This is a genomic window from Yersinia sp. IP36721 (assembly GCF_003634395.1).
GTDB lineage: Bacteria > Pseudomonadota > Gammaproteobacteria > Enterobacterales > Enterobacteriaceae > Yersinia > Yersinia entomophaga.
The window spans coordinates 230,686-288,356 of sequence record NZ_QCZL01000002.1; the positions used below are offsets into that span (position 1 = coordinate 230,686).

Here is a 57,671-nt window from a genome sequence, read left to right on the forward strand (position 1 = left end):
AGTCATGCGCCGCAACTCCCGCTCCAGCGAATCCAAAAGCCCGGTTTCCAGTGGCGTGGCGCGAGCCAGAAAGGCCTCTGCGTAATTAGGAGCAGGAACAAAATTCCGTCGCACCGGTTTCGGCAGGGATTTAATCAGCGCGATAACCAATTCCCGACGTATCCCCGGAATTTGCCAGTCGAAGCCTTGCTCTTGAATCTGATTCAGAATGGGCAAAGGAATATGTACCGTCACCCCATCGGCATCAGCGCCCGGCTCAAACTGGTAGGAAATACGAAGCTTCAGGCTACCCTGATACCAAAAATTAGGATAATCCAATGGATTAACTTTGTTGGCACCATCCTTAATCAGCATGGTTTTTTCGAAGTTCAGCAGCTCAGGCTGTGCCTGACTCGCTTTCTTCCACCAGCTATCAAAATGGCGCGCTGAGACCACATCACGACCGATACGCTGATCGTAAAAGTTAAACAGTGTGTCATCGTCCACCAGAATATCCCGGCGACGGGACTTGTGTTCTAACTCTTCCACTTCGGCCAACAGTTTCAGATTTTCACGGAAAAAAGCGTGGCGCGTCTGCCAATCACCTTCCACCAGACCGTGGCGGATAAACAGTTCACGGCACAGCGGTGGATCGATTAAGCCATAGTTAATCTTACGCGCCGCGACAATCGGCAGACCAAACAGCGTCACTTTCTCACTGGCCATCACCGCACCCTGAGCTTTCTCCCAGTGTGGTTCGCTATAGTGATGTTTGACCAGATGCTGTGCCAGCGGCTCAATCCATTCCGGTTCGATGCGTGCGGCAATTCGCCCCCACAGGCGACTGGTTTCCACCAGCTCCGCGACCATGACCCATTTCGGCGGTTTCTTGAATAAACCCGAGCCTGGGAAGATAGCAAAACGGGCGTTGCGAGCGCCGGTATACTCTTGTTTATCAGCATCTTTCTGCCCGACATGGGAAAGCAATCCCGTCAACAATGCAGTATGTACGCTGCGATAATCCGAAGGCTCACTATTCACCGGCAGCCCCAACTCTCTCACGACCTGACGCAGCTGGGTATAAATATCCTGCCATTCCCGAACCCGCAGATAATTCAAATAATCGCTGCGGCAAAGTTTACGGAACTGCGCCGATGACAACTCTTTCTGCTGTTCCTTGAGGTAATCCCAAAGATTAACAAAGGCCAGAAAATCTGATTCTTTATCTGCAAAACGGCGATGTTTCTCATCTGACGCTTGCTGCTTATCCATCGGCCGCTCACGCGGATCTTGAATTGACAGCGCGGCGGTAATAATCATGACTTCGCGCACACAGCCGTTTTTCTGGGCTTGTAATACCATGCGAGCTAAGCGCGGATCTACTGGTAACTGAGCCAATTGGCGGCCCAAAGGCGTAAGTTGCTGATGCCCGTTATTTGCAGTTTGGATCGCCCCTAACTCTTCCAGCAAGCGTACGCCGTCCTGAATGTTGCGTTTATCCGGAGCTTCGACGAATGGGAATGCGGCGATATCCCCCAGCCCTAGGGAGGTCATTTGCAGAATAACTGACGCCAGATTGGTGCGCAGAATCTCCGGATCGGTAAATTCGGGACGAGACAGGAAATCCTGCTCCGAATACAAGCGAATACAAATACCGTCGGACACCCGTCCACAGCGCCCTTTACGTTGATTAGCCGAGGCTTGAGAAATCGGCTCAATTGGCAAGCGCTGCACTTTGGTACGGAAACTGTAGCGGCTGATCCGGGCAGTTCCGGGATCGATAACGTATTTAATCCCCGGCACCGTCAATGAAGTTTCCGCGACGTTGGTAGCCAGCACAATGCGCCGCCCGTGGTGGGATTGGAATACCCTATTCTGTTCACTGTTGGACAAACGCGCATACAGCGGCAGCACTTCGGTATGAGGCAGATTCAGCTTAGTGAGCGCGTCGGCGGTATCACGAATTTCCCGTTCCCCGCTCATAAAGATCAGAATATCGCCTGGGCTCTCTCGACCCAGTTCGTCCACCGCATCAAAAATAGCCTGTAGCTGATCCCGCTCCACGTCATCGGCATCATCCACCACGGGGCGATATCGCACTTCCACCGGATAAGTACGGCCGGAAACCTCGATAATAGGTGCGTTGTTGAAATGACGAGAGAAACGCTGCGGATCGATAGTCGCAGAGGTAATGATAACCTTAAGTTCAGGACGTTTCGGTAAGAGTTCACGCAGATAACCCAGAATAAAATCAATGTTCAGACTGCGTTCATGCGCTTCATCAATAATCAGCGTGTCATACTGCATTAACAGTCGATCTTGCTGAATTTCAGCCAGCAAGATGCCGTCGGTCATCAGTTTAACCAGGGTATTCTCACCCACTTGATCGTTAAACCTAACCTTATAACCGACGCAACCGCCGAGAGTAGAATCCAGTTCATCGGCAATACGGTTCGCCACGGTGCGAGCAGCCAAACGCCTCGGCTGAGTATGACCAATCACGCCTTTCACACCGCGTCCCAGTTCCAGACAGATTTTAGGAATCTGCGTGGTTTTACCCGAACCGGTTTCCCCTGCCACGATCACCACTTGATGATCGCGAATAGCATTATAAATATCTGCCTTTTTCTGGCTTACCGGCAGGTTTTCCGGGTAATTAATCGTCGGACACGCGGCTCTACGGCTGGCAACCCGCTGCGCGGCAACGGCAATGTCATTCTCGAGTTTATCGAGAATCGGTTGCAGGTCCTGCGGGTTAGTGATTTTGCGTGCGCCTTGCAGACGACGACGCAGCCGTTGCTGGTCGCGGAGCATCAACTCGCCAAGCTGGGCGGATAATGCGGCGAGAGAAGATTTCACGTTCGGTATTCCTTGTTACATCGGCCTTGGCTCTGGGCGGAGGCATGATTTTCTTAGACTATATTGCGAGACATGGTAACACAATCCGCTTTTCCGCCCTATATTCCGCGGGTTGTAGCCTTCCGCAAATTTTATTCAATAAAATCGAACAAAGAACGCAAAATATTGCGCTATCCCTACTAGAAAAATATGAATACAGTGTATTCCATTGAAAGGGTATCCCCCTTATATCACTGTTACCTATTAAGGAATTCCCATGAGTAAAGTTCTGGTTCTTAAATCAAGCATTCTGGCAACGCACTCACAGTCCAACCAGCTGGCCGATTTTTTTGTTGAAGAATGGAAATCTGCTCACGCCGGCGACCAAATTACCGTGCGCGATCTGGCAGCTCAGCCGATTCCTGTTTTAGACGGTGAACTGGTTGGCGCACTTCGTCCTTCTGATGCAGGTCTGACTCCGCGTCAGCAAGAAGCTCTGGCTCTTTCCGACGAGCTGATCGCCGAGTTACAAGGTCATGACGTGATCGTTATTGCCGCTCCAATGTACAACTTCAACATTCCTACTCAGTTGAAGAACTATTTCGATCTGATTGCCCGCGCTGGCGTGACATTCCGTTATACCGAAAAAGGCCCTGAAGGCCTGGTCACGGGCAAACGTGCCATTATCCTGACCAGCCGCGGCGGTATTCATAAAGATACCCCAACCGATCTTATTGTTCCTTACCTGCGTCTGTTCCTGGGTTTCATCGGTATTACCGATGTGGAATTCGTATTCGCCGAAGGTATCGCTTACGGACCTGAAATCGCAACCAAAGCACAGACAGCAGCCAAAGAAATGTTAGTTCAGGTAGTTACGGCTTAATTCCGCCCTATAGAGGCAGAATTTTGCTAGGCCCTCGTCATACCCATTAGTGTTATATGTCATTGCGCACCGTCGGGTGCGCTTTTTTAGCTCTGGCAGTCTACGGGCGTAATGTTTCCCTCATTGAGTCCGTGTCTAACAACATCATCGTACTTTTACTTTATTCATCAGTCGCCAGCCCATTAACCCATTGCCCTTTTAGCGCTGCTTTTATTGCCTGATGTTTTTCGTGTCCCCCGGCAATAGCAATAACCGTTTTTTGCGGCTTGACGTGCAAAGTGACGCTGGTCAGGTAATTACCTTCTCAACGCTGCATCCACTGGCCGTTAATTCCCCGCACAAATTCCCCCGGCTGAGCACGACTCACCAACTTTTGCCCTGCAAGTTTGGCCACTTCATCGGTTGTTACGTGGTTATTTTTGGCCACTTCCTGATACTTTTCTTCTCTCGCCGCATTAATCTGCGCCACCAGCGCCAGCGTTTCGGCATCTTTCTTTACCGGTGCCAGGTAGCCACTAAGCGTTTCCCCCACTCGTCCCTGCTGCTTGGCCTGATCTAATGTCAGCGCCCAAGCGCCAGGGCTAAACAATAAACTGCTTAATACCAGACTAAGGCCAACCCACCATTTCGTTTGCTTTTTCATGTTGGCTCCTAGAACAGTTCAGATTGATTTTTCAATAAATTCTCTACGTCTTTATCGACTTTGATGCGAATTTCATGCTCTATCTTTACGTTCATATTGATGGTAATCGGTTTCTCTGGCGTCGCAACCTCCAGCCGCACACAACCACTGAGTAGCAGCGTGCCTAAGACGATGATTACCCCATACTGCTTTGCCAACATCTTCATTTGGTTTTCCTCGTCGATATGCCCGACCGCCGCATAACGCTGTAATTAATCACCCTATCTGAAAAGAGCCCTCCGTGAATGGAAAACCTCCCTACACACTGATAGCACCTGCCATAAGCTACTGAATTGATTATAACCGTAACCAAGACGGTTTCTACCGCTAACCGCGGCTAAGCACCGACAACCGAACAAATTTGCGCAGCGCTACGCATAATTTACGGCAAAATCTTCCCCAACGCATAAATAGCTTTATGCTGTCGCCATCAAGGTAGAATTTACGCAATACCAACCACATAATTTGAATATGGAGCAATCAACATGGAACCTCGCATCGCCACGCTTTCCGCCCCCATCACCGTATCTGGCCTACGCATTCGTACCCAGAATAACGATGAATTTAATCAAAAAACCGCCAAAATCACCGGTCTGTGGTCTGAGTTTTTTTCCAAAAATCTGGCGGAATGCACGCCAAACAAGCTCGATAACTCACCGATTTATGGCATTTATACTGCCTATGATGGCGGAGTAACCGGTTACTTTGACGTAATGGCTGGCGTCGCAGTGAAAGAAAAAACAGAGGACGCAGACTCAATTGAGATTCAAGCCGGGTCTTATCTGGTTTTTGAGGCTAATGGGCCAATGCCAGCGGCCATTATTCAGGCGTGGGGCGATGTCTGGGCTTATTTTGAACAGCACCCTGAGGTAAAACGACGTTTTGCTACCGACTATGAAACATATATCGACGCAGAAAGCGCGCAAATTTATATCGGTATACTGCCCTAGTCTGTGGGGGAAAGGAAAGCCCATTGCAAGTGGCTGAAACTTGTAAATTATGTTAAATATCAAACGTCTAATAGAGTTAATACATTTTTTAGCGACGAGTGACTAATGAGCTTCCCTGTGATTTCAAGCCTAAGCAGGCAAACACGATGCGGTTAGCGCTTTCACCCTAGTTTTAACGGAGGCACACTATTTTGTGGCAACCTTATCATCTGAATCTGACGCCGCAGCAACAGGTGCCGTCGGCATAGAAAGCGTCTGCTCCAACCATTCCTGCAGGTTGTCGCCAAAACGCAGACTGCGCCACAGTTGAAATACGTTTTCCTGATGGGTGTAATTCAACACAATCGCACGCTTCGCGTTTTTCTGAGTATTGACGCCGTGAATTTTAGATTGCAACGTCAACTCACCCAGATTATTCAGACTCACCTTGGCATAGGAGTGAGAAATCTCCAGATAGCGCAGCCAGTCAATCACGGCACCGGTGGCAACGTTGCTTTCGCCAATAGAATCCGCCAGATCCTTATCCAAACGCAGAGTCAGTAATCCTGCGTTGGCAATCCAGCCGTCGCGTACCAGCCACTGCGGATCGTTTAGAAAGAGCGGCAACTCGCCGTCGACCTTGCCAGACATAGCAAATTGCTTGGGCTTCAAAACGGTAAACAAAGCGCTTAAATCGACCTGTTTTAATTTCAGCACCGCCGCATCGTGCTGTGGTAAACGCAATGCCGACAGGCTTAAATGTCCATCCAGAATATCCATTCCCACGTTACTGAGGGTTAATGGTTTTTTCTCGGTGTACGGATAAGTGCCCTGCAGATCGGCCGTAATATTTTGCATTTCAAACAAATTGGTTAAGGCGGCAATTCGCAGAGTCACCGGTTCTTTAGCTCCAAGCTGCCACTGATGGTCTTTCAGGCGATAAGACATCACAAAATCCAGACCGCTCATTTCGCCGTCCTTGAGCCACATACCGCCCTGTTTGACCACCCAGTGTCCACCGGCGGTAAAACCTTGCTCACGCGCGGCAGAAAATGCGGCTTGCGCATAAAACTCGCCGTCACGCAATTTGATACCGAGATTAGGGGATAGCAAGGGCTGAAATACCTGCAAAGATTGTTTCGGCCACCAGGCTTCCCCTCTCAAACGCTCTCCGTCCCAACGCCCTCGCAAAGGGATTGGCCCAATTTGCTGTGCCGCTAAATCCCCCTGAAACTGGAAATCATCCGGATTAGTGCCCTTAAGGCGCAAATTCATCACCGTTGCAGGAAGATAGCCTCCATCGCTCAACGCCACGCGTTTGGCCGTTAACTGCATATTGCCGTTGAACGCCGCTTGTTCGCCATTGCGCTGCCACATCAGCGGTTCCGTTAACGTCAGTCTCGGTGAGAATACATTGACCATCCCATACTTTATCTGATCAAAACCGGTAGAAAGCTGATCCAAATGAATTAAAGAATCTTGCCAACGCCCTTTCCCGGCAATATCCCAGCGAGCAGCCAGGGGAGGTAAATCGCCTTTGCCCCAATAGCGCCATTGCCAGATACCGCTATCTGGCAAAAAGTTTTGCGCGCTCCCATCCAGATGCAGTTTTACATTACCCCAGTAGCGATCCCGTGCATTCACTATCGCCTGCAAACGGCCGTTAATCCCGGCGGCAGTCATTCGTACTCCCGCCAACGGCCAGCGAGCATCATTCAAGCGTAATTCTGGCGTAATATCACCGTAAGCACGGAGCAACGCACCGGGAGACAATAACAGCGTCGGGTTGAGCACCGAACCGCTCAATATTCCCGGCAAAGTGCCATTCAATATCAGATTGGACAAATTAGCCTGACCGCTAATCTGGAAACGCAGATCGCTGTCGATCAAACTTAAGTGACCTGGGCCTAATGTCAGAACCGCGTTGCCCTTGCCATTTTGACCGGAGGTAATTACGTTGATTCGAGCAGTAATCACCGCCTGATCAAACCCTTCACTCCAATCCTGTACCGTCAGATTTACGCCGCCGCTCAACGGCTGCTGAGCATAAGGCCACTGCCAAACGCCTTGATTAATTTGGATATGCCTGGCGGCAACCTGCCAGGGCAGCGTAATCAGCGCTTTATCTCCGCCTCGCTCCGTCAGGGTCAACTCTCCCTGTTGCTGTTGCCAATGTAAAGCCACCAGCAAGGGCTGTTCCATATAAGGCGTTGTGAATTCGCCGGCCAGTTGCCCTCTTGTCGGCAACGCGTCCAATGACAAGGGAATACTTAATGTTCCGCTTAACCGAAGCGGTTGAACGCTTCCGGGAATAGCCAAAACAAACTGCTGTAAATGCAGTTGTTGCTGATTATCCAAAGTGGCGTTAAAACGCAATTTATCACCTTGGTAATCAATAACCTGACCAGCTTTTGCCGTAGTGAATGACAACGCGCCGCCATACTGTTGCCAAGGGGTGACAGAAAGATTATCAATATGCAGGTCGAGAGAAGAAAGGCGACGTTGCCAGTCGGCCAGATTTTGCGACGTTGACTCTGGGTCGTCCGACGTCAACTGACTCAAGCACTCGGTATCCATTGCCAATGTTTTAGTCTGAATTCCCCAACGCCCTTCTTTATAAGAAAGTCGGGTATCACCAAGATCGACTAACGGACAGGTTTTTGCCAGAAAACGCAGACCATCCACATGTAAGGCTCCGTCACGCCAAACCGGCGTATGGGCTAAAATGAGTTGGCTACCGGCTGGCAACCAATGGGCTGCAACTTTCGGTAACCATTGAGGCAAAGTTTTCCATAACGCGACGACTAGAATCACGCTGGCGAACAGTAGCCAACCGATTATTTTTAGGCTTTTAATCATTATTGGCCTTGTTTTATGAACTGTGTTTCCTAAACCGCTGCACTTAGCATAACAAATTTCTGACTGCTGTTATTATGTAGCATAACTAAATCCCTAAGTAATATAGATAATACATCGGGAGCGCCATCACTCCCTTACTCTAACAAATTGTATGATTTATTAAATTCTGATACTTTGATCACAATATTTTGGCGGAGAAATCATGATGAAATTAGCCATTTACAGTACCAAGCAGTATGACCGTAAATATCTTGAGTTGGTAAACCAGAAGTTTGGCTTTGAACTGGAGTTTTTCGATTTTCTGCTTAGCCCGAAAACGGCAAAAACTGCCGTAGGCTGTCAGGCAGTTTGTCTCTTCGTCAACGATGACGGTAGCCGTGAAGTATTAACTGAATTAGCCGATATGGGCGTGAAAATACTGGCGCTGCGTTGCGCTGGTTTCAATAACGTTGATTTAGATGCAGCCAAAGAGCTGGGCATTAAAGTGGTTCGCGTACCAGCCTATTCTCCAGAGGCAGTAGCGGAGCATACAGTAGGCATGATGATGAGCCTGAATCGCCGTATTCACCGTGCTTATCAACGTACCCGCGATGCCAACTTCTCTCTGGAAGGTTTAATCGGTTTTAATATGCATGGCCGTACCGCCGGGGTGATTGGTACCGGCAAAATCGGCGTAGCCACAATGCGTATTCTGAAAGGTTTCGGCATGAATCTGCTGGCCTACGATCCTTACCCTAGTGATCAGGCCTTGGAGTTAGGTGCAGAATATGTTGATTTGAAAACGTTGTATGCAAAATCTGACGTTATTTCTCTGCACTGCCCGCTAACGCCAGAAAACCATCATCTGTTAAATAAAGATGCCTTTGATCAGATGAAAAATGGCGTCATGATCATCAATACCAGCCGCGGTGCTTTGATTGACTCTACGGCGGCTATTGAAGCGCTGAAGCAGCAGAAAATCGGCTCTCTTGGTATGGATGTGTATGAAAATGAACGAGATTTGTTCTTTGAAGATAAATCCAACGACGTGATTCAGGACGACGTATTCCGCCGTCTGTCTTCATGTCATAACGTACTCTTCACCGGCCATCAGGCGTTCCTGACCGAAGAGGCGTTAACCAGCATTTCCGAAACTACCATGCAAAATATTCAGCAACTCGACCAGGGTTTACCTTGCCCTAACCTATTGAACGCATAATAGGTTGAATGCCATTTCGTTATTTATACAGGGTGTGTTCTGCGCACCCTGTTTTATTTCCAGTTACCTTTGTTTATTGCCCCTGAACTACTCGCCCTCGTCGAATATAAGTATTTCCCTCTGCTTTGTGCTCATGCCAACGGTGAAATAACTCAAAAAACATTCCCCTTGACCGATTAAGAATGGCTGCAATTCTGATAAGAAAACTCTTGTTATCCCTCACTTTTATCATATAGCGCGGTTAACAAACCCAGGGTTTGGTATCATATACTTAAATTAATCAAGGTATTCGTCTGTACGGACGACGCAATTACCTCATCAGGAGAGAACATGAAAAAAATTATTCCATTGGCTATCGCGGGAATTCTATTAGCGGGTTGCGGTATGAATCAGAGCCAAAATACGGCTAATCAAATTACCGCTGGGGATTTACAGCATCATAATTTCGTGTTGGTGAGCGTCGACGGTCAATCGCCAAAAAATCAGCAAGGCAATATGCCGAGCATTGAGTTCGGTGAAAAAATGCACATTTCTGGCGCAATGTGTAATCGTTTTATGGGACAAGGTGAGTTGAAAGACAGCGTTCTTACTGTTAAGGCTTTGGCTGGCACGCGCATGATGTGCAACGATCCTCAGTTAAACCAATGGGATACCTTGATTGGCGAGGTTCTGGCTAGCGGTGCCAAAGTGACCTTGAATAAAGGCGAGTTAACCCTGAATAACGGCAGCCACACCTTGGTTTATACCAGCCGCGACTGGGTAAGCTAAGCCTGTATTGTGCCTCAGGTAGACTATGGCAATCGAATTTCACTGCCATAGTCTTAATAACCTGTAACTTCAGAACCGTTTTATTAGCTCGCCGGACAGGCTCCGCGCATCAACGCCCACTCTTCGCAGCGCTTTCCGTCAGGTAACTGGCACATTCCGATACTTCCACCATTTAGCTGTTTGGCTAGCGTTAATACTCCCCCCGCATTAGCGCAGTTAACCGATGCCGGATTAGACATATTGACGTGGTGGACGCTGGCGCTGGTTGCCTGCTGTTCAGGAATATAATCGTCATTTGAGTTGCTGCTACAGGCGGCTAAAAATAATACGGCGCCGGCGACCAAACAAGATGATGCTTTCATTGTTACGCTCCAGAGCATAAACAGACTGTCGAAATTACAGAAGATAAGCGCCCGATATCATATCTGAGCCGTTCCATCAGCGTCGAGTGACTTTATCAATATTTGTTATAATTTGAACTCAGTATATACGGTACATATCAGAACAATTAAATGTAGTTGTTATTTACATAACCAGCTTGGAAAATAAACGCGGCCTATTGAGATAATTATTATCGTGTTTGACATGCGTAGTCTCATCGCACAAAAAATATAACGGGAAAAATCATGATTACAGACTTATTGCTACGAATAGCCTTGGCGGGCGCACTAGGTGGATTAATTGGCATCGAGCGTCAATTACGTTCTAAAGAAGCAGGCTTGCGTACTCATATTCTGGTGGGCATTGGTAGCGCCATGTTTATGATCGTTTCTAAATACGGTTTTGATGATTTGCTGGCTCTGGGGCACGTCAGCTTTGACCCTAGCCGCGTGGCGGCACAGGTGGTTAGTGGCATGGGCTTCCTCGGCGCCGGTACAATTATGATTCAGAAACAGATGGTAAAAGGGCTCACCACCGCCGCCGGTATGTGGGTGACGGCCGCTATTGGCCTGGTCATTGGGAGTGGATTATACGAAATCGGTATTTACGGCACGTTGATGACGCTGGTGGTTCTGGAAGTGTTCCGTCAATTGAGCAACCGTTTGATGGGACATCATCATTATGTGCTGATACGGTTACTGCCTGAATCGGTGCCGACGGTCTTAGTTTCTTTGCAGAAAATGCGTATTCGCCCTATTAATCTTTCCGTCACTCAGCGAGATAGAAACAGCGAAAATGCAGACTGTGAATTAACCATGGAAGTGACATTGTCACCAAAAAGAAGTGCCGACAAAATATATCAGCAATTGCTGACTATCGAGGGTGTCCATACGCTAGATATTCGTTGATGCCCTTTCCCCCGTACGGTATTTCCTTTGTTCAATAAATAAAGGAAGTAAAACTGTGCGGGGGAATCAAAACAATTAATGCATTGTGGTTTTAGACAGCAAATTAATCACCAACACTCCGGAAATAATCAACGTCATCCCCAAAATCGCCGCCCAATCCAGCTTTTGCTGATACATAAAAGTCGCGGCAACCGAGACCAGAACAATCCCCAACCCAGACCAGATAGCATAGGCGATGCCTAATGGCATAGTTTTAACGACCTGAGAAAGTCCCCAAAAAGCAATACCATAGCCAATAACGACAAAAATAGACGGCACCAAACGAGTAAAACCTTCTGAAGCCTTTAATAAAGTAGTTGCGATAACTTCCGCCACAATGGCCATCATCAAATACAAAAATCCAGTCATAATCTTTTTCTCATTTCAATATCAGCATTTGAGAGTAAAGTATGCCATTCTCAAATCAATGCCGGTTAAATACACAGTGGAATTAACCGTAATTTTACATGTATTGGCCACGTCAGGTTGATTTTTCTGCGACATTCACATGGCTGTAATAAATAGTTTTCTAATTGTAATAATTATTTTCTGCGATAACTTAATCTCGAGCCTCCCCCACAGAAATATGCCTGTCAGCGTCATTCTATTATTTTTTTCCTTTTTTTACCTACACACAAACACGATAAGAGGCAAAAAATCTCTCTGCTAGACTTTCCTTATAACAGAAGTCAGGGACAGACAGTTATCTCCCCGGTCTCAGCATGACGAGCAATGTAAAGGTACAATTAATGATCACAACTGACGGTAACAGTGCCGTAGCCTCAGTGGCTTACCGCGCCAGTGAAGTTATTGCTATTTATCCTATCACGCCAAGCTCCACAATGGCTGAACAGGCAGACGCCTGGTCTGGCGATGGTAAAGTTAATATCTGGGGCGATATACCCAGAGTCGTTGAAATGCAGTCGGAAGGCGGGGCCATTGCCACGGTTCACGGCGCATTACAAACCGGAGCGCTGTCCACCTCATTCACCTCATCCCAGGGTTTACTGTTAATGATTCCGACCCTGTATAAGTTGGCCGGTGAATTAACTCCATTCGTTTTACACGTTGCCGCTCGCACCGTTGCAACCCATGCGCTGTCAATTTTTGGCGATCATTCTGACGTTATGGCCGTTCGCCAGACCGGTTGCGCGATGCTGTGCGCCAGTAACGTGCAGGAAGCACAAGATTTTGCACTGATTTCTCAAATGGCGACTCTGAATAGTCGCATTCCATTTATTCATTTCTTTGATGGTTTCCGTACCTCCCACGAAATCAACAAAATTGTTTCTCTCAGTGACGATACTTTACGCCAACTATTGCCGCAAAAAGGCATAGATGAGCACCGCAGCCGGGCGCTATCACCGGATCATCCTGTCGTGCGTGGTACCTCCGCTAATCCGGATACCTATTTCCAGTCACGAGAAGCCACCAACCCTTGGTACAACGCAACCTATCAACATGTTGCCGAAGCTATGGAAGCTTTTGCCGCCGCAACCGGTCGGGAATATAAACCATTTGAATACTACGGCCACCCGCAGGCGGATCGCGTTATCATTCTAATGGGTTCAGCCAGTGGTACCTGCGAGGAAGTCATAGACACGCTGTTGACGCGCGGAGAGAAAGTCGGCGTTCTGAAAGTTAGATTATTCCGCCCTTTCTCTGCCTCACATTTACTGAATGTGCTGCCTGGCTCAGCCAGTAAAATAGCCGTTCTGGATCGAACTAAAGAACCTGGCGCATTAGCCGAACCACTGTATCTGGATGTTATGACCGCGTTGGCGGAGGCCTACAGTCGCGGTGAACGCCCGACTTTACCCAAAGTTATTGGCGGACGTTATGGCCTATCTTCAAAAGAATTCGGCCCCGACTGCGCGTTAGCTATTTTCAAGGAATTAGCGCTGGATATGCCGCGCCCCCGCTTTACCGTGGGTATTTTTGACGATGTGACCGGCCTGTCTCTACCATTAACCACGGAAACCATTCCCCAGCGCGCCACGCTTGAAGCGTTGTTCTACGGTTTGGGCAGTGACGGTTCGGTTTCCGCCACGAAAAATAACATCAAAATCATTGGCAATAGCACTTCTATGTACGCTCAGGGCTATTTTGTCTATGACTCCAAAAAAGCAGGCGGTCTGACGGTTTCCCACCTGCGCGTTAGCCCCACACCCATCAATTCAGCCTATCTGGTCAGCCAAGCGGACTTTGTCGGCTGCCACCAGCTCCAGTTTATCGATCTCTATCAAATGGCCGAGCGCTTGAAGCCGGGAGGTATTTTCCTGTTGAATACCCCGTTTAGCGCCGACGATATGTGGCAGCGCTTGCCGCAGGAAGTTCAGGCCGTGCTGCACCAGCGCAACGCTCGTTTTTACGTGATTAATGCAGCGAAAATTGCCCGCGAATGCAAATTGGGCGCGCGCATCAATACCGTGATGCAAATGGCCTTTTTCCATTTAACCCAGATCCTGCCAACCGATATGGCGATGCAGCAATTACGGGATGCCATTGAGCGCAGTTATAGTAGCAAAGGAACTGAAATCGTTGAACGCAACTGGCAGGCGCTGGATGCCACCCTCGATGCGTTGATAGAAATCCCACTGGAACCTATCGATTCCAGTAGCCCAATGCGCCCACCGATTGTCTCCGATCAGGCACCTGACTTCGTTAAAACTGTCACTGCCACCATGCTGGCTGGTTTAGGCGATGCCCTACCTGTTTCTGCCTTTCCGCCGGATGGCACCTGGCCTGTAGGTACCACCCAATGGGAAAAACGCAATATTGCGGAAAACATTCCTCTCTGGCGGCCCGATCTCTGTACCCAGTGTAACCACTGTGTGGCAGCCTGCCCTCATTCGGCTATCCGAGCTAAAGTGGTTCAGCCTGAGGCGATGGCCGGAGCACCAGACAGTCTGCAATCCCTTGATGTAAAAGCTCGGGATATGCGTGGTCAAAAATATGTACTGCAAGTCGCCCCGGAAGACTGTACCGGCTGTAATTTATGTTATGAGGTTTGCCCCGCCAAAGATCGCCAGAATCCTGAGGTTAAAGCGATCAATATGGAGCCACGTCTAGATCATCTGGCCGAAGAAAAATCGCACTATGATTTTTTCCTCAATCTGCCAGAGATCGATAAAACTCAAATGGAACGTATAGATATCCGCACTTCACAGTTGATTTCTCCGCTGTTTGAGTACTCCGGAGCCTGTTCTGGCTGCGGTGAAACACCATATATCAAGCTATTAACCCAGCTGTACGGTGACAGACTGCTGATTGCCAACGCCACCGGTTGTTCGTCCATTTACGGTGGCAACCTACCTACCACGCCTTACACCACCAACGCCGACGGACGCGGGCCTGCCTGGGCCAACTCGCTGTTTGAAGATAACGCCGAGTTTGGTTTGGGTTTCCGCCTGACGGTTGATCAACACCGGCAGCGGGTATTGCGCCTGCTAAACACTCTGGCTCCGCAGTTGCCGCCAGAGTTGGTTGACCAGTTGCTCAGTGAAGCTACGCCGGAAGTACGTCGCCTGCAAGTTAACCAATTACGCACGTTATTGGCGAATATCGACGGTAATGACGCTATACAGTTAGCCACCGATGCAGACTATCTGGTCGATAAATCCATCTGGCTGATAGGAGGCGATGGTTGGGCCTACGACATTGGTTTCGGTGGCCTGGATCACGTACTCAGCCTGACAGAGAACGTCAATGTGCTGGTGCTGGATACCCAATGTTACTCCAATACCGGTGGCCAGCAGTCTAAAGCCACCCCGCTAGGCGCAGTCACCAAATTTGGTGAGCACGGTAAGCGTAAGGCACGTAAAGATTTGGGCGTCAGTATGATGATGTACGGTCATGTTTATGTCGCGCAAATCTCGTTGGGAGCCCAGCTCAACCAAACGGTAAAAGCCATTCAGGAAGCCGAGGCCTATCCAGGGCCATCGCTGATCATCGCCTACAGCCCTTGCGAGGAGCACGGCTACGATCTGGCCTACAGCCACGACCAAATGAAACAGCTGACAGCCACCGGATTCTGGCCACTTTATCGCTTCGATCCGCGCCGAGCCGACGAGGGAAAAGCCGCTTTGGCACTGGATTCTCGCCCTCCGAGCAGCGATCTCACCGCCACCTTGCTGAAAGAGCAGCGTTTCCGCCGCCTCAATACGCAGGAACCTGAGGTGGCCGCCCAGCTATACGCCAGCGCCGAGAAAGATCTGAAGAAACGCTATGATTTCCTCAGCCTGCTCGCTGGTAAGGCTGAAAAAGCGCCTACGGAGTAATCCGGCCCACTGAGGTTAATTCATTAAGCCAGTCGAACCAAGATTGACTGGCTTTTTTATTGGCTTTTGCGAGATGTTTCGCATTAGCGAAAGCAATGATGTTTATTTCAACACATCAATAACATCTATCTATCAATAGACTTGATAAACTCGTTTTAAATCAATCATACTTACGGTTCTTTTGATTCTAACTAAAGCACTATCATCCGTTTCATGTTTACATTTACGACTGACAACTTGAATCACTAAAAGGGAATAAACGTGGATTTTGAGACATATAAGAACAATGTTATACACCACGAAGTTGGGCACTGGTTTGTAGCTAATAAATTAAAACTAAATCCGGGAAATATAGAAATAGAGATAAAAAAATGCCACTCTGGATTTTCGCATTCTGCTACATCGCACATTGATTTAGCGCCCTCATTAAAGAACCTGGCTGATGTCAAAACATATTTAATTAACCGGATTTGCGTGTTATACGCAGGCACAGCATTTCAGTCTGAACAAGAAGATAGATCCGCAGATCAAATATTAGAATGTGAAGGTAAAGATGATTATTCAAAACTCAATGAGTTATGTTTCGTTCTCAGAGGCCTAAACCATCCTGACAATACCCAAAAGTGCCATGAGTTAGACCAACGTAATGAGATAGCCATAGAGTGCTGGGGCAAAGTGATGAAAATACGATCTCATTATCATAAAGAAATACTTAACCTTACTGACTATATTTCAAATAAAGTCAAAGAAACCGATAAGAAATATACGTTCACTTGCAAAGAAATAAAGCAAAAGATCAACCGCTAGTATTTTGAATGACATTGGACTGACTAGAACGATGAATCACACGTTGGCATTCGGCTTCGCAAGCCTTACCGTACGCGCCACACCTATACATATGGTGGTTATTTTGTAGCGCAAACCGGCTTTGACGACTGCACAAATGGGGCATGATAACGCTCGACGGCTTCCCGAGAATCCGTTGTATCTGCTCAACGCAAATGAATAGTGATCAAATTGGTTTATAGAATGATAAACTCGCACTATAGAAGCTATGTATCACCATGCCCCAACTGAATACGAGTTATGATTAAATGTTAGAAAAACAAGAAATTAACAAAAAAGAACAGTACAACCTGAATAAATTGCAGAAAAGACTACGCCGCAATGTGGGTCAGGCTATTGCCGATTTTAATATGATTGAGGAAGGCGACCGCATTATGGTCTGCCTGTCTGGCGGAAAAGACAGCTACACCATGCTGGATATTTTGCAGAACCTGCAAAAAAGCGCGCCAATTAATTTCACGCTGATTGCGGTTAATCTGGATCAAAAACAGCCTGGATTCCCCGAACATATTCTGCCAGCCTATCTGGAAAAATTGGGTGTGGAATACAAGATCGTTGAAGAAAACACCTACGGGATTGTGAAAGATATTATTCCGGAAGGTAAAACCACCTGTTCACTGTGCTCTCGTTTACGACGCGGCATTCTTTACCGCACGGCGACAGAGCTGGGAGCAACGAAGATTGCGCTGGGTCACCATCGTGATGACATTCTGCAAACGCTATTCCTCAACATGTTCTACGGCGGCAAGCTGAAAGGTATGCCACCAAAATTGATGAGTGATGACGGAAAGCATGTGGTTATCCGCCCACTGGCCTACTGCCGTGAGAAAGATATCGAACGTTTTGCTGAAGCGCGTGAATTCCCGATCATTCCGTGCAACCTTTGCGGTTCACAACCAAACCTACAGCGTCAGGTCATCCGCGATATGCTGCGTGATTGGGATAAACAGTATCCGGGCCGTATCGAAACGATGTTTAGTGCCACGCAAAATGTAGTGCCTTCACATTTAAACGACGGTTCGCTGTTTGACTTTAAAAGTATTACCCACGGCAGCGAAGTGATTAATGGCGGCGATTTGGCTTTCGATCGTGAAGAATTACCGATGCAGCCGGTAGGCTGGCAGCCAGAAGAAGATGAAGAAAACGGGAAACCGATGATTGAGCGTCTTAACGTGGTAGAAATTAAGTAAAAAGCCACTAGTTAATGAATACGAATGCTCGGATTCACCGTAATCCGGGCATTTTTTATGCCTGTCGTTTTTGCGCATAAAAAAATGCCGGTGTCTATTCAACGCCGGCATCGTAACAATCAATGTGCTATGCAGTACTACAAAATTAAAAATCTTACAAATATGGAGCACAACGCCCATCGCTTGACGTTGCATTCACCTGCGAGATAGATAATGCCTGAGCCCGGTAACTCAAATGTTGATATTGCTCAATATTGAAGGGATTAGCATGTTTATTACCACCTTTTTCAACTATCGCTATCTTGCTGAGTTATAACCATTTACTGCGTTTTAACCACCAGGCAACAGCAAGCACCAAAGCAACTAACATCATGCAGAAAGCAGCAAAACCGAATCGAGCTTCATTACCGGGAATACCGCCGAGGTTGACGCCAAACAGCCCGGTTAAAAAGGTTGTCGGCAGAAAAACCATGGCCAACAGCGACATGGTATACGTTCGGCGGTTCATCGCATCTGCCATTAACGAACTGATTTCATCTGCCAGCACTGCGGTACGAGCAATACTGGAATCTAAATCTTCCAATCCTCGCCCTAACCTTTCGGAAATCTCCTGCATTCTGCGCCGATCGTCATCATTCATCCACGGTAGCCGCTCGCTGGCCAGACGCGAGAACACATCACGCTGTGGAGCCATATAGCGCCGTAAAACAATCAGTTGCTTGCGTAATAGCGCCATTTGCCCGCGCGCGGGAACCTGCTGCTCTAACAAATCATCTTCCAGATCGATGATTTTATCGTGTAAATCTTCGATAAATTCATTGGTGTGATCGGTCAACCCATCGGCTATCTCTACCAACCATCTACCGCTATCCGTTGGGCCAGTGCCACTTTGTAGATCGTTAAGAACATCATCTATAGAGTAAATCCGTCGATGTCGGGTAGAAACAATAAGTTTATCCGTCATATAAACGCGGATAGTCACCAGCTGATCCGGGCGGGCATCGGCGTTAAAATTGATGCCACGCAAAGTGATCATCGTTCCGTCGCCCAGCCGCGTCACTTTTGGCCGCATACTGTCGCCGGACAAACCATCTCGCACCACTTCCGGTAGCAAGGGCGTATTGCGTAGCCAATCGATACTGTCCTGACGGGTATAGTCCAAATGCAGCCAACACGGATGTTGAGCCGTTGCTACGGCGTCTGGGGCTATGGGCGTTACGCCACCTTTACCATCGAGTTGATACGCGTAAACCGCGTCCGAAACCTGAAGTGCTTTTCCTTCGACCTCATCCACAACCCTATTCTCCTCAATCACCGACCTTCAGCATAGGAATGATTCAGTCTAGCCTTAACTTCTTGAAGTTTAAAGCCGACAAGGCACGGATAAGCCAGAATTGGCTAAGCATTAGAGGGGAATGAATCGGTTTGGCGGAGTTGTTAGGATAAAAAATCCCCGTAACCAGATTACAGGGATTTTATGATACTGAATAAACTAACGATGGATATTCACTGCAAAACGCAGATCAATGTTTAATGATGTACATCGTTTGACTGTAGGCTACATCTTCCGGATTGGTAATCGGATAACCTTTTACCCAAGGCTTAATTAAGCGGCCATTGGTATATTGATAAATAGGTGCAATCGGCGCCTGCTCGGCGAGAATCTGCTCGGCTTTGTTATAATCAGCATTCAGCGCTTTGGCATTAGTTTGTTTGCTGGTATCCGCCATCAGTTTATCGTAATCCGCATTATTGAATTTGGCTATATTCCCGCTGTGACTGGATGTTAATAACGACAGGAAGGTTGACGGCTCATTATAATCCCCAACCCAGGATGCACGCACCACGTCAAAATTGCCGGTATTGCGGCTATCTATATAAGTTTTCCATTCCTGGTTAACCAGCTTGACATCCACGCCCAGTTTTTTCTTCCACATTGAGGCGACCGCAATCGCCAGTTTTTGGTGGTTTTCCGAAGTGTTATACAACAGCGAAAGTTTTAACGGATTATTCGGGCCATAGCCCGCCGCATTCATCAACGCTTTCGCCTGCGCATCTAATTCAGCCTGACTGTGCTGCTGTAAGAAATTATCCGTCGGCTTATATCCAGCCGTCACGTCTGGGGTAAAGTGATAAGCTGGCTTCTCTCCGGTACCTAATACTTTTTCCGCAATAATTTTACGATCGATCGCGTAAGACAGCGCTTTACGCACACGAACATCGTTGGTTGGCGCCCGCTGAGTATTAAACGCGTAATAATACGTCCCGAGCTGATCCGGAGTATAAACCTGCCCAGGAATATCTTTTAACAGCTTCTGGTACATGTTTTTCGGGAAGGACTCAGTGATATCGATATCACCGGCCTGATAACGTTTAGTCGCGTTGGATTCCTGATTAATCGGAATAAACGTCACTTTGGTCAGCACCGTATGGGCGTGATCCCAATAATTTTCATTGGGTACCAGCACCAGTTTTTCATTTACCACGCGGTCTTGTAATTTAAAAGCACCGTTACCGACCAAATTACCCACTTTAGTCCAGTTATTGCCATATTTCTCAACCGTTGCTTTATGAACTGGGAACATACTGAAATTTGCCATCAGGCTTACAAAATAAGGCACCGGCTTACTCAGTTGAACTTTAAGCGTGTAATTATCCACTGCGCTAACGCCCAATTGATCCGCCGGTAATTTACCGGCAATAATCTGTTCCGCGTTATTTAAACCAGCTAATTGCGCAAACCAGGCAAAAGGCGACAGATTTTTGGGATCGACCAAACGCTGCCAGCTATACACAAAATCATTAGCAGTCACCGGATCGCCATTGGACCAGCGCGCGTCTTTACGCAGCGTAAATAGCCAGATTTGATTATCTGAAGTTTGCCATTTCTCCGCTACGCCCGGAATAACTTTGCCGTTGGCATCCTGATTCACCAGCCCTTCAAACAAATCTCGCGCGACCTGCGCTTCCGGCAAACCAACCGCTTTTATCGGATCCAAAGAAGCAGGCTCATCCTTAATATGGCGAACAATCTCTTGTTTATCAGCTAATTGTGTACCCGGCGGCACCTCAGCGGCATAGGCCGAGCCGAGGGATGCCCCGACCACAGCGGCACATAATGCATAACGAAAATATTGCATAATTGATGACCTTATCGTTGTTAATCCATGCCATAAATGAGCCACATTCCACTGGCTCTGACTTGTCATTCTCCCGTCAGCGAAAATTCTTGATGCTGCCAGGCCGGGTACTCAACTAATAAATCTAACCTATCATTATTTTCAAATCTATTACTTATTAGATATCAATAGCTAATAGTGCGGTTTATGCCAAATAATCACCGAATACGGCGGCGTTTGTATCGGAAGAAGTTAAGTGATAATTTCATGACTGCCGAACCAAGACATCTAAAGAGAACCCCATGACACAGCTTCGTCCCCGCCCACTTCGCGGCCATTTACCACCACTAGGAAAGCTCTACGGCAGTTCGTTTTTAGGTGCCCCGCTGCTTTACTTCCCCGCTCAAACGCCGGCGGCAGATACCGGGCTGATTATCGCCGGTACCCACGGTGACGAAACGGCCGCGGTCATTACGCTATCCTGCGCGTTACGCAGCATTTCTACCGAACAACTGCGCCACCATGTGATTCTGGCGGTCAATCCAGACGGCTGTCAGCTCGGTTTACGCGCCAACGCCAACGGGGTCGATCTCAACCGGAATTTTCCAGCTAAAAACTGGCAATCCGGCGAGACGGTTTACCGCTGGAACAGTGCGGCCACCGAACGGGACGTTTTATTATCAACAGGAAGCGAGGCGGGTTCAGAATTGGAAACCAAAGCGCTATGTCAGATTATTGGAGAACTGGCTCCAGCGTGGGTCGTTTCCTTCCACGAGCCTTTGGCCTGCATTGAAGATCCTGATAGTTCACCGCTAGGTCATTGGTTGTCAGAACAATTTGATCTGCCACTCTTAACCAACGTGGGTTATGCCACGCCAGGGTCATTCGGCAGTTGGTGTGCAGATATTTCCCTGCCTTGTATCACCGCTGAGTTTCCCCCGATTTCAGCCGACGCCGCCAGCGAGAGCTATCTGGCAGCGATGATTGCCCTTCTCACCAGACCCTAGCCTTGGGATTAACTGGCCAACTGATTAATCGCGCCACAGGAGAAATTCAATCCTTCCGCGACGTCGCTGGCCAACCAGGTTGGGCCATCTAAATCGATAAACCGAGCTACGGGTGCCAAAGGTAACGCGGCGCGAATAGCCCGCGAGGTGCATAGCATACAGCCCAGCATCATTTCAAAACCCAGGGCTTTTGCCTGCTCGGCCAGCAGTAAAGCCTCGGTTAAACCACCGCTTTTATCCAGTTTGATATTGACCATTTCATAGCGTCCAACCAATCCCTGCAAATCTTCACGCGTATGACAGCTTTCATCGGCGCAAATAGGCAGCGGATGAATAAAATGCTGCAAAGTCTCGTCTTTATCCGCAGGTAATGGCTGTTCCAGCATGGCAACACCGAGGTCTGCCAATAATTGACAACGCGCGGCCAAGCCTTCTGGTTGCCAGGATTCATTGGCATCAACAATTAATATAGCCTCCGGCACTGCGGCACGAATGGCCACTAACCGCTCCGCAATCAGATGATCGTCCAGTTTGATTTTTAACAGCTTTGCGCCCTGCTGTGACAGCAAACGCGCGTTGTAAGCCATGGACTCCGGCGTACCGATACTGACGGTTTGCGCCATTGAGATAGCATCGGGAGCCTGGGTGTGACTCAATTGCCACAAGTTTTTTCGAGTCAGCCCGCATTCCAGTTGCCATAAAGCCGAATCAACGGCGTTACGCGCCGCACCCGCCGGCAATAATTGCTGTAACGCATCGCGGGAAATGCCGTATTCGATCGCATCGGCAACCAATGCCAACTGCGCCATCACGGAAGATTCACTTTCCCCATAACGTGGGTAGGGAGTACATTCACCTACGCCTCGAATGCCATTTTGCTCTATTTCGACCACCACAACCTTGGCTTCAGTACGGCTTCCACGCGAAATAACGAACGCGGTGTGTAACGGCCAGGATTCTGGGTAAAAACGCATCGTTCTCATAATGGCTCCCAAGCTATGTGATCGCTGAACCTAAGGAATAGCAGGCTAACTCATCAATATATACAATTGTTTAGAGAATTTCTTATATGCAATTGCCTATTGTTACCTTAAACTGAAATCCGTGTTACATATCTGTAAAGGAATCTTAAATGACACAGACCGTACATTTTCAAGGCAATCCTGTTGCCGTAGCGGGTAAACTTCCGCAAGCCGGCGAGAAAGCCAAAGACTTCACTTTGGTCGCTAAAGATCTTTCTGCCGTTTCTCTGAGCGATTTTGCCGGTAAACGCAAAGTTCTGAACATCTTCCCCAGCATTGATACCGGTGTTTGCGCCGCTTCCGTGCGTAAATTCAATCAGTTGGCTGGCGAGCTTGAGAATACCGTTGTTCTTTGTATCTCCGCTGACCTTCCATTTGCCCAATCACGCTTCTGCGGTGCTGAAGGCCTGAGTAACGTAGTGACTCTGTCCACCCTGCGTGGCGCTGAATTCAAACAAGCCTATGGCGTTGAAATTGCCGAAGGTCCATTAGCCGAACTGACCGCCCGTGCCGTTGTGGTGCTGGATGGCAATGACAACGTAATTTACAGCGAATTGGTGAATGAAATCACTAGTGAGCCTGATTACGATGCCGCATTAGCCGCGCTGAAATACCCTCTATTCTTGGTTCTTATTCTTGGCTCTCTTCGTTTTCATCCACGGCCGGGCGACGGCTGCCGCTCAATCCATATTCCCGCAGCTTATTGGCTATCGCCGTATGGGAAACGCCTAAGCGTTTCGCCAATTTACGCGTACTCGGATAATTACGATAAAGGCGGGTTAATACCGAACGTTCGAAACGCTTACTAATATCGTCCAGCGAACCGTCCAGCACCTCATCCCCCAACGACATCTCCACTTCAAATTCCGGCAGAATAATGTCCTGTGGGCGCAGTTCTACGCCATCTAGCTGAGTTAAAGCCCGATAAATGGCATTCTTAAGCTGACGAACGTTACCCGGCCAGCCGTAGCGCGTGAGGAATCCGTTAAGTTCCGGTGACAACTTCGGCCGTGGTACGCCTTGCTCATCAGAGAAACGGGCGACAAAGAGTTCCACCAGCGGCATAATATCCGTTGGGCGCTCGCGTAATGGAGGCAGTGTGATGGTCAGCACGTTTAGGCGATAATAGAGATCTTCGCGGAATTCACCGCGCTGAACCAATTCCACCAAATTCTTCTGCGTCGCGCAGATAACCCTAACATCCACGTGGACTTCATGCTCTTCTCCTACCCGACGGAAAGTGCCGTCGTTGAGGAAACGCAGCAGTTTGATCTGCATTCGCGGCGACATTTCACCGATTTCATCCAACAGAACCGAGCCACCGTTAGCCTGTTCAAAGAATCCTTTTTTACCTTCCACCGCATTGGGATAGGCGCCCGGCGCATAGCCAAATAGCTCGCTTTCTACCACGTCGTCAGGCATCGATGCACAATTCAGACCGAGGAAAGGTTTTTTGCCGCGAGGACTGCGCAAGTGGCAAGCTCTGGCCAGCAGATCTTTACCGGTACCGGTATCACCAATTAGCAACAGCGGCGCATCCAACATCGCCAATTTGCGCGCCTGGTCTAAAACCTGACGCATTTTGCTGCTCACGGCGACAATTTGTCTGAATTCGCTGTCATCGTTAACCGACAGGGTTTGCAATTGCTGCCCCATACGCGCGGTCGATTTCAGCATCACCACCGCACCTACCGTTTGGTTATGCTGATTTTCATCCACCAAATGAATAGGTGTCACTTCCATCAGGTAATCCTGACTGTGAATCAGTATTCGTTCGGTATGAGGCGTGGTTTCTTCCCGCTCAAACCAGTGGGAAAAATTAAATCCCCCCAGCAGCGTACCCATAGTCTTATGACGAATTTTCTCTTCGTTAAAAGAAAATAGCTCGCGAGCCGCCGGGTTAGCCAGTTCAACGTTGCCTTTAAGATCGATGGAAAAAACAGGCTCCGGCATGGATTCCAGCAAGGCGCGCAGCGCGCGGTGCTCACGCTCAGAAGGCATGAAAGGAACGGTGCGCACGTCGGTAACCCCGTCGATACGCCGAATTTCCGCCATCAGCGCCTGAAACACGGCAAAATCCAGTTTGGAGAAATTCAGATAAATACGGCCGATAGGATCAATTTCGATCCCCCGTAAATCAATGCTGCGTAAAACCAGGAGATCGAGTAACTCTCTGGTGAGACCTATCCGGTCTTCGCAAAACACTTCCAAGCGCATCAGTATTGACCTTATCTTTGCGGTACGGGATGACTAAGTTTGATAATACCCTGTCCCTTCGCCCTGATGAAGAGATCTGTCAGCAAAAGTTGACAGGAATCCTCTTTTTCGTTTCATTTGTCTTCATTTGGTCTTTTTTATAGCGATATGAAGGCATTATCCCCGTCGTTGTTGAAGAATCTCAGGGTGATATTATCTTCAAAATCAATTATGCAGATGAATATAATATATTCGTAGAAGCGGCCGTCCTGTCAAGCACAGGTGACACTTTGCAATCAATACGCCAACTGGCTATAGTAAAGGTAGCCAGTTGACCGAGGAGGTTGCATGAGAAGTTACCACCCAAGCCCGACCACTAGAGTCAGCGCGTTATGGCGTGAAATCGGGCTGCCCGCCAGCCGCGGCACCGCGTTGGTAGACAGTATTAAGCTCGGTTTTTCCGTCGACGTTATTGATACGATCCATCTGTGGGCAGCGATGCCAAAGGCCGAAATCTTGCGTGCCACCGGTATTCCCAGCCGCAGCCTGACACGCCGTCGCACTAATGATGGACGATTTACTCCAGAAGAAAGTGAACGTATTGCTCGTTTTGTCCGAGTTATGGACGCGGCGGTAGATTTGTTCGGCGGAGATCGCCCCAAGGCCACGGCATGGATGTCAACGCCTGTGAGAGGTTTGGGCAATCGCACTCCCGATTCCCTGCTGGAAACCGAAACCGGAGCGTTGGAAATATGTGACCTGATTGGTCGATTGGAACATGGCGTCTTTACGTAATGGAGCTACAGTTTTGATGCTATACCGGATTGTCCATAATCGTTTTGCCGCTACGGCCTGGTCGGGTTATGGAGCGGAAACCTACGGTGGTCGCTGGAATCATAAAGGCCACAGCGCGATTTATCTGGCCAGCAGTATTTCTCTAGCAATGTTGGAAACACTGGTTCATGTTGAAGATAGCGCCACTCTGAACGATTTTAATCTGTTTCAAATCGCGATTCCGGATAACGCTATTATGGCCTTGCAACAGGAAGATTGGCCTCGAGGATGGCGAGACGATCCGGCTCCGGTGGCGACGATGGATATCGGCACGGAATGGTTAAGCTCAGTTTCCTCCGTGGGATTACTGGTTCCATCTACATTGGTGCCGCTGGAGAGAAATGTGCTGGTTAATCCCAAACATCGTGATTTCCCCCCTTGTCTCACCAGCGTCACCCCACTCGACTTCAGTTTCGACCCGCGCCTCAAATAGCCCGAAATAAATGGCCTTAGCGCTGTTTGTCTTTCTTAGGCAGCGTATTCTTCAGCTGCGTAATCAATTGACGACGGAAATCCCCCAGTTTTGGCTTATCATCATCCATCCAGGGCAGCGGGCGACATAACTCCATCGCTTTGATCCCCAAACGCGCGGTGAGTAAACCCGCACCGATTCCCTGCGCCGCCCGAGCGGATAAACGCGCGGCCAGATCCTGCGATAGCCAGTCCATACCGACTTCCCGCACTAATTCCGACGCACCGGCAAAGGCAATATTCAGTAAAACCAAACGGAACAGGCGTAAACGACTGAAATAGCCAAGTTCAATTCCATACAACGCGGCAATACGATTGATTAATCGAATGTTTCGCCAAGCGATAAAAGCCATATCCACCAGCGCCAGAGGGCTGACGGCGATCATCAGCGCCGATTCTGCCGCATAGCGGCTTATTTCAGATCGAGCCTGATTATCCAACGTCGGTTGTACTAATTTGGCATAGAGTTCAACCACTTCCCGATCGTTATGCGTTTCATGCAGCGAGGCTTGCCAGCGCTGTAACGCCGGATGTCCCTGATCCAAACCCGCCTGACGCGCCAGTTTCTCGCAGAATTGGCGCCCACGGCCCAAACCGTGGCTTACCAGTAACTCCCGCGCCACGTCACGTTCTTCCGCGCGCTGGCGCAGCCGATATAACCGCCGCCATTCGGTAACAACCGAACCAATCCCGGCAAAAACGATCAGTCCGCCGGCTACCGTGGTGCCCAAGGCTATCCAGTCCTGCTGCTGCCACGCCTGATTAACCCACTGCACCGCCTGCGCCACGACGCTCACGCCAAACAGCATCAGACCTGCCGTCACCATTTTTCGCCATAGACTGCGTTTTGGTTTAAGCGCCGCGCTTACCAGACCTTCCGCACGCCCTTCCGCTTCGTCCGCGTCCAGAACCGGATCAACCGGCAAAAAATTCTCGGCCGCGGAGCCACTAAAGGTCTGCCCCGTTTTTAACTTTGGCTCTTCGATCGGCTGCAATGGCTGTTGAAAATCTATCCGTGGTTTCAATGGTTCATTCATCGCAGTTTATCTCCCAATAAAAACTCCATCACCGCATCCAGTCGGATATGCGGCAATGGGCTATCCACGTGCACTTGTTGTGGACGGAACTGATCAAAATGGAAGCCCTGTTGCTGCCAAAATGCCGGGCCGGGCAAACGTGCCGGAACATCGCCAGGGAACACCGTCAGCGGCGCACCGTCTTCCAGACGATGACCTTTTAATGCCGGAATTCGCTGGCCATTATGATCGACCATACCGCTTTCCGTGGCCTGTACCGACGCCAGCCCGACACAATCCATGCTGATGCCTTCGAACGCCGCATTTTGCCAGGCCTCCTGCACTAATTGCTGGAGCAATGACACCAGATTGGCATGTTGGTCCGCAGTTACATGATCGGCTTTAGTGGCAGCGAACATCAGCTTATCAATACAGGGGGAGAATAAACGACGAAATAGCGTGCGTTTTCCATAATGAAAGCTTTGCATAAGCTGGGTTAATGCCAGACGCATGTCGTTAAAGGCTTGCGGCCCGCTGTTCAAGGGTTGCAGGCAATCCACCAGGACGATCTGTCGATCAAACCGAATAAAGTGTTCTTTATAAAAACCTTTTACGATTGATTGGCAGTAGTAATTAAACCGCGCGCGCAACATACCCAAATTGCTGTGTTTGTCTGCCTGAGCTAAACGAGACTCATCAATCGCGGTGATATCTGGCCAAGGGAAGAACTGCAATGCAGGCGCGCCGGCCATATCACCGGGGAGCACAAAGCGCCCCGGCTGAATAAAGTGCAGCCCTTCTTGCTTACAGCGAATCAGGTACTCGGTATAGGCCTGAGCAATCGCGGCAAGTAAATTTTCGTCCGCCGGAGCCAAAGGATCGCACTGTTTGCACAATTCCAACCACGGTTTAGCCCATTCGGCACGGTTACCCTGTAACAAACCGCCCATTTGCCGCGACCATTCGAGGTAATCCTGCTCCAACATGGGCAAATCCAGCAGCCATTCACCTGGGTAATCGACGATTTCCAGATACAAGGTCGATGTCTCTTTGAAATGACGTAAAACCGAGTCATTCGACCTAAATTTCAGAGCCAGACGAATTTCACTCACGCCGCGAGTCGGCGTCGGCCAGCTCGGGGGCGTACCGTACAATGAGGCCAGACCTTCGTCATATCTAAAACGCTGGATACCCAAATCCCGCTGAGGCACCCGCTTGACGCCGAGTAAGCGATCTTCGCGCACGGCAGAAAACAGCGGTAAACGCGCCCCGCTGTGTACATGTAATAATTGATTGACTAACGCGGTGATAAACGCAGTTTTACCGCTCCGACTCAGGCCGGTCACCGCCAGTCGCAAATGGCGGTCCATCCCGCGGTTAACTAAAGAGCTGATCTCATTTTGCAGTCGTTTCATGCTTTTCCTTTGCAAATCGGCCAAATACCGCACCTAAACCGCGTCTCAATAACGGTTCCAACGACACAGCCAGCGCCCAACGCAGCGGTTTACGGCTCACACTGCGTAAAATCCAGGCCGTGGCACCGGCCGGGCCGTAGCTTAATGCTGCGGTAATAATCACTTTAACCAGCGTTTTCAATACTACACCTGACCGCTGAGTGGCGACGTTATTCTTCATCATTTATGCCCTCCGGCAGGTCATTTTTCGAATTTCAGCTCGGTAAAAGTCATAAATCAGCCCACTGGCCGCATGAATTACCGATTCATTGCGCTGCGGATTCGTTATAGCTGACGAAATCTGCTGCGAACACCAAAAGTTTCCGAAGTAACGTAACGCTCTACTTGCCGCAAACGTTGCTCTCCGCTGCTTAATTCGTAATCCAGTTTATCCAGCAGTTGGCGAGGAGTTTGATAGTCCTCATCCATAAAAGTGCTGGCCGGTACTGGGTCCAACATATAAGTCAGCACCAGGTAGGCTACGATGGTGAAAACAAACAGGCCGAAAAACATCGATAACACGGCAATAATACGTACCAGTTTGACCGGAATATCCAGATAATGCGCTAAACCGGCGCACACCCCTTTCACCATGCCTTCTTCCGGCACGCGGTACAGTTTTTTTCCACTAAACAAACCGGTCATTATGATTGCCTCCAGTTCGGATGTTCTGCATCCAGAATTTCTTCCAGCGCCTGAATACGTTCGCGCATACGGCGCGCATCATCAGCTAACTGCGCTAAACGCTGCATTTCCTGATGGCTAAGCTGGGTGCCGCTTTGTTGGCGATTGCTGTAATGTAGCCAGAGCCAGATCGGTGCGACAAACAGCACAAAAATGGTTAGCGGAATAGCTAAAAACAGAATACTCATTCTTTCCCCTTATTTATTCTTATCAACGGCAATGCAATCATCATAGCCGCAAGATTCGAGTAATAATATGGCCGCAACCTTTTGGGATAACGGCCCACTTTTATTACTCTTTATTATTCTGGAGCATTCATTTTTGCTTTTAACGCCGCTAACTGACTGCTGATTTCATCATCGGCTTTCAATTCTGCAAACTCTTGTTCCAGTGACTTCTTTTTACCGATGCTGACGCTTTCCGCTTCGGCTTCCATATGATCAATTCGGCGTTCGAATTGCTCAAAACGAGCCATTGCCTCATCCAGCTTACCGCTATCCAACTGGCGACGAACATCGCGAGAAGAAGAGGCAGCCTGATGACGTAAAGTCAGCGCTTGCTGTCTGGCGCGGGTTTCGGTCAGTTTGCTTTCCAGCTCGCCAATCTCATGTTTCATGCGATCCAGCGTTTCGTCTACGGTAGCCACTTCACGCTGTAGGGTTTCGATCAGGGAAGCCACTTTCTGTTTCTCAATCAAAGCGGCACGAGCCAAGTCTTCTTTATCTTTACGCAGCGCCAACTCGGCCTTTTCCTGCCATTCAACCAGCTGGCTTTCACCCAAATCAATCCGGCGCATTAGCTGTTTCTTTTCCGCCAACGCGCGAGCAGAGGTAGAGCGAATTTCTACCAGCGTATCTTCCATTTCCTGAATCATCAGGCGAACCAGTTTTTGCGGATCTTCGGCTTTATCTAGCAACGTGTTGATGTTGGCATTCACGATATCGGCAAAACGAGAAAAAATACCCATTGTTCACATCCTCTTTAATCATGTGGGCGACTCTATGCGCCGGTTGTTCAGTGAGCAAGTCTCACCGGTACAGATACAGCTCTGGCTATAGGATAATCAAAAGTCATGCCAACTTTAGAAAATCAAATATCATCATGAATTAAAAGGGAAAATAACTTTATTGCTAATTTCAGCATAAAAGGTAGAGTGATTACTTTAACCAACTATTAGCGAATCTCACTATGAGCGAACAACTTGAAAACCTGCTAGGTGAAGCAAATTCCTTTGTTGAGGTGCTTGAGCAAGTCTCGGGATTGGCCAAATTGAATAAACCCGTACTGGTGATTGGCGAACGCGGAACGGGTAAGGAATTGATTGCTCACCGTTTGCATTATCTGTCGAATCGTTGGCAGGGGCCGTTTATCTCGCTGAACTGTGCGGCGCTGAATGAAAATCTGCTGGATTCCGAGCTGTTTGGTCATGAAGCCGGTGCCTTTACCGGCGCGCAAAAGCGCCATTTAGGTCGATTTGAACGCGCCGATGGGGGAACGCTGTTTCTCGATGAACTCGCTACCGCCCCAATGCTGGTACAGGAAAAACTGCTGCGAGTCATTGAATATGGCCATTTGGAGAGAGTCGGCGGTAGCCAGCCGTTACAGGTTGACGTGCGTTTAGTGTGCGCCACCAATGATAATTTACCCGCTCTGGCCGCCGCAGGAAAGTTTCGGGCGGATTTACTGGATCGTCTGGCTTTCGACGTGGTGCAACTGCCGCCGCTACGCCAGAGACAGCAAGATATCATGCTGCTGGCGGAGCATTTCGCTATCCAAATGTGCCGCGAACTTGGGCTGCAATTATTCCCCGGTTTTACTCTACAGGCCAAAAGCCAGCTGCTGGGTTATCATTGGCCGGGAAACGTGCGAGAGCTGAAAAATGTGGTGGAGCGCTCGGTTTATCGCCACGGCGATAGCCCGGATCTGCTAGACACTATAATTATCAACCCGTTTGCTGCCCATCAGAATACCCAACCCCACCTTCCAACGGAAACGGCTTCCCTGCCCGCGCTCCCCGTTGACCTCAAAGCCTGGCTACAAAACGGCGAGAAACAGTTAATTATGCAAGCGCTGGAGCAGGCGCGTTTCAATCAGAGGAAGGCGGCGGATTTATTAGGGCTGACCTATCATCAGTTACGGGGAATGCTGAAAAAACACTCGATATTGCAAGCCGCCACAGATGAGAATAACGAAGAATCGGCGAATGACTAGCTAGCGACCATAATTTTTCGCTTATTTATTTTCGCTTATTTATATCAGGCAGAATGATATAAAACAGGGCTAATGACGTGGAAATCCGAGGCATAAAAGATGCGAATAAGCTGAAAAGTTAATCGCAAGTAAAAAAAAAAAGCCAGCACCCGAGCTGGCTTAAAAAACACTGGAAGCAATGTGAGCAATGTCGTGCCTTTCTATCAGAAGCTCCCTACTGGCGGCCTCTTCCTGAAGTGCGAAACAATGATAATGGTTATCACTAGCACTTGTAAATACTTTTGTTGAGAATTTTTCTCATTTCCACAACGATATTGTGGCTCTTCAATTATCCTCTTCACGTTATGTTTTAACCTAATCCGATACCCCTATTCTCTGTCTGGAATCCTGTCTGCTTCAAGGTAACGGCCGAAATGGATTAACACTCAAATTTATCGATCGTTATTCTGCCTAAGCGTAGCCAGACACAGTAACGTGAATAGAATCTGCGCCCCAAGATTCGCCGTATTACTGGTAGGATCATACTGCGGCGCGACCTCAACGATATCTCCACCAACCATGTTGACGCCGGCCAACCCTCTTAACATGCCAAATAATTCTCGCGGCAGTAACCCATTGACCTCCGGCGTTCCGGTGCCCGGAGCAAAACTGGGATCGAGAGAATCAATATCTACGCTAATATAAACCGGCCCAGTCCCTACAACGGTTTTCACTTGCTCAACGATAGAGTGAACGCCACGCTCAAAAACGGCTTCCGCATGGATCACTGTCATGCCTGAATCGCGAGAGAACTCCCAAAAATACTCATCCGGGCCACGAATTCCAACTTGCACCGTGCGGCAAGGATCTATCACACCGTCTAATACCGCCTGACGAAACAGCGAACCGTGATGCTGATTGCCGTAAAAAAGACCGGCGGTATCACAATGAGCGTCAAAATGAATCACACCAACCGGCCGCTCTGCCCCCAAAGCCCGCAAAATTGGCAGCGTCATGGAATGATCGCCTCCCACTGACAGTGGCAAAATGCCTGACGCTTTCAGGCGAGATAGCGTATTTTGTATATCCAAATGGGCTTGCGTGAGGTCAAAACGGTTGCTAAACACCACGTCGCCCAGATCGGCGGCGCTAAGTAACCGAGCTGGCGCAAGATTCAGCACATGATCGTAAGGCCCGATACGTTCCGCAACGCGCAGCGCTTTAGGGCCAAAACGCGCACCAGCGCGATGCGTCACGCCGAGATCCATGGGAACGCCCAAAATTCCAACGTCGGTTCCCTGCCATTGATCCGGCGAACGGAACGGTAAATCGAGAAAAGTGGAAATATGGTCAAACGCCCATGTAGCCTGCGCCTTAGCATCAGGGAAGAAGGTTTCTGCCACCTGACGATAATTTTCATCATGAATGGTAAAAGCGTCTTTTCCCGCATACTTCGCCCGCAATTTATTGAGTGAGTTCATATTTAACCGGCCTCCTGTTTCACAGCGTCCGAGCAGGAATAAAACTCGAAGCGATTTGCGGATTCTGCCAGCACTGCCAGTAAATGCTGTACCTGATCGGGATTATTGGCCGCGGTGAGCTGCACGCGGAAACCGACTTCTTTTTTGGGTACCAGCGGATATAGCGCCAGCGTGACATAAACTCCGCGCTCAAACAGATAACTGCCTAACGCCATAATTTGCCGTGGATCTTTCAGCGGTATTTCCATGATAGGTAATTCAGAATTATTCAATGTAAAAATATCAAGATCGGCTAACCCTTTGAGCAATTGTCGACACATTTGATGCAGATCGCGACGTAATTCCTCTCCTTTTTGGGCGTTAACCGCTAAACCACTCAGTGTTGTGGCCAGCGAAGCTACCGGGGATGGCCCCGAATACAGATAAGGCGACGCGGCAACTTTAATCATTTCCTTCAATACCGTCGGCAGCGCCATAAAAGCCAACAATGATGAATAGGATTTGGATAAACCCGCCACCAGCAGAATATTGTCGTAGCTCAACCCACAGTGGCGAACGATACCGTTCCCTTTATACCCCCACGGCATTTCTCCATCGGGATTTTCACCTATCAAACCAAAACCGTGGGCGTCATCCACATAAAGGATGACGTTCCAGCGCCGGGCTATCTCGGCAAAACGCGCTAAATCCGGCAGATTGCCGGTCATGCTATTCACCCCGTCCATGCAAATTAAGCGCGGCGGCACGGGGCTACTAGCTAATAATCGTTCTAATTCATCGGCATCGTTATGTTTAAAGCGAATCAGCGTAGCACCTTGCCCCTGCGCCACTTTACAACCGTCGTAAATGGTTTTATGGGCCCGACTGTCCAGATAAATTGCGCCAGTACCGCTGAGGAAAGGAATCACTGAAAGATGGATATGAGTGATAGTCGGAAAGGCCAATATATCCGGCGCTTGGGTCAAGGCCGCTAACTCGCGCTCTATATCCCTATAAGGCGTGGGTGTACCAAGCATTCTCGACCAGCTCGGATGAGTACCCCATTGACGCACCAGAGGTAATATTGACGCCTGAACCTGCGGATTTAGATCCAAACCCAGATAGTTACAGGAGGCAAAATCAATCAGTTCACGTTCGCCAATCACTATCTTGCGTCCGTCAATACCCTCAATAACGGCATCAACCATAGGGTGAGCGGGAGGTGTAAGTGGAGAATGAGCGAAATGTGTGTCCAACCATTTCGCCATCCAGGATGGGACGGTTTGCTGATTCATCATTAATTCCTATAGTGATGCGTTCAGAATTATTCACCTTGATACGATGAGAGTGCCCACTAGTATTGTGAGAACCAAAAACTATAGGAAAGGACGGTAAAAGCAGCAATTGCTCAATTATCGCGCAACGTAAAGCTAGAATGACACAATGAGTAATGGGGTTATAATTGCTGTTATTTCCCCCCAATCGGTATAAACACAAGAGCCGCGAACGATGGCACGATTTGCGATCGAGCTGTAGCCGCCTCTGGTCACTGCGGCCCCACGTCTAGAATGAATCACCATGCCATCCTGAATGTTAGAATGCGCACCGATCTGATCTGAGGTCACTGGCCGAAAGGATTTTTACGCCGCATGATTAATACCCTCGCTACTGATAACGGCGACGGCGTTGTGGGCATGCAGGCTTTCCTGATGCTCCACCCTAACTGAAAATGCCGAATAGCGGCATTGCTTACGCAACATGGCGTACAAACGGCGCGCCGCGTCCTCGCAGAACATCAGATTTTGTCCATTAGCCAATGCAAACGCCTGCTCATCCTGACGTTTCACTAAAGTTTGTACCGGTGTTCCCAGCGTATTTTCAATTTGGTTAATTAATTCCAGTACCGGAAAATTCATCTCAGTGGATTTAAGTGACACCGTCACTCTTGCCCAGCTGCGTTGACTGTGCGGCGTTGCTGGCATTCCCTGCGTTCCAAGCCAATCCAGCACCTGTTGCTGGGTCAGATTTTCCTGCTGTTCAAAATCCAGTTGAAACTGCTGCTGAGCAGACTGAATACTCAACGCTACCGAGCTGGGACAAGTGGAAGAATAAGGTACGGACAGAGATAGCCGGAGCTGAAGCTGTTGTTCGAGCTGGGCGTCAATCGTCAGTGGGTAGGCCTTCCAGCCTCTTTGCGGGGATAACATCGCCGGTCGCGAGATAAAAATATCGCTGGCAATATGCAAGCTAGCGCTGGCGGCTAGATCGGGTTGAGAAGCTAAAAATGCGGCTAACGTGGTGTGAATGCGCTGGGGCGTTAATTCCCCTTGAGTCAATTCATCTAATGCCAAGTATATACGGGACATATGAATTCCCTTGCTCTGCCCTTTAGCTTTGACACCAATCCCGGCATTCACTTTTGCAGATAGCGGCCTGCCAACGATGTCTAACGGTAACGCAATGCCTTCCATGCCGACCCAATCCAGCTCCATATTGCCAAAATCAATGTATGAAGATTGTACATCTGGTAACGCCGTTAGCGATTGATTCGCAGCTATTTTCATGTCGTCCTCTATGTGTGCTTTATTAATATCAAATAAAGGTAACATGCAATTGTTATAGTATAACATATCGAAGTTGCGTTTTTTTGCTCTCTTTCGGCGCTTTTGCGCATAATTACAGCAATATCCCTGAGATCAGTGAGTTGTTTTGCTCAATGGATTGGGGGGATAACCAGTTTACGGTACACTAAGTCTATTGCTTACTTACAGTTGAAGCGTTTTATGCGTGGTTTACTCATTTGGCTGCTGTCGCTTGGCTGTCTAGCGACACCAGCGCTGGCACAAACTCAGCCAGCCCCCCAAGCGATTCAACCGCCGCCGGATATCCGCCAGCGGGGTTTCGTCTATTGCGTCAGTGGCGTGTTGAATACTTTCAACCCACAGATGGCCAGCGGTGGCTTAACCATAGATACGTTAGCGGCACAGCTTTACGATCGCCTGCTAGACGTTGACCCTTATACCTATCGTTTGGTGCCGGAGCTTGCTGATAGCTGGCAAGTACTGGACAACGGTGCTACTTACCGTTTCCATTTGCGTAAAGATGTGCCTTTCCAAACCACCGAGTGGTTTAAGCCGACGCGCATGATGAACGCCGACGACGTTGTCTTTAGCTTCCAACGGGTATTTGACCAAAACCATCCGTACCACAACGTTAACGGCGGGGATTATCCCTACTTTGATAGCCTGCAATTTGCCGACGCAGTACAGAGCGTGAAAAAACTGGATGATTACACGGTAGAATTCCGCCTAAAAGCGCCAGATGCCTCTTTCCTGTGGCATTTAGCCACCCATTACGCGCCGGTGCTTTCCGCTGAATACGGCGATATGCTGGCTGCCAAAGGCAAAAAAGAGCAGATTGACCGCGAACCCTTAGGTACCGGACCATTTATGCTCAATGAGTATCGTTCTGGTCAATATATTCGGCTTTCTCGAAACAGTAATTATTGGAAGGGCTTGCCGCGTATGCCGCAGGTCATTATCGATCTGGGCGCTGGTGGCACCGGTCGCTTGTCTAAATTACTGACCGGCGAATGTGACGTACTGGCCTATCCGGCGGCCAGTCAGTTGTCCATTTTGCGAGATGACCCGCGTTTACGCCTGACACTGCGACCGGGCATGAATATCGCCTATTTGGCATTTAATACCCGTAAACCGCCGTTGAACGATGAACGCGTTCGTCAGGCCGTCGCTTTGTCGATTAATAATCAACGGCTGATGCAGTCGATTTATTACGGCACCGCAGAAACCGCCGCATCGATTCTGCCGCGCGCCTCCTGGGCTTACGATAACCACGCGCAGGTAACCGAATACAATCCCGGCAAAGCCAGAGAAATACTGAAAGAGTTGGGGATCAAACAGTTACAGCTGAATCTGTGGGTGCCAACTGCTTCGCAGTCTTATAATCCCAGCCCGTTAAAAACCGCCGAACTGATACAGGCGGATTTGGCGCAGGTTGGCATTACTGTGAATATCGTGCCGGTGGAGGGACGTTTTCAGGAAGCGCGGTTGATGGAAATGAACCATGACCTCACGCTCACCGGGTGGTCAACGGACAGTAATGATCCCGACAGTTTCTTCCGCCCGTTATTAAGCTGCGCTGCAATACGCTCGCAAACCAACTATGCTCACTGGTGTGACCCAGCTTTCGATGAATTACTGCAAAAAGCTCTGCGATCGCAGCAGATATCGGAACGCATTGACTATTACCAACAGGCGCAGCGCATTTTGGAGCAACAGTTGCCACTGCTGCCTCTGGCTTCCTCCTTGCGGCTACAGGCGTATCGTTACGACATCAAAGGTCTGGTGCTCAGTCCCTTTGGCAATGCGTCCTTTGCCGGGGTGTTCCGCGAAAGTGACGAGGGTAAAAAACCATGATTATCTTTACCTTACGTCGCCTGTTGTTATTAGTTATCACGCTAATCATGCTGTCGCTGGTGAGTTTTAGTCTGAGCTATTTTACGCCCCACGGCCCATTGAGCGGCGCTTCCCTGTTCGATGCCTACCGTTTTTATTTGCATAGCCTGATGCAATGGGATTTTGGCGTTTCCAGCATTAACGGCCAGCCGATTAGCGAACAGCTGCGGGAAGCTTTTCCCGCCACGATGGAACTCTGCGTATTAGCATTCAGCCTCGCGCTATTCATCGGTATTCCTTTGGGTATTATTGCCGGTGTAATGCGAGGAAAATGGCCGGATGTCGCTATCAGTTCTCTGGCACTGATCGGTTTTTCCATCCCCGTATTCTGGCTGGCGCTGCTGCTGATGCTTTTTTTCTCTCTGCATCTGGGCTGGCTGCCGGTCTCCGGGCGTTTCGATCTGTTATATCAGGTCAAACCCGTGACTGGGCTGGCACTGGTAGATGCCTGGCTATCCAATTCCCCTTATCGCAAGGAAATGATATATAGCGCCTTGCAGCATATGATCCTGCCGATAACCGCGCTGGCCGTGGCGCCAACCACGGAAGTCATTCGTTTGATGCGCATCAGTACCGATGATGTGATAGGGCAAAATTATATCAAAGCCGCTGCGACCCGCGGGCTGTCGCGGCTGACCATTATTCGTCGTCATGTGCTGCACAACGCCCTGCCGCCGATTATTCCCAAATTGGGCTTGCAGTTCTCCACCATGTTGACGCTGGCTATGATTACCGAAGTGGTATTCAGCTGGCCGGGGCTGGGACGCTGGTTGATTAACGCCATCCGTCAGCAAGATTATGCGGCGATTTCTGCTGGCGTAATGGTGGTGGGAACGTTGGTGATCGTGATTAACGTGTTGTCGGATATTTTGGGGGCGATGATGAGCCCGTTAAAGCATAAGGAATGGTATGCCCTTCGATAATGTCTACCGCGAAAAGAAAATGCCTAGCCCGCTGCTGTATACCTGGCGCATTTTCTACGCCGACACTTTGGCAATGACCGGATTTTATGGGGTTATTGCCCTGATTTTGCTGTGCCTGTTTGGCAATATGCTGGCACCCTATGCTTTGGATCAGCAATTTCTCGGCTATCAATTGCTACCGCCGTCCTGGTCTCGCTACGGGAATGTTTCCTTCTTCCTCGGCACCGACGATCTCGGCCGCGATATTCTTAGCCGTTTATTGACCGGCGCAGCCTCCACCTATGGTTCAGCGCTGCTAGTGACCGTTGCCGCCGCCCTGTGCGGCGTGGTGTTAGGCGTGCTGGCGGGCGTCACTCACGGTTTTCGCTCCGCGATTTTGAATCATATATTAGATACCCTGCTTTCTATTCCGTCTCTACTGCTGGCGATCATTGTGGTGGCCTTCGTTGGCCCAAGCCTGCAACACGCCATGTTTGCGGTCTGGTTAGCATTGCTGCCGAGAATGGTTAGAACGATTTACAGCGCAGTTCATGATGAGCTGGATAAAGAATACGTGGTTGCGGCGCGGCTGGACGGCGCTTCAACGCCTTATATTTTGCTGTATGCCATTTTCCCCAATATTGCCGCCGTGCTGGTGACCGAGTTTACCCGCGCCCTCTCGATGGCGATTCTGGATATTGCCGCTCTGGGCTTTTTGGATCTCGGCGCGCAGTTACCTTCGCCAGAATGGGGCGCCATGCTGGGGGATTCGCTGGATTTGGTCTACGTTGCACCTTGGACCGTGATGTTACCGGGCGCGGCGATTTTGGTGAGTGTGCTATTGGTTAACCTGTTAGGTGACGGTATGCGCCGGGCGATTATCGAGGGAGTGGAATAATGCCGTTACTGGATATCCGCAATCTCACTATTGAATTTATGACCGCCGAAGGGCCGGTAAAAGCCGTCGATCGCGTCAGCATGACCTTGACAGAAGGCGAAGTTCGCGGCTTAGTCGGCGAATCAGGATCGGGAAAAAGCTTGATTGCCAAAGCAATTTGCGGCGTGAGCAAAGATAATTGGCGAATCACCGCCGACCGCTTCCGCTTTGATGATATCGACTTGCTCCAGCTCAGCCCACGCCAACGGCGTAAGGTGATCGGCCATAATATTTCGATGATTTTTCAAGAACCACAGTCCTGCCTGGATCCTTCGGAAAATATCGGTAAGCAGCTCATTCAGGCCATTCCGGGTTGGACCTATAAAGGGCGCTGGTGGCAACGATTTCATTGGCGTAAACGCCGGGCTATCGAGCTGTTACACCGCGTCGGAATTAAAGATCACAAAGACATTATGCGCAGTTATCCCTACGAATTAACCGAAGGGGAATGCCAAAAAGTGATGATTTCTATTGCGCTGGCCAATCAGCCACGGTTATTGATTGCCGATGAGCCGACCAACGCCATGGAACCCACTACGCAGGCGCAGATTTTCCGATTGCTGGCACGATTGAATCAGAATAACAACACGACCATTTTGCTGATCAGTCATGATTTACAAATGATGAGTAAATGGGCAAACCGGGTAAACGTACTTTACTGTGGGCAAACGGTGGAAAGTGCAGTCTGCGAAGAATTACTGGCCGCCCCGCACCATCCTTATACTCAGGCGCTGATCCGCGCCATGCCGGATTTTGGCCGCTCTTTGCCCCATAAAAGCCGTTTGAATACCTTGCCCGGCGCGATTCCCTCGCTGGAACATCTGCCTATCGGCTGCCGTTTGGGGCCGCGTTGCCCTTACGCGCAAAAAACCTGTATTGAAACCCCGCGTCTGCGGATGGCAAAAACTCACGCCTATGCCTGCCACTTCCCACTGAATCTGGAGGAACCGTGATGACCGAAACCTTGCTTGAAGTGCGCAATCTGAGCAAAACCTTCCGCTATCGCACCGGCCTGTTTCGTCGTCAACACGTTGAAGCGGTGAAATCCGTCAGTTTTACCCTGCGGGAAGGCCAGACGCTGGCGGTCATCGGTGAGAACGGCTCCGGTAAATCTACGCTGGCGAAAATGCTGTCCGGTATGATTGAACCAACCGAAGGCGAGCTGCTCATCGACGATCATCGATTAAGCTACGGTGATTACGCTTATCGTAGCCAACGAATTCGCATGATTTTTCAGGATCCCAGTACCTCGCTGAATCCCCGTCAGCGGATCGGCCAGTTGCTGGATGCACCGCTGAAACTGAATACTGATCTGGACGCCAACGCCCGTGAACAGCGTATTTATCAAACGTTGCGGCAGGTCGGTTTGTTGCCAGATCACGCTAACTATTACCCGCATATGTTGGCCTCCGGGCAGAAACAGCGTATCGCTCTGGCTCGTGCCCTGATTTTACAGCCGAAAGTGATAGTGGCGGACGAAGCCTTGGCGTCGCTGGATATGTCCATGCGCTCACAAATTATCAACCTGATGCTGGAATTGCAGGACAAACATGGCATAGCGTATATCTACGTGACGCAGCATTTGGGCATGATGAAGCACATCAGCGATCAGGTGATTGTGATGCATGAAGGCGAAATCGTTGAACGTGGCAGCACCGCCGAAGTGCTAGCCGCCCCGCTACACGATTTGACCAAGCGCCTGATTGCCAGCCACTTTGGCGAGGCGCTCACCGCCGATGCCTGGCGACGTGACGGCGGGCGCTTTTAGGCGTCCCCACTGCTCGGAGCAGTGGAAAAGCACCATATTCAGTCCGGGCGTGATAGAATCGCTCGGTTTATTAACGCAAAACGCGCTGGTTAAGTCGATGTTTCAACAAATTGTTTTAATATTCGTCACCACTCGCGTCAGCACGCAACAATGACCACAAGGATTACTGCTATGGGTTTTCTAACCGGCAAACGCATTCTGATTACTGGCGTCGCCAGCAAACTGTCTATTGCCTACGGTATTGCACAAGCAATGCACCGCGAAGGCGCTGAACTGGCTTTCACCTATCAGAACGAGAAACTTAAATCCCGCGTTGAAGGCTTTGCGGCAGAGCTGGGTTCTACCCTGATCCTGCCTTGTGATGTAGCTGAAGATGCCAGCATCGACGCCATGTTTGCTGAACTGGGAAAAGCCTGGCCTAAGTTTGATGGTTTCGTTCACTCTATCGGTTTTGCTCCAGCAGACCAGTTAGATGGCGACTATGTTAACGCCGTGACCCGTGAAGGTTTCGGTATTGCTCATGACATCAGCTCTTACAGCTTCGTGGCGATGGCCAAGGCTTGCCGTTCTATGCTGAACCCGAATTCCGCGCTGTTGACCCTGTCTTATCTGGGCGCTGAGCGTGCGATCCCTAACTACAACGTTATGGGTCTGGCGAAAGCCTCTCTGGAAGCGAACGTGCGCTACATGGCTAACGCTATGGGTCCTGAAGGCGTTCGCGTTAACGGTATCTCTGCTGGCCCAATCCGTACTCTGGCGGCATCTGGTATCAAAGATTTCCGTAAAATGCTGGCTCACTGCGAAGCCGTAACCCCCATCCGTCGCACCGTAACCACCGAAGACGTGGGTAACTCCGCCGCTTTCCTGTGTTCCGATCTGGCGGCTGGCGTTTCCGGTGAAATCCTGCACGTTGACGGCGGTTTCAGCATCGCTGCGATGAACGAACTGGAATTGAAATAACCCGCAGCGGATTTATTCGCTCAAGGTTATCCGAATCCGCTGCCTCATCGCAGCGGATTTTTTTTGGCTTCGATGAGTTCTTTGCTCAGATTAATTCCATCAATTAATCGTTTTTTGGCAAAGTTATGGCCATTTTTGTTATATCAATCCATATGTTATTACTTTTGGTTATGGAATATGGTTTAACATTATTTTATCTCACTAATCCGATCGGCAATGATATCCACTGCGTTTACCTCATCGAACCACAGGATATCTTACCGATGTCGATGCCAACTCCGGTCTTCTGCTATTTATCCGGCAACGGCTTAGCTGGCAACGTTCATTTGTTGTTCTTCTGTGTTTGCTCAATTGATTCGGCTACAGCCCCTGCTGTTGCTGCCGTTTTTATCAGTAAAACAAGGAGATCTTCATGGTGCAGTTTCGACGTCAGGATAATGCCCACTGGTATCACGAGACTCAACGTAGCGTAACAGACGACGCATTACGGGAGGGCGTTTGTACCAGCGGCCATTACGGACACGATGATTTCTCGGCCTTAAGCAATAGTGAGAATCTGGCTAATGCTTTTTCTGATAAAAGCCCTTTCTTATTGGGATTAGAAGCGCAGGTCAATCCGGACTTACAGGATTTGTTACAGCAGCGCGACGAAACGCTACGAGCCTCGCACCGCATGTATCAAACGCTGTTCCCACCCCAGGTTTCCCTCTCTACCGAGCTGACTCTGTCTCTCTACGATCGTTTAAGCAGCGCCTTAATCGTGGCTCAGGTCACCGGTGTTCAACGTTTGTGTAATCACTATGCCGAACGTCTGATGCCGTTATCCAGCGATGACGCTTCGCGAGAAAGCAATATTCGCCTCACGCTACTCACCCAGTACGCCCGGCAGTTAGCCAGTCAGCCGACGCTGATAAACCGCCGCGCATTGCAGCAGCTCAGCGATTCTGGGCTAACATCACTGGATATTATTCTCTTCTCGCAAATTATTGGCTTCGTCGGCTATCAGGCGCGAGCCGTCGCGGCAGTTTCTGCGTTAGCGGGTTATCCCACGGTGCTGTTGCCCGGTTTTCCTCGAATGGAAGATGCGGAAAGCGCGAATTTTAGTGATGAAGTGACGGGCTGGCAGGCCTGGCTGCCGGATCTGTCTTTAGAAACGGAATCGCAGGAACAGGAACAAAACCTGACCTTAACCGATGTGTTAAACAAGCATCCTCATAGCCAGCAGGTTTACGCTGATATTCTTTTGCGCATACCGGATCCCGACCATCACCCGCAGCCGGCGTTACTGGAATTGGCGGCTCTGGTCAGTGCGCGAATCAACGGCAGCGCCTGTTGCCTGGTTCACCATCGTCAGCGCTACTTGCAATTAAAACCAGACATTACTCTCATCAATAAATTACAGTCAGGCATTAGCCAGAATTTGAGCCAAAGTTCGACGGAATCAGTGGAAAGCTCGGTGATTCATCTAGCGGCGGAACTCACCCGCGCGCCGGAAAGGTTTGGTCCGCCGATACTGGCTCCGTTGCAAGAGCGCGGTTTTTCACCGCTGCAACTGATGGACACCTTATTCAGCGTAGCGCTAGCAGGCTGGACCAATCGATTAGTACAAACATTGGGGTCGCCTCGCAGCGCATTGCAGCAGGCCTGGACCGATTAAACCGGTGCCAACCACTCTCTGGCGGCGTCAAAGAAATGCTGAGCCAACGGCGTCACGCGCCCCGGCTCGGCAACCACCACGGCCGCACGGCGACTCATACTGACAATATTCACCGGCCGTCGCATCAGCGCCGGTGACATATCCTCCAACAAGCTTCCACGTGGAAACAATCCGCAGCCTAAACCGACGAAGATCCCCTGTAATAACTGAAATATTGAGGTAGTTTCCAAGCGCGCATGCAGAGAGAAACCCGCGTCGCGAAAGCTGTTATCCAGATAACGACGGAAATAACGCGTCGGCTCCGCTAGACACAGTGGTAATTCCGCGACCTGAGCCAGTGACAACGGAGTTTCATCCACCAAATCAGGGAAGTGCTGAGGGTGAAAAATCAAATCTACACCGCTGTCTTCCAAAGGCTGAGACTGAAAATGCAGCTCATTCAGCGTGGAAAGCTCGAAAAAACCTATTCCCACATCCACTGAGTGACCGGTTAACGCCTCCAATAGCTGATCGGCACTCAGTACCGAAACCCGATAATCCAACTGCGGATAGCGCTCGCTGACCCTTTTAAGCAAATCTGACAGGGAAATGCTGCACTGCGGCACCACGCCAATCCGCAGAGTCCCGTTCAAACCGTGTTTGAGAGACTCAACTTCCAGCTTCAACCCTTGATAAACCGAAACAATCTCCCGCGCCCAGGCCAGCACGCGTTCCCCTTCTGGAGTAAAACCTTCGAAATTATTGCCCCGATTGATCAGCGAAACACCCAATTCTCGTTCCAGATTTTTCAGGCGCATCGACAAAGTCGGCTGACTGACAAAACTGGCCTCGGCTGCCCGCCCAAAATGACGAGCCTGTTCCAGATTGCACAAATAGATCAGTTGTTTGATATCCATTACTGCGCTCAATATCGCGTTATTTATTCCAGTATATCATTTTGCTCCCCTATCTCAGCGGCCTGAGGCGGTTTTGCAGCAAAGCCTGTCTGAACTGCGCTATCCGCGCTCAGCGACTCTTTCTACACTTGCTCAATCCAATCAAGCAGCTCTCACCCAACATTAAAAACCATTTGGCAGACAAATAAGACTTTCTGCAATTTTTAGCCGATTTGTGAAGTTCATGGCGATTAACCCGGTCAAAAAGATGGGTTTCAGGCTGAGAGTCAGGAACAGAGAGTTTGCAAGACAAAATTTTACTTAAATTTGATAACTGGATCACATTTCGTTATCAGGTTAACCGCATTCTGTTGCATAACAATTCACTCAATTTTGGATAATTATGGAAAATCCTGTATATGCACAACATTTAGCGGGTCATTTAACCATGTACAATGTGATGAGCTATTGATGAGCCAAATAGCAGAATATATCACTAAATAAAATCCGCTCAGCTTTTAATCAAAATAAAAAATCGGTAAACCGCGAAAACATAAACGTTAATACTGCATAACATTTGTAACATGGGTTTATTCCCCTGCCTCGCTTATATGTAACAGAGTATTACAAAGCGCTTGTCTCATTGACAAAGATAGTGAACATTAACCGCCGCCATTCATCTTATAACAACGCAAAAGGATGCCGTTCCGCGCATCACATTTGCAAATTCCTGTCATTTTATGGCCGGTAGTAAAAATTAGAGGTCCCTGTGACAACTGCAAACAACAACAGCAACGAACCTGAAAGCATCAGTATGAATGCTTTCAAACAGCCGAAAGCTTTTTACCTAATATTCTCCATCGAACTTTGGGAACGTTTCGGTTACTACGGCCTACAAGGGATCATGGCCGTCTATCTGGTGAAAATGCTCGGGATGAGCGAAGCCGATTCTATCACCCTGTTCTCATCATTCAGCGCACTGGTCTATGGCTTCGTCGCCATCGGCGGTTGGCTGGGTGATAAAGTGCTCGGCGCAAAACGCGTTATCGTGTTAGGCGCGCTGACGCTGGCCGTGGGTTACACCATGGTGGCCTATTCTGGACACGATATTACTTGGGTGTATATCGGCATGGCGACCATCGCCGTAGGTAATGGTTTGTTTAAAGCCAACCCGTCCTCCCTGCTTTCAACCTGCTATAACAAAGACGACCCGCGTTTGGACGGTGCATTCACCATGTACTATATGTCCGTCAACATCGGTTCGTTCTTCTCCATGTTGGCCACTCCGTGGTTAGCAGCAAAATACGGTTGGAGCGTGGCATTCTCTCTGAGCGTGGTCGGTATGTTGATCACCTTGGTGAACTTCTGGTTCTGCCGTAAGTGGGTGAAAAACCAAGGTTCTAAACCAGATTTCGCGCCACTGCATTTCAGAAAACTGCTTATGGTGCTGATTGGTGTGGTTGCGCTAGTGACGCTGTCTACCTGGTTGCTGCACAACCAAATCGTGGCTCGCTGGGCGCTGGCGCTGGTTTCCCTAGGTATCATTATTATCTTCGCCAAAGAAACCTTCTCTCTGCACGGTACTGCTCGTCGTAAGATGATCGTTGCTTTCCTGCTGATGCTGGAAGCCGTGGTGTTCTTCGTGCTGTACAGCCAGATGCCAACTTCCCTGAACTTCTTCGCGATTCATAACGTTGAGCATTCCATTTTTGGCCTGGCGTTTGAACCTGAACAGTATCAGGCTCTGAACCCGTTCTGGATTATGGTTGCCAGCCCGATTTTGGCGGCGATCTATAACAAAATGGGCGACAAGTTACCGATGCCGCACAAATTCGCCTTTGGTATGATGCTTTGCTCCGCAGCCTTCCTGGTTCTGCCTTGGGGCGCTAGTTTTGCCAACGAACACGGCATTGTGTCAGTTAACTGGTTGATTCTGAGCTACGCCCTGCAAAGTATCGGTGAGCTGATGATTTCAGGCCTGGGTCTGGCGATGGTTGCACAATTGGTTCCGCAACGTCTGATGGGCTTCATCATGGGTTCATGGTTCCTGACCACCGCCGCTGCCGCACTGATCGCCGGTAAAGTTGCCGCGCTGACAGCGGTGCCAAGCGATGTGCCTGATGCCCATGCTTCCCTGGCTATCTACAGCCATGTATTTATGCAAATCGGTATCGTCACCGCCATTATCGCTATTCTGATGATGCTGACCGCGCCAAAACTGTATCGCATGACATTAGATCTGCAAAAGAAAGATAAAGACGCGACTCCGGTCACTGCTGCATAAGCAACCCATTAGTTTCGTTAGTCAAAACGCCTCGTTATGAGGCGTTTTTTGTTTTGATGCAAACACTGTGGATCACATATCAAAGTCGATACTCGCAAGGTGACAATCAGCTAACGGCGAACACTGCAGATACAGGATGGGCAGTACCGCTAGCATTTAATTTCGTATTAACTTCCGCGATTGTGCAACGTAATCCTCATATTCAACCCTACCGGCGAAATCTCTACGATAACAGGACGAAACGATCCAGCCGCCGACGTAATTGCGCGTTTTCTTTCTTGAGTTGCTCAACTTGCTTCAGTAGCGTCAAGGTCATCGCCACGCCGTGCCAATCCAGATCCAACTCATTTTGCAATCGACGGGCGCGCTGGAGATACATTAACGCTTCCGCGTCAAATACCCAGAGAGAATCACCGGGATCTAGCGGAACAATCACTCCCAGCTCAACCACTTCTACCAATTCGTCCTGCAAAATGCCCGTTGTCTGGCATAATTCAGTCAGCGTATAAGTAATCTGTACTTCGGCCATAATCTGTTACTCCCATCCAGTCCGAGGATTAAATGCAGCCTGTTCAGACAGTTGTTGCCACAGTGCCCGTGCCTTCTCGTCCGGTTTTGGCGGCATAACCACCTTGAGAACCGCATACAAATCGCCAGTGCCTTTTTTGCTCGCCAACCCCTTACCTTTCACTCGTAACCGCTGACCGCTCTGACTGCCGGAGGGAATAGTCAGATTGATTTTCCCTGTAAGAGTGGGAACTTCAACGCTGGCTCCCAGCGCCGCTTCCCAAGGTGCGAGCGGCAACACGATTTGTAAATTCTGCCCGTCAATATCAAACAATGGATGCGGAGCGATACGAATGACCAGATAGAGGTCACCATTGGCGCCGCCACCGAATCCCGGAACGCCTTGCCCTTTCAAACGAATACGCTCGCCATCCCCAACGCCGGCAGGAATTTTCACCTTCAGCGTTTTGGTTGAATCGGTTCTGCCAAGGGCATCATAAGTTGGGATTTGAATTGCGCGCGTCTGCTCGGAAAGCGTTTCTTCCAAGAAGATTGGCAACTCCATCTCAATGTCCTGCCCGCGCATACTCTGAGAAGATTGATGGGAGGAATAATGAGCAGAGGCGCCGCGATTGCCGAAGAAAGAGTCGAAGAAGTCGGAAAAATCATGGGTATCACCGCCACCTGCACGACCCTGCCACTGTTGCCCGCCGCCATGATAACCTGCCTGCTGGCCAAAATGAGGATCGTTGCGATGTAACCTCAGTTCGTCATATTCAGCTCGCCGTTCAGCGTCTTTTAACACTTCGTAAGCCTCGGCGATTTCCTTAAACTGACTTTCCGCATCTGGCTCGGTGCTGACATCTGGGTGATATTTCCGCGCTAACCTGCGATAAGCTGTTTTGATCTCTTTCTGCGAGGCCGTTGGCTCAACGCCCATAATCACATAGTAATCTTTGAATTCCATACGGCAATATCCTTAAGTTTAATGTGCCATAGATATAAGATATCCCCATCTAACTTTTATAAAACAAATTTATGCATATTTCTATCCGTACTCCCACGCGCCAATCCACCTGTAAACTATAGCGCTGACCTGGGTTTACGGACTCCCCTCAAGACATTTGGCGGGAACAGCCCTTGTTCATCCGTATCAAGCGCTCAACAGATGCCTGTTAATGCATAAAAAGAACGTCACTGACATGGAAAACCACCGAGTAAGGTGACAATCTGCCAGGTCAATTGCCCTTTCAACCTTATGTTATTAAATGAATTACGTGGTAAAGTGAGCGCCAAAATAAGCGATGCAATCACAATTTAAGCAACGGATAAGTCATGAATTTAAGAAACCGGACATTTCTTTTTTGGGGAGTGATGGATCTCTACGCGGTGTTATATATCGGTTTACAGTATTTCCTACAGGAAAGAATTCCTTTGGTAGCTGAAGTGCAGTACCTGCTGGATACCGGTTTTGATAAGTATCCGCTGATTTACACAATGATTACCCTATCGATCATTTTTAAAATATCGCTGGTAATGACCACAGTTCTGTTTCTGACTCGCAGCCAATATGCCATTAAAGCGGCATTTATTCAGGAGCCTTTACGCCTACTGTTAGTTATTCCCTCTCTCTCGATGATTACGCCGGTTCTGAAAGAATTCAACATTAAAATTCTTACCGTGAGCCTAACGCTATTGCTGATATCTGAAGTATTCAAAATCGTTTCTTTATATAGAGTGCAAATAAAGACCGAGCCCAATAAAACCACTCCCTTCATCGTCTGATTCGGGGGAAAACAGCATTTTCGCGCTATTGGCAAAACGAGTCGCTCAGTGGGAGCCAGGCCAATGCCCTGTTATGCCGCAGTCTGAGTCATTTCACCACGAGTACCGCCGCCAGGTTATCTCGCTATTTCGCTAATCACTTAGAATCAACCCAACCCTAGTCAGCTCAATATTGATTACATGCCCGTTTGGCGGGCATGCGGATGACCGTAATTGACTGACTCATAGAAGATAGCTTTACTTACTCCGCCGACCATACCGCTAACTGGTAGCCATCCGGATCGAGAAATTGAAAGCGACGACCACCGGGGAAGGAAAATATCGGTTTAACCATCACGCCGCCAGCTTCAACGACTCGCCGTTCGGTTTCTTCCAGATTATCAGCATACAAAATGACCAACGGCCCACCGGCTGCTGTCACGACCCCATCTGTGGTGAAACCGCCAGTCAGGCGACCATCGGTGAATTCGCAATAGGTTGGGCCATAATCGGTAAAGCGCCAGCCAAACAGGTTACCGTAGAAATTTTTTGAGCGAGTGATATCTCCCACTATAAATTCAATATTATCAATTTGACCCTTCTTGCCTGATACAGCCATAACACCTCCGGAGAAAAATGCACACCGCGTATTTTGCAAATAGACGCCCGCTGAGCCAGCCTGTTTGGCTGGAAAACCATACCATTAATCCTATACGTGAAATCCGTAATATTCTCAGAACTGTCGCCCATATCGCTTATCGCCGCCAGAACCCAAAGCGTGATAAGGAATAAGTAAAATTCACCCTATCGCACCGAAGCAGAAATAATCCTGTATAAGAAATAAACTATACTGTGATCACGGCTGCAAAATATGTCGGTAGTTTCAGACATAACATAATTTTCAGCCTTGGCAGAAGAAGTATGGCATAGAGGTTAAATCAGCCCGTGAGAGAGAGTCGGTAACGGGCAAGGAGGTATCTCATGGTCAATCATGTTTGGGGACTTCTGGTGCATCCCAGTCAGGAAATGAAACAAATCAAAAGTGAATCGGAAAGTATTCCCCACTTTTATACTCACCACGTCCTGTTGATGGCTGCAATTCCCGTGATCTGCGCATTTATTGGCACCACCAGAGTGGGATGGAATTTTGGTGAGGGTCAGGTGATTAAAGTCTCCTCGCTTACCGCTTTCTACGCCGCCGTAATTTTCTATGTGATGATTCTTGCCGCCGTGGCTTTAATGGGGCGAGTGATTTACTGGATGGCACGCCGCTATGAAAGTCGCCCAAGCTGGCAAAGCTGCACCTTGTTCGCCGGTTATACCGCCACACCGATGTTTCTGAGTGGGATTGTGGCGGTTTACCCTTTGCTCTGGCTGTGCTTGTTCGCCGGGATTGTCGGGCTGTGTTACGCCGGTTATTTGATGTACCTCGGCATTCCAACCTTCCTGAATATCGACCGTAGCGAAGGTTTTATCTTCTCCAGTTCAACGCTGGCCATCGGTGTGCTGGTTCTGGAGCTATTACTCGGTTTCACCGTTCTGTTATGGGGTTATGGCGTCAGGCTAATCTGAGCAATTCTTATACCAACACCCTGCACCGTAGATCTCCTACGGCGTAGGGTGTATCTCTATTTCATCTTCCATGTTACTGATAATAGAGAGATTAACCTTATGAATAGACAGCGAACATTCGTTATTGCACTTATTTCCCCCCTTCTCTGCAATTCCTTCCCTGCTATGAGCGCTATTCCTATACAGGATGGGATTACTGAGCAAACTCTGATTTTCGTTCGTCATGCAGAGAAACCTGAGGCAGGTTTTGGGCAGATAAATTGTCAGGGTTTAAATCGTTCCCTGGCATTACCTAAAGTGATAAAAAATAAGTATGGCAAACCTGACTTTATATTCGCCCCAGATCCAACGCGAAAAAAAGCGGATTTCGGCCACTTCTTTTATTATCTCCGCCCGTTGGCGACCATTGAACCGACGGCTATCTACTTCAATATGCCGATAAATATCCGTGTGGGTCAGTCAGAAAGTGGCTGGCTTATCAACCAATTAGAAAAACCAAAATATTCAAGCGCTAAAGTGCTTATTTCCTGGGCGCATCATGAAATCATGGCTATCACTAAGGCACTAATGACCGAATATAACGGCGAGCTTGGACAAATACCCGAATGGGAAAATACTGATTTTGACAGTATTTACGTTCTTAAAATCGTGCGAAGTGAGGGGGCAAACCAGATTAGTTTTACCCATGACCAACAGGGGCTGAATGGATTACCGCTTGACTGCCCTGAAATTTCCCTGCCGCGATCTAATTCATTACCGGGCCGAGTTCCCGACAATAGCTGATAATAATAACTCTTTTTTATCTCGATTTTTTAACACTGGATAGCAAATTCTCTGTTTTTGGGTCATTAACAGCCTTTGAATCATATTAATGTCGGTGAGATCGCAATCTCTTACATCACCCCGACAAATAAGGTTGTACACTAATTGGGAAAAATAAAAATAAGGCGACGAAAATGAAAAAGCTGACTGTAAAAGAAATGACCGCAAGCGAACAACGCGACGTGAAAACCCAACTTGATAGAGCCAGGATCAACATGGGACGCGCACTCACCAATTCAGAACAAAACAAAGTGAAAGACGAAGCCATCGAAAAAATCATGCAAGCCCGAGCACTGGTCGCCAAAGCCAACCGCCCTGAGAAAAAAACCAAAAAAACGGCACCGAGCACCACCACCTTTAGCTGGTCCTCTTCCATCAGCAGCCGTCCACCACGTTGAGTCTTTCCCCCGTCAGGTTTTTGCCTGACTGGGCACCCAATTTCTAGTAGCGGAGGTCATCCTCCGTCACTATCGGATTGTTATGATTCCTGCCGTTAAATATGTTAATTCAATAGCTGATTTTCCCTCACGACTGTCCTAGTATGGCTAATGCTGTATTCCGTTAGTCCGCCCCGTGCACTATTAAGGAGTTTGTTGATGAAACTGTTTTATAAACCTGGCGCTTGTTCCCTCTCACCACATATCGTCCTGCGTGAGACCGGGCTAGATTTCAGCGTTGAACGCGTTGATTTGGCAACCAAAAAAACTGAAAGCGGCAAAGACTTCTTAACCATCAACCCCAAAGGACAGGTTCCTGCACTGGTGTTGGATGATGGCAGCCTGTTAACCGAAGGCGTCGCCATTGTGCAGTATCTGGCCGATCAGGTGCCATCGCGCAATCTGATCGCCCCCGCAGGCACCCTTGCCCGCTATCATGCTATTGAATGGCTAAACTATATTGCCACCGAATTGCACAAAGGATTCAGCCCACTCTTCAACCCGAAAACGCCGGACGAGTACAAAACCATCGCCCGCGAGCGTTTAGACAAACAATTTGCTTATGTCGATAGCGTGCTGGCGAAGCATCATTTCCTGCTGGGTGATAAATTCAGCGTAGCGGATGCCTATCTGTTCACTATTCTGGGTTGGGCAAAAGCCATGCAGTTCGATCTGCCGCAGTATAAAAATCTGACGGCCTATATCGCCCGGGTTGCGGCACGCCCAGCGGTAGACGGCGCTCTGGTTGCGGAAGGTCTGAAGTAAGAAACGTAAAGAAAGAATGATATCCCCCGGCAATGGCAGACTTGCGCTTTTGACCGGGGGAAAATGATTAGAGTTTTACTGCCGTAAACTGATGAACCGGATTGACGATAAGATCCTGTGCAGCCACGATTTGTAATTCATACTCGCCCATTTGCTGGGTAGTCAGCATCACTTCATAAACTGCGGCGGTGACGTGCTCCAGCGCTTTATCTAACGCTTCGCCTTTTAGCAAATTCACCAACAGTAGGCCGCTGGTTAAATCACCGACGCCCACCGGCTGACGGCTGCCGAAATCCACCAACGGACGGCTGATATGCCAGGCATCTTCCGCTGTTACCAGTAGCATTTCAAAGCTGTTCAGGTCATAACCCGCGCGGCTAAGATGCTTAACCAGCACCACTTTCGGCCCTTTAGCGCACAGGCCGCGAGCTACCGTCACGGCTTGCTCGACGTTTTCCACTCGCGTTCCGCTCAGCTCTTCTAACTCAAGCAAGTTCGGCGCGATAATATCGCTGGCCGGTAATGCCTGCTTACAGAAGAATTCCGCCACGCCCGGCGCGACGATGCAGCCTTTTTCCGGATGGCCCATGACCGGATCGCAGAAATACCACGCCTGCGGATTGGCTTCCTTCACGCGTTTCACCGCAGCCAAAATATGGCCGCCCTGCTCCGGCGAGCCAATATAGCCGCTCAGCACTGCATCACAGTCTTTCAAACGGTCAACATCGGCAATGCCCTGCACAATTTCAGTCAAATGGCTGGCTGGCATCACGCAGCCAGTCCAATGACCATACTGAGTGTGATTGGAGAATTGAACGGTGTTCAACGGCCAGACATTAACGCCCATGCGGCGCATAGGAAATTCCGCAGCGCTATTGCCTGCATGACCAAAAACAACGTGGGATTGAATGGAAAGTATATTTTTCATCGGTACGGCCTAAAGTTAGGGGCTGCTCGGCCCTTTCAGTAACACCATTATCACTGCGTGTTTGCCCGCAGTTAATCGTTGACCATAAAAAACAAGGGACACCAGGCCCCTTGTTTTCGCACCGATTTAGATCCAGCTCACCAGGCAGTAATGTTTTTTGCCCCGGCGCAGTAAGGTAAAGCGGCCAAACAGACGATCCGCATCGCTAAAGGTGTATTCCGGGTTCGCCTGTTTCTCGCCGTTAATGGTCACGGCATTGGAACCAATCAGGGTACGCGCCTGACCGCGGGACGGAGCCAATTCCGCATTCACCAGTGCCTGTTGCAGATCGGCATCGCGGGTTAACTCAATCGCCGGCATACCGTCTTGGGCCAGTTGGGCAAAGTCGGCTTCGGTCATGTCGTTCAGATTGCCGGAGAATAGGCTGGCCGTAATACGTTTTGCCGCCGCCAGACCTTCAGCACCGTGAACCATACCGGTCACTTCTTCAGCCAGCACGTACTGAGCGCGCGGCGCTTTGCCGCTGTTTTTATCTTCTTCTTCCAGCGCATTGATCTCTTCCAGACTCATAAAGGTGAAGAATTTCAGGAAGCGATACACATCCGCATCGGCGGTGTTAATCCAGAACTGGTAGAACTTGTACGGGCTGGTTTTTTTCGGGTCTAACCATACCGCGCCACCTTCGGTTTTACCGAATTTGGTGCCGTCAGCTTTGGTAATCAATGGCACAGTCAGGCCGTACACTTGCTGCTGATGCAGACGACGAGTTAAATCTATCCCGGAGGTAATATTGCCCCACTGATCGGAACCGCCGATTTGCAGAACCACATTATGCTCTTTATTCAGGCAGGCGAAATCATAGCCTTGCAACAGATTGTAAGAGAATTCAGTGAAGGAAATACCGCTATCATCGCGATTTAGACGTTGTTTTACCGCTTCTTTGTTAATCATTTGGTTAACAGAGAAGTGTTTACCGATATCACGCAGGAAAGTCAGCACATTCATGCCGCCGAACCAATCGTAATTGTTGGCGGTAATCGCGCTGTTCTCGCCGCAGTTGAAATCCAGGAACGGGGAAACCTGATGACGGATTTTCTCGACCCATTCATTAACGGTATCCGCGGTGTTCAGCTTACGTTCCGTGGCTTTGAAGCTAGGATCGCCGATCAAGCCGGTCGCCCCACCCACCAGCGCCACCGGGCGGTGACCCTGTAACTGAAAACGCTTCAGGCACAACAACGGAACCAAATGACCCAAATGCAAGCTGTCTGCGGTAGGATCGAAACCGCAATACAGTGAAATTGGCCCTTGCGCCAGTCTCTCTGCTAACGCGTCTTCATCCGTAACCTGGGCAACGAGGCCCCGCTCTTGCAATTGTTTAATCAGGTTGCTGCTAGTCATTAACGACTCCATTGTCTTATGCAATATATTTATCTGGTTAACGTTTAACGGGAACACTTGCCATCGGGAAATGTTGTCGTTTATCGGCGTAATGCCTGCGTGCCAGATGGCACCCCATCAGGATGCGTTCAAGGAAGGGTATAGAATAAAGCGCCCGCCCCGCGAGCGCTAGGTTTAACCTCAATATTTCATCGTTCTCAGGGGGCTAAACGGTCAATTTTCCACGTATCGGCGTCTCGTTGGTAGAGAAAACGGTCATGCAGGCGATGTTCGCCTCCCTGCCAGAACTCAACCGAGTCGAAACGAACGCGGAATCCGCCCCAGAAACTCGGCACCGGTACCTCTCCCTGCTGGAATTTTTGTTTCAACTCCAAAAATTTGCTTTCCAGCACGCCGCGCGCGGAAATCCGCGAGGATTGCTGAGAAACCCAGGCACCTATTTGGCTATCTTTAGGACGGCTGTTGAAATATTTAAGTACTTCGAAGGTCGACAAACGTTCGGCTTTGCCGAGGAAAATCACCTGGCGATCCAGCGTATGCCAAGGGAATAGCAGGCTTATATGGGGGTTTTCAGCCAATTGCTGAGCCTTTCGGCTGCCTAGGTTGGTGTAAAACACCATGCCTTCGTCATCGAAATGCTTTAGTAATACAATACGTTGAAAAGGTTGACCATTGGCATCAACGGTCGCCACGCACATCGCCGTCGGGTCTGCGAGACGCGCTTCACAGGCTTGTTTCAGCCAGCGCTCAAATAAATCCAGCGGGTTAGCAGTCAGGTCCTTGCGGCGCAGACCGCCACGGGTATATTCACGTCGTAGGTCTGCAACATCAAACTCATTATTTTCAGTCATATACACTCTGTAACGCGCTGAAACTCAGTGGATTATTATTGTGCCTCTGTGACGCCAAGATCTCAATCGCCCTGACGTCACTGCCTGTTTCTAGTAGTCAATCACTTCGAGGGCACGAGCACGCAATCATTCATCACGATTTTATCGCCCCGCTCGATAAAGGCGCTGTCACCTTTCGACCAGAACGTATAATAACCGTCACTGTATCGGGTGCCCGAAGCAGCAACTACCTGCGGCAGATTCAGTTGCTTGCCATCCATCACAAACCTAACTTTGTCCTGCTTATTATCCAGCGCTACCGTCAACTGGGTACCCCCGCATTGATAGTGCAAAGTTTCACTTTTCTGTGAAAACTGGCTACATCCAGCCAAAGTCAGTACGGCAATCGCCGTGAAAACGGATTTCATTGCCTTATCTCCTGTCATGAGCTTCTCCCGCAGCCTATCACCCGTAGGCTGGACTTACCGAATATATTGAATTGCAGAATAAATTGAATCACCTAATATCCTAAAAGCGTCGCCTTATCGCCCTGGCTGTATGACCGGGTAAATCGCGCCCAAAACGGTTTCACAGCTGGCTCCGGTAACCGACGGTAAATTGCCCGGCAGGCCTGAAAGCGTGCGAAATGCTAGCCAGGCAAAAGCCAGGGCTTCCATATCGTCGCCACTGACGCCAAAGCTGTCGGTGGTCGCGACTTCAGTGCCCGGCAACATCGTCGACATTCGCGCCATCAATAGTGGATTCCGCGCACCGCCGCCGCACACCAGCAAACGCTCGCAACCTCCCGCCAGTTGAACCTGTTCGGCAATGGTCACCGCCGTCAGCTCTGCCAGCGTCGCCTGCACGTCTTCAGGCGCTATTCGCGGCATAATCTTCAGCTGCTGTTCCAGCCAGGCGGCGTTGAAATACTCCCGCCCAGTGCTTTTCGGCGCAGGTTTGGCAAAGTAAGGATCGGACAACATTTGCTTCAATAGCGGCTGATTGACCTTACCGCTCAACGCCCATTCGGCATCGCGGTCGTAAGGCAACGAGCGATGACGCCAAATCCACGCGTCCATCAACATATTTCCGGGGCCGGTATCAAAACCTCTGACCGGAGAATCAGGGATCAGCATGGATAAATTAGCGATACCGCCAATATTCAGCACCATCCGCCGTTCGGCATTATGCGCCAGCAATGCGTGGTGGAAAGCTGGCACCAGTGGCGCCCCTTGGCCGCCATAGGCCATATCCCGTCGCCGAAAATCCCCGACGGTAGTAATCTGCGTTATCGCCGCAATGCGATTATTGTCCCCTAACTGCAGAGTAAAACCTGGCTCTCCCATCGGTTCATGCCAGACAGTTTGCCCGTGACAACCAATTGCGGTGATGTCCTGCGGCGACACGCCGGTTTTTTTCATCAGCGCCAGCACCGCTTCGGCAAACAGCGTGCCCAACTGCGCATCTAGCCTGCCCACCGCCGATAAGGTGGTTTCTTGCCCCTGACACATCGCCAGAATATCTTTTTTCAACTGAAGCGGTATCGGGTGGCTA

The 57,671-nt window shown here is 49.3% G+C and carries 53 protein-coding genes and 3 pseudogenes (2 of these 56 only partly in view); 26 read left to right on the forward strand and 30 right to left on the reverse strand.

The genetic code is table 11. From position 1 onward, the window contains the following. Positions 1-2,838, reverse strand: the 5' portion of a protein-coding gene (hrpA, locus tag DBA33_RS03095) for an ATP-dependent RNA helicase HrpA (RefSeq protein ID WP_120805529.1). It extends 1,056 nt beyond the left edge of the window; 2,838 of the gene's 3,894 nt are visible here — the first part of the coding sequence; the start codon lies at positions 2,836-2,838; the stop codon falls past the left edge of the window. Between the two features lie 256 nt (positions 2,839-3,094). Here hrpA and azoR point away from each other — a divergent pair, with 256 nt between their 5' ends. After that, positions 3,095-3,700, forward strand: coding sequence for an FMN-dependent NADH-azoreductase (azoR, locus tag DBA33_RS03100; protein WP_064513853.1), 606 nt, complete (start codon positions 3,095-3,097; stop codon positions 3,698-3,700). Between the two features lie 160 nt (positions 3,701-3,860). Here azoR and DBA33_RS03105 read toward each other — a convergent pair. The 3 genes and pseudogenes from DBA33_RS03105 to DBA33_RS03115 form a co-directional block, all read right to left on the reverse strand. Beyond that, positions 3,861-3,992: pseudogene (locus DBA33_RS03105) on the reverse strand (sugar-binding domain-containing protein); the annotation flags it as partial. 12 nt (positions 3,993-4,004) lie between these two features. Next, positions 4,005-4,343, reverse strand: a complete 339-nt coding sequence (locus DBA33_RS03110) for a YdbL family protein (protein ID WP_064513855.1) — start codon at positions 4,341-4,343, stop codon at positions 4,005-4,007. An 8-nt stretch (positions 4,344-4,351) separates the two neighbouring features. After that, complete coding sequence (locus tag DBA33_RS03115) at positions 4,352-4,549, reverse strand: YnbE family lipoprotein (RefSeq protein WP_064513857.1); 198 nt, start codon at positions 4,547-4,549, stop codon at positions 4,352-4,354. A gap of 318 nt (positions 4,550-4,867) precedes the next feature. Here DBA33_RS03115 and DBA33_RS03120 point away from each other — a divergent pair, with 318 nt between their 5' ends. Then, the gene (locus DBA33_RS03120; RefSeq protein WP_064513859.1) at positions 4,868-5,332 is read left to right on the forward strand and encodes a GyrI-like domain-containing protein; all 465 of its coding nucleotides are present in this window, start codon (positions 4,868-4,870) and stop codon (positions 5,330-5,332) included. A 186-nt stretch (positions 5,333-5,518) separates the two neighbouring features. Here DBA33_RS03120 and DBA33_RS03125 read toward each other — a convergent pair whose 3' ends face one another. Then, complete coding sequence (locus DBA33_RS03125; RefSeq protein WP_120805531.1) at positions 5,519-8,170, reverse strand: YdbH family protein; 2,652 nt, start codon at positions 8,168-8,170, stop codon at positions 5,519-5,521. 205 nt (positions 8,171-8,375) lie between these two features. Between DBA33_RS03125 and DBA33_RS03130 the strand changes: the two genes are divergently transcribed. Both DBA33_RS03130 and hslJ read left to right on the forward strand, forming a co-directional pair. Then, on the forward strand, positions 8,376-9,368 hold the full coding sequence (locus tag DBA33_RS03130; RefSeq protein ID WP_064518272.1) for a 2-hydroxyacid dehydrogenase: 993 nt from the start codon (positions 8,376-8,378) through the stop codon (positions 9,366-9,368). Between the two features lie 330 nt (positions 9,369-9,698). After that, complete coding sequence (gene hslJ / locus DBA33_RS03135; RefSeq protein WP_064513863.1) at positions 9,699-10,136, forward strand: heat shock protein HslJ; 438 nt, start codon at positions 9,699-9,701, stop codon at positions 10,134-10,136. Positions 10,137-10,219: 83 nt separating this feature from the next. Here hslJ and DBA33_RS03140 read toward each other — a convergent pair whose 3' ends face one another. Further along, positions 10,220-10,498, reverse strand: a complete 279-nt coding sequence (locus DBA33_RS03140; protein ID WP_064513865.1) for a DUF333 domain-containing protein — start codon at positions 10,496-10,498, stop codon at positions 10,220-10,222. A gap of 264 nt (positions 10,499-10,762) precedes the next feature. On the opposite strand from DBA33_RS03140, the gene DBA33_RS03145 reads away from it, so the two are divergent. Further along, positions 10,763-11,425: an MgtC/SapB family protein gene (locus DBA33_RS03145; protein WP_064513867.1), complete on the forward strand. Its 663-nt coding sequence runs from the start codon at positions 10,763-10,765 to the stop codon at positions 11,423-11,425. Between the two features lie 75 nt (positions 11,426-11,500). On the opposite strand, the gene DBA33_RS03150 is transcribed toward DBA33_RS03145, so the two are convergent. Beyond that, a complete protein-coding gene (locus DBA33_RS03150) occupies positions 11,501-11,833 on the reverse strand; it encodes an SMR family transporter (RefSeq protein ID WP_064513869.1) in 333 nt (110 codons plus the stop codon). Between the two features lie 380 nt (positions 11,834-12,213). On the opposite strand from DBA33_RS03150, the gene nifJ reads away from it, so the two are divergent. The 3 genes from nifJ (at position 12,214) to ttcA (ending at position 17,780) form a co-directional block, all read left to right on the forward strand. Further along, the gene (gene nifJ / locus DBA33_RS03155) at positions 12,214-15,744 is read left to right on the forward strand and encodes a pyruvate:ferredoxin (flavodoxin) oxidoreductase (protein WP_120805533.1); all 3,531 of its coding nucleotides are present in this window, start codon (positions 12,214-12,216) and stop codon (positions 15,742-15,744) included. 261 nt (positions 15,745-16,005) lie between these two features. Then, a complete protein-coding gene (locus DBA33_RS03160) occupies positions 16,006-16,551 on the forward strand; it encodes a hypothetical protein (RefSeq protein WP_064513873.1) in 546 nt (181 codons plus the stop codon). Between the two features lie 287 nt (positions 16,552-16,838). Beyond that, positions 16,839-17,780, forward strand: coding sequence for a tRNA 2-thiocytidine(32) synthetase TtcA (gene ttcA, locus DBA33_RS03165; protein ID WP_064513875.1), 942 nt, complete (start codon positions 16,839-16,841; stop codon positions 17,778-17,780). 310 nt (positions 17,781-18,090) lie between these two features. On the opposite strand, the gene zntB is transcribed toward ttcA, so the two are convergent. Further along, a complete protein-coding gene (gene zntB / locus DBA33_RS03170; RefSeq protein WP_064513876.1) occupies positions 18,091-19,074 on the reverse strand; it encodes a zinc transporter ZntB in 984 nt (327 codons plus the stop codon). Positions 19,075-19,303: 229 nt separating this feature from the next. Beyond that, entirely contained in the window at positions 19,304-20,920 is a 1,617-nt protein-coding gene (locus tag DBA33_RS03175) for an ABC transporter substrate-binding protein (RefSeq protein WP_064513878.1), read from the reverse strand. Between the two features lie 281 nt (positions 20,921-21,201). On the opposite strand from DBA33_RS03175, the gene mpaA reads away from it, so the two are divergent. Continuing rightward, the gene (mpaA, locus tag DBA33_RS03180; RefSeq protein ID WP_064513880.1) at positions 21,202-21,906 is read left to right on the forward strand and encodes a murein tripeptide amidase MpaA; all 705 of its coding nucleotides are present in this window, start codon (positions 21,202-21,204) and stop codon (positions 21,904-21,906) included. Positions 21,907-21,914: 8 nt separating this feature from the next. On the opposite strand, the gene ycjG is transcribed toward mpaA, so the two are convergent. Further along, on the reverse strand, positions 21,915-22,889 hold the full coding sequence (gene ycjG / locus DBA33_RS03185) for an L-Ala-D/L-Glu epimerase (RefSeq protein ID WP_120805535.1): 975 nt from the start codon (positions 22,887-22,889) through the stop codon (positions 21,915-21,917). Positions 22,890-23,038: 149 nt separating this feature from the next. On the opposite strand from ycjG, the pseudogene tpx reads away from it, so the two are divergent. After that, a pseudogene (gene tpx, locus DBA33_RS03190) lies at positions 23,039-23,539 on the forward strand (thiol peroxidase); the annotation flags it as partial. Positions 23,540-23,558: 19 nt separating this feature from the next. On the opposite strand, the gene tyrR reads toward tpx, so the two are convergent. Then, complete coding sequence (gene tyrR / locus DBA33_RS03195; RefSeq protein ID WP_064513887.1) at positions 23,559-25,145, reverse strand: transcriptional regulator TyrR; 1,587 nt, start codon at positions 25,143-25,145, stop codon at positions 23,559-23,561. A gap of 327 nt (positions 25,146-25,472) precedes the next feature. Here tyrR and DBA33_RS03200 point away from each other — a divergent pair, with 327 nt between their 5' ends. Beyond that, entirely contained in the window at positions 25,473-25,919 is a 447-nt protein-coding gene (locus DBA33_RS03200; protein ID WP_064513889.1) for a DUF2384 domain-containing protein, read from the forward strand. Between the two features lie 13 nt (positions 25,920-25,932). Next, on the forward strand, positions 25,933-26,391 hold the full coding sequence (locus DBA33_RS03205; protein ID WP_064518274.1) for an RES family NAD+ phosphorylase: 459 nt from the start codon (positions 25,933-25,935) through the stop codon (positions 26,389-26,391). 16 nt (positions 26,392-26,407) lie between these two features. On the opposite strand, the gene DBA33_RS03210 is transcribed toward DBA33_RS03205, so the two are convergent. The 6 genes from DBA33_RS03210 to pspA form a co-directional block, all read right to left on the reverse strand. Beyond that, complete coding sequence (locus tag DBA33_RS03210; RefSeq protein ID WP_064513891.1) at positions 26,408-27,466, reverse strand: YcjF family protein; 1,059 nt, start codon at positions 27,464-27,466, stop codon at positions 26,408-26,410. Further along, positions 27,463-28,860, reverse strand: coding sequence for a YcjX family protein (locus DBA33_RS03215; RefSeq protein ID WP_120805537.1), 1,398 nt, complete (start codon positions 28,858-28,860; stop codon positions 27,463-27,465). The genes DBA33_RS03210 and DBA33_RS03215 overlap by 4 nt, the downstream gene beginning before the upstream one ends. Next, complete coding sequence (gene pspD / locus DBA33_RS03220; RefSeq protein WP_205582767.1) at positions 28,841-29,083, reverse strand: phage shock protein PspD; 243 nt, start codon at positions 29,081-29,083, stop codon at positions 28,841-28,843. The genes DBA33_RS03215 and pspD overlap by 20 nt, the downstream gene beginning before the upstream one ends. Positions 29,084-29,184: 101 nt before the next feature. After that, positions 29,185-29,544, reverse strand: a complete 360-nt coding sequence (gene pspC / locus DBA33_RS03225; RefSeq protein ID WP_162975155.1) for an envelope stress response membrane protein PspC — start codon at positions 29,542-29,544, stop codon at positions 29,185-29,187. Continuing rightward, the gene (pspB, locus tag DBA33_RS03230) at positions 29,544-29,771 is read right to left on the reverse strand and encodes an envelope stress response membrane protein PspB (RefSeq protein WP_049600249.1); all 228 of its coding nucleotides are present in this window, start codon (positions 29,769-29,771) and stop codon (positions 29,544-29,546) included. Before pspB ends, pspC begins: the two co-directional genes overlap by 1 nt. A gap of 113 nt (positions 29,772-29,884) precedes the next feature. After that, positions 29,885-30,550 carry a phage shock protein PspA gene (gene pspA, locus DBA33_RS03235; protein WP_064513897.1) on the reverse strand — a complete coding sequence of 222 codons (666 nt, stop codon included), beginning with the start codon at positions 30,548-30,550 and terminating at the stop codon, positions 29,885-29,887. 221 nt (positions 30,551-30,771) lie between these two features. Between pspA and pspF the strand changes: the two genes are divergently transcribed. Further along, positions 30,772-31,794, forward strand: coding sequence for a phage shock protein operon transcriptional activator (gene pspF, locus DBA33_RS03240; RefSeq protein WP_064513899.1), 1,023 nt, complete (start codon positions 30,772-30,774; stop codon positions 31,792-31,794). A 431-nt stretch (positions 31,795-32,225) separates the two neighbouring features. Here pspF and DBA33_RS03250 read toward each other — a convergent pair whose 3' ends face one another. The 4 genes and pseudogenes from DBA33_RS03250 to folE2 form a co-directional block, all read right to left on the reverse strand. After that, the gene (locus DBA33_RS03250; RefSeq protein WP_064513900.1) at positions 32,226-33,254 is read right to left on the reverse strand and encodes an agmatinase; all 1,029 of its coding nucleotides are present in this window, start codon (positions 33,252-33,254) and stop codon (positions 32,226-32,228) included. Positions 33,255-33,256: 2 nt separating this feature from the next. Continuing rightward, positions 33,257-34,531, reverse strand: a complete 1,275-nt coding sequence (locus tag DBA33_RS03255) for an aminotransferase class I/II-fold pyridoxal phosphate-dependent enzyme (RefSeq protein WP_084414294.1) — start codon at positions 34,529-34,531, stop codon at positions 33,257-33,259. Between the two features lie 195 nt (positions 34,532-34,726). Continuing rightward, positions 34,727-34,843 (reverse strand): annotated as a pseudogene (locus tag DBA33_RS21230) (carbonate dehydratase); the annotation flags it as partial. Between the two features lie 30 nt (positions 34,844-34,873). Next, positions 34,874-35,797 (reverse strand): GTP cyclohydrolase FolE2, encoded by a 924-nt coding sequence (gene folE2 / locus DBA33_RS03265; protein WP_120805539.1) that lies wholly within the window; start codon positions 35,795-35,797, stop codon positions 34,874-34,876. Positions 35,798-36,016: 219 nt separating this feature from the next. Between folE2 and sapA the strand changes: the two genes are divergently transcribed. The 7 genes from sapA (at position 36,017) to DBA33_RS03300 (ending at position 43,932) form a co-directional block, all read left to right on the forward strand. After that, positions 36,017-37,669 (forward strand): ABC transporter substrate-binding protein SapA, encoded by a 1,653-nt coding sequence (gene sapA / locus DBA33_RS03270; RefSeq protein WP_064513906.1) that lies wholly within the window; start codon positions 36,017-36,019, stop codon positions 37,667-37,669. After that, positions 37,666-38,631: a putrescine export ABC transporter permease SapB gene (gene sapB / locus DBA33_RS03275; protein ID WP_064513907.1), complete on the forward strand. Its 966-nt coding sequence runs from the start codon at positions 37,666-37,668 to the stop codon at positions 38,629-38,631. The genes sapA and sapB overlap by 4 nt, the downstream gene beginning before the upstream one ends. After that, positions 38,618-39,508, forward strand: a complete 891-nt coding sequence (gene sapC / locus DBA33_RS03280) for a putrescine export ABC transporter permease SapC (RefSeq protein ID WP_064513909.1) — start codon at positions 38,618-38,620, stop codon at positions 39,506-39,508. The genes sapB and sapC overlap by 14 nt, the downstream gene beginning before the upstream one ends. Further along, positions 39,508-40,500, forward strand: coding sequence for a putrescine export ABC transporter ATP-binding protein SapD (sapD, locus tag DBA33_RS03285; protein ID WP_049600234.1), 993 nt, complete (start codon positions 39,508-39,510; stop codon positions 40,498-40,500). The genes sapC and sapD overlap by 1 nt, the downstream gene beginning before the upstream one ends. Beyond that, positions 40,500-41,315, forward strand: a complete 816-nt coding sequence (sapF, locus tag DBA33_RS03290) for a putrescine export ABC transporter ATP-binding protein SapF (RefSeq protein ID WP_049600232.1) — start codon at positions 40,500-40,502, stop codon at positions 41,313-41,315. The genes sapD and sapF overlap by 1 nt, the downstream gene beginning before the upstream one ends. A 171-nt stretch (positions 41,316-41,486) precedes the next feature. Then, entirely contained in the window at positions 41,487-42,275 is a 789-nt protein-coding gene (gene fabI, locus DBA33_RS03295; RefSeq protein WP_064513913.1) for an enoyl-ACP reductase FabI, read from the forward strand. Between the two features lie 412 nt (positions 42,276-42,687). Beyond that, positions 42,688-43,932: a CMD domain-containing protein gene (locus DBA33_RS03300; protein WP_120805541.1), complete on the forward strand. Its 1,245-nt coding sequence runs from the start codon at positions 42,688-42,690 to the stop codon at positions 43,930-43,932. Here DBA33_RS03300 and DBA33_RS03305 read toward each other — a convergent pair. Next, positions 43,929-44,828, reverse strand: coding sequence for a LysR family transcriptional regulator (locus DBA33_RS03305; RefSeq protein WP_064513917.1), 900 nt, complete (start codon positions 44,826-44,828; stop codon positions 43,929-43,931). The two genes, DBA33_RS03300 and DBA33_RS03305, sit on opposite strands and share 4 nt — an antisense overlap. A gap of 748 nt (positions 44,829-45,576) precedes the next feature. On the opposite strand from DBA33_RS03305, the gene dtpA reads away from it, so the two are divergent. Continuing rightward, positions 45,577-47,091: a dipeptide/tripeptide permease DtpA gene (gene dtpA / locus DBA33_RS03310; protein ID WP_064513919.1), complete on the forward strand. Its 1,515-nt coding sequence runs from the start codon at positions 45,577-45,579 to the stop codon at positions 47,089-47,091. Between the two features lie 223 nt (positions 47,092-47,314). Here the strand turns inward: dtpA and cbpM are convergent, their stop codons facing one another. After that, positions 47,315-47,620: a chaperone modulator CbpM gene (cbpM, locus tag DBA33_RS03315; RefSeq protein ID WP_064513921.1), complete on the reverse strand. Its 306-nt coding sequence runs from the start codon at positions 47,618-47,620 to the stop codon at positions 47,315-47,317. A gap of 6 nt (positions 47,621-47,626) precedes the next feature. After that, complete coding sequence (cbpA, locus tag DBA33_RS03320; protein WP_064513922.1) at positions 47,627-48,565, reverse strand: curved DNA-binding protein; 939 nt, start codon at positions 48,563-48,565, stop codon at positions 47,627-47,629. Positions 48,566-48,933: 368 nt separating this feature from the next. Between cbpA and DBA33_RS03325 the strand changes: the two genes are divergently transcribed. Next, complete coding sequence (locus DBA33_RS03325) at positions 48,934-49,383, forward strand: hypothetical protein (protein WP_128821841.1); 450 nt, start codon at positions 48,934-48,936, stop codon at positions 49,381-49,383. Between the two features lie 241 nt (positions 49,384-49,624). On the opposite strand, the gene DBA33_RS03330 is transcribed toward DBA33_RS03325, so the two are convergent. Beyond that, the gene (locus tag DBA33_RS03330) at positions 49,625-49,981 is read right to left on the reverse strand and encodes a VOC family protein (RefSeq protein WP_064513926.1); all 357 of its coding nucleotides are present in this window, start codon (positions 49,979-49,981) and stop codon (positions 49,625-49,627) included. Between the two features lie 362 nt (positions 49,982-50,343). On the opposite strand from DBA33_RS03330, the gene DBA33_RS03335 reads away from it, so the two are divergent. The 4 genes from DBA33_RS03335 (at position 50,344) to gstA (ending at position 52,958) form a co-directional block, all read left to right on the forward strand. Further along, on the forward strand, positions 50,344-50,934 hold the full coding sequence (locus DBA33_RS03335; RefSeq protein WP_120805543.1) for a Yip1 family protein: 591 nt from the start codon (positions 50,344-50,346) through the stop codon (positions 50,932-50,934). Between the two features lie 99 nt (positions 50,935-51,033). Continuing rightward, positions 51,034-51,717, forward strand: coding sequence for a hypothetical protein (locus DBA33_RS03340; protein WP_064518276.1), 684 nt, complete (start codon positions 51,034-51,036; stop codon positions 51,715-51,717). Between the two features lie 173 nt (positions 51,718-51,890). Then, positions 51,891-52,154 (forward strand): DUF3811 domain-containing protein, encoded by a 264-nt coding sequence (gene yjbD, locus DBA33_RS03345; protein WP_049600203.1) that lies wholly within the window; start codon positions 51,891-51,893, stop codon positions 52,152-52,154. 198 nt (positions 52,155-52,352) lie between these two features. Beyond that, complete coding sequence (gene gstA, locus DBA33_RS03350) at positions 52,353-52,958, forward strand: glutathione transferase GstA (RefSeq protein WP_049600201.1); 606 nt, start codon at positions 52,353-52,355, stop codon at positions 52,956-52,958. Between the two features lie 67 nt (positions 52,959-53,025). On the opposite strand, the gene pdxY is transcribed toward gstA, so the two are convergent. The 5 genes from pdxY to anmK all read right to left on the reverse strand — a co-directional run. Next, complete coding sequence (gene pdxY, locus DBA33_RS03355; RefSeq protein ID WP_064513932.1) at positions 53,026-53,886, reverse strand: pyridoxal kinase PdxY; 861 nt, start codon at positions 53,884-53,886, stop codon at positions 53,026-53,028. Positions 53,887-54,012: 126 nt separating this feature from the next. After that, the gene (tyrS, locus tag DBA33_RS03360; RefSeq protein ID WP_049600196.1) at positions 54,013-55,287 is read right to left on the reverse strand and encodes a tyrosine--tRNA ligase; all 1,275 of its coding nucleotides are present in this window, start codon (positions 55,285-55,287) and stop codon (positions 54,013-54,015) included. Positions 55,288-55,484: 197 nt separating this feature from the next. Further along, positions 55,485-56,138, reverse strand: coding sequence for a pyridoxamine 5'-phosphate oxidase (gene pdxH, locus DBA33_RS03365; protein WP_049600193.1), 654 nt, complete (start codon positions 56,136-56,138; stop codon positions 55,485-55,487). 101 nt (positions 56,139-56,239) lie between these two features. Further along, a complete protein-coding gene (locus DBA33_RS03370; RefSeq protein ID WP_064513934.1) occupies positions 56,240-56,545 on the reverse strand; it encodes an MliC family protein in 306 nt (101 codons plus the stop codon). Between the two features lie 114 nt (positions 56,546-56,659). Further along, on the reverse strand, positions 56,660-57,671 hold the 3' portion of the coding sequence (anmK, locus tag DBA33_RS03375; RefSeq protein ID WP_064513936.1) for an anhydro-N-acetylmuramic acid kinase. Its footprint extends 107 nt past the window's final position; the window shows 1,012 of its 1,119 coding nt (coding positions 108-1,119); the start codon falls outside the window, past its right edge — the gene reads right to left on this strand; its stop codon occupies positions 56,660-56,662.

Bases quoted from the DNA above. Each gene is read 5' to 3' on its own strand.
- azoR (WP_064513853.1), top strand. From the start codon at position 3,095: ATGAGTAAAGTTCTGGTTCTTAAATCAAGCATTCTGGCAACGCACTCA.
- DBA33_RS03110 (WP_064513855.1), bottom strand. From the start codon at position 4,343: ATGAAAAAGCAAACGAAATGGTGGGTTGGCCTTAGTCTGGTATTAAGC.
- DBA33_RS03115 (WP_064513857.1), bottom strand. From the start codon at position 4,549: ATGAAGATGTTGGCAAAGCAGTATGGGGTAATCATCGTCTTAGGCACG.
- DBA33_RS03120 (WP_064513859.1), top strand. From the start codon at position 4,868: ATGGAACCTCGCATCGCCACGCTTTCCGCCCCCATCACCGTATCTGGC.
- DBA33_RS03125 (WP_120805531.1), bottom strand. From the start codon at position 8,170: ATGATTAAAAGCCTAAAAATAATCGGTTGGCTACTGTTCGCCAGCGTG.
- DBA33_RS03130 (WP_064518272.1), top strand. From the start codon at position 8,376: ATGAAATTAGCCATTTACAGTACCAAGCAGTATGACCGTAAATATCTT.
- hslJ (WP_064513863.1), top strand. From the start codon at position 9,699: ATGAAAAAAATTATTCCATTGGCTATCGCGGGAATTCTATTAGCGGGT.
- DBA33_RS03140 (WP_064513865.1), bottom strand. From the start codon at position 10,498: ATGAAAGCATCATCTTGTTTGGTCGCCGGCGCCGTATTATTTTTAGCC.
- DBA33_RS03145 (WP_064513867.1), top strand. From the start codon at position 10,763: ATGATTACAGACTTATTGCTACGAATAGCCTTGGCGGGCGCACTAGGT.
- DBA33_RS03150 (WP_064513869.1), bottom strand. From the start codon at position 11,833: ATGACTGGATTTTTGTATTTGATGATGGCCATTGTGGCGGAAGTTATC.
- nifJ (WP_120805533.1), top strand. From the start codon at position 12,214: ATGATCACAACTGACGGTAACAGTGCCGTAGCCTCAGTGGCTTACCGC.
- ttcA (WP_064513875.1), top strand. From the start codon at position 16,839: ATGTTAGAAAAACAAGAAATTAACAAAAAAGAACAGTACAACCTGAAT.
- DBA33_RS03175 (WP_064513878.1), bottom strand. From the start codon at position 20,920: ATGCAATATTTTCGTTATGCATTATGTGCCGCTGTGGTCGGGGCATCC.
- mpaA (WP_064513880.1), top strand. From the start codon at position 21,202: ATGACACAGCTTCGTCCCCGCCCACTTCGCGGCCATTTACCACCACTA.
- ycjG (WP_120805535.1), bottom strand. From the start codon at position 22,889: ATGAGAACGATGCGTTTTTACCCAGAATCCTGGCCGTTACACACCGCG.
- tyrR (WP_064513887.1), bottom strand. From the start codon at position 25,145: ATGCGCTTGGAAGTGTTTTGCGAAGACCGGATAGGTCTCACCAGAGAG.
- DBA33_RS03200 (WP_064513889.1), top strand. From the start codon at position 25,473: ATGAGAAGTTACCACCCAAGCCCGACCACTAGAGTCAGCGCGTTATGG.
- DBA33_RS03210 (WP_064513891.1), bottom strand. From the start codon at position 27,466: ATGAATGAACCATTGAAACCACGGATAGATTTTCAACAGCCATTGCAG.
- DBA33_RS03215 (WP_120805537.1), bottom strand. From the start codon at position 28,860: ATGAAACGACTGCAAAATGAGATCAGCTCTTTAGTTAACCGCGGGATG.
- pspD (WP_205582767.1), bottom strand. From the start codon at position 29,083: ATGATGAAGAATAACGTCGCCACTCAGCGGTCAGGTGTAGTATTGAAA.
- pspC (WP_162975155.1), bottom strand. From the start codon at position 29,544: ATGACCGGTTTGTTTAGTGGAAAAAAACTGTACCGCGTGCCGGAAGAA.
- pspB (WP_049600249.1), bottom strand. From the start codon at position 29,771: ATGAGTATTCTGTTTTTAGCTATTCCGCTAACCATTTTTGTGCTGTTT.
- pspA (WP_064513897.1), bottom strand. From the start codon at position 30,550: ATGGGTATTTTTTCTCGTTTTGCCGATATCGTGAATGCCAACATCAAC.
- pspF (WP_064513899.1), top strand. From the start codon at position 30,772: ATGAGCGAACAACTTGAAAACCTGCTAGGTGAAGCAAATTCCTTTGTT.
- DBA33_RS03250 (WP_064513900.1), bottom strand. From the start codon at position 33,254: ATGAACTCACTCAATAAATTGCGGGCGAAGTATGCGGGAAAAGACGCT.
- DBA33_RS03255 (WP_084414294.1), bottom strand. From the start codon at position 34,531: ATGATGAATCAGCAAACCGTCCCATCCTGGATGGCGAAATGGTTGGAC.
- folE2 (WP_120805539.1), bottom strand. From the start codon at position 35,797: ATGAAAATAGCTGCGAATCAATCGCTAACGGCGTTACCAGATGTACAA.
- sapA (WP_064513906.1), top strand. From the start codon at position 36,017: ATGCGTGGTTTACTCATTTGGCTGCTGTCGCTTGGCTGTCTAGCGACA.
- sapB (WP_064513907.1), top strand. From the start codon at position 37,666: ATGATTATCTTTACCTTACGTCGCCTGTTGTTATTAGTTATCACGCTA.
- sapC (WP_064513909.1), top strand. From the start codon at position 38,618: ATGCCCTTCGATAATGTCTACCGCGAAAAGAAAATGCCTAGCCCGCTG.
- sapD (WP_049600234.1), top strand. From the start codon at position 39,508: ATGCCGTTACTGGATATCCGCAATCTCACTATTGAATTTATGACCGCC.
- sapF (WP_049600232.1), top strand. From the start codon at position 40,500: ATGACCGAAACCTTGCTTGAAGTGCGCAATCTGAGCAAAACCTTCCGC.
- fabI (WP_064513913.1), top strand. From the start codon at position 41,487: ATGGGTTTTCTAACCGGCAAACGCATTCTGATTACTGGCGTCGCCAGC.
- DBA33_RS03300 (WP_120805541.1), top strand. From the start codon at position 42,688: ATGGTGCAGTTTCGACGTCAGGATAATGCCCACTGGTATCACGAGACT.
- DBA33_RS03305 (WP_064513917.1), bottom strand. From the start codon at position 44,828: ATGGATATCAAACAACTGATCTATTTGTGCAATCTGGAACAGGCTCGT.
- cbpM (WP_064513921.1), bottom strand. From the start codon at position 47,620: ATGGCCGAAGTACAGATTACTTATACGCTGACTGAATTATGCCAGACA.
- cbpA (WP_064513922.1), bottom strand. From the start codon at position 48,565: ATGGAATTCAAAGATTACTATGTGATTATGGGCGTTGAGCCAACGGCC.
- DBA33_RS03325 (WP_128821841.1), top strand. From the start codon at position 48,934: ATGAATTTAAGAAACCGGACATTTCTTTTTTGGGGAGTGATGGATCTC.
- DBA33_RS03330 (WP_064513926.1), bottom strand. From the start codon at position 49,981: ATGGCTGTATCAGGCAAGAAGGGTCAAATTGATAATATTGAATTTATA.
- DBA33_RS03335 (WP_120805543.1), top strand. From the start codon at position 50,344: ATGGTCAATCATGTTTGGGGACTTCTGGTGCATCCCAGTCAGGAAATG.
- DBA33_RS03340 (WP_064518276.1), top strand. From the start codon at position 51,034: ATGAATAGACAGCGAACATTCGTTATTGCACTTATTTCCCCCCTTCTC.
- yjbD (WP_049600203.1), top strand. From the start codon at position 51,891: ATGAAAAAGCTGACTGTAAAAGAAATGACCGCAAGCGAACAACGCGAC.
- gstA (WP_049600201.1), top strand. From the start codon at position 52,353: ATGAAACTGTTTTATAAACCTGGCGCTTGTTCCCTCTCACCACATATC.
- pdxY (WP_064513932.1), bottom strand. From the start codon at position 53,886: ATGAAAAATATACTTTCCATTCAATCCCACGTTGTTTTTGGTCATGCA.
- tyrS (WP_049600196.1), bottom strand. From the start codon at position 55,287: ATGACTAGCAGCAACCTGATTAAACAATTGCAAGAGCGGGGCCTCGTT.
- pdxH (WP_049600193.1), bottom strand. From the start codon at position 56,138: ATGACTGAAAATAATGAGTTTGATGTTGCAGACCTACGACGTGAATAT.
- DBA33_RS03370 (WP_064513934.1), bottom strand. From the start codon at position 56,545: ATGAAATCCGTTTTCACGGCGATTGCCGTACTGACTTTGGCTGGATGT.